The 56,102-nt window shown below is 70.0% G+C and carries 56 protein-coding genes (1 of these 56 running past the window's edge); 36 read left to right on the top strand and 20 right to left on the bottom strand.

What is annotated here, in order from left to right; translation table 11 throughout:
- The 11 genes from BM204_RS19130 to BM204_RS19080 form a co-directional block, all read left to right on the top strand.
- On the top strand, nucleotides 1-1,356 hold the 3' portion of the coding sequence (locus BM204_RS19130) for an MBL fold metallo-hydrolase (RefSeq protein ID WP_091116756.1). It extends 39 nt beyond the left edge of the window; 1,356 of the gene's 1,395 nt are visible here — the last part of the coding sequence; its start codon lies off the left edge, out of view; the stop codon is at nucleotides 1,354-1,356.
- Entirely contained in the window at nucleotides 1,353-2,180 is an 828-nt protein-coding gene (locus BM204_RS19125; protein ID WP_091116755.1) for a sulfite exporter TauE/SafE family protein, read from the top strand. Before BM204_RS19130 ends, BM204_RS19125 begins: the two co-directional genes overlap by 4 nt.
- 16 nt (nucleotides 2,181-2,196) lie before the next feature.
- Nucleotides 2,197-4,386: an MMPL family transporter gene (locus BM204_RS19120; RefSeq protein WP_091116752.1), complete on the top strand. Its 2,190-nt coding sequence runs from the start codon at nucleotides 2,197-2,199 to the stop codon at nucleotides 4,384-4,386.
- A 57-nt stretch (nucleotides 4,387-4,443) separates the two neighbouring features.
- Nucleotides 4,444-4,611, top strand: coding sequence for a DUF8730 family Cys-rich protein (locus BM204_RS23705; RefSeq protein WP_091116751.1), 168 nt, complete (start codon nucleotides 4,444-4,446; stop codon nucleotides 4,609-4,611).
- On the top strand, nucleotides 4,608-4,811 hold the full coding sequence (locus BM204_RS19110; RefSeq protein WP_091116748.1) for a YgaP family membrane protein: 204 nt from the start codon (nucleotides 4,608-4,610) through the stop codon (nucleotides 4,809-4,811). The genes BM204_RS23705 and BM204_RS19110 overlap by 4 nt, the downstream gene beginning before the upstream one ends.
- A gap of 46 nt (nucleotides 4,812-4,857) precedes the next feature.
- Nucleotides 4,858-5,172, top strand: coding sequence for a hypothetical protein (locus BM204_RS19105; RefSeq protein WP_091116746.1), 315 nt, complete (start codon nucleotides 4,858-4,860; stop codon nucleotides 5,170-5,172).
- Nucleotides 5,169-5,813, top strand: a complete 645-nt coding sequence (locus BM204_RS23460) for a class I SAM-dependent methyltransferase (protein WP_091116744.1) — start codon at nucleotides 5,169-5,171, stop codon at nucleotides 5,811-5,813. Before BM204_RS19105 ends, BM204_RS23460 begins: the two co-directional genes overlap by 4 nt.
- 25 nt (nucleotides 5,814-5,838) lie before the next feature.
- Nucleotides 5,839-8,025, top strand: coding sequence for a copper-transporting P-type ATPase (locus tag BM204_RS19095; protein WP_091116741.1), 2,187 nt, complete (start codon nucleotides 5,839-5,841; stop codon nucleotides 8,023-8,025).
- A gap of 256 nt (nucleotides 8,026-8,281) precedes the next feature.
- Nucleotides 8,282-8,944 (top strand): response regulator transcription factor, encoded by a 663-nt coding sequence (locus BM204_RS19090; RefSeq protein WP_218031318.1) that lies wholly within the window; start codon nucleotides 8,282-8,284, stop codon nucleotides 8,942-8,944.
- A 207-nt stretch (nucleotides 8,945-9,151) separates the two neighbouring features.
- Nucleotides 9,152-9,490 (top strand): ArsR/SmtB family transcription factor, encoded by a 339-nt coding sequence (locus BM204_RS19085; protein ID WP_091116736.1) that lies wholly within the window; start codon nucleotides 9,152-9,154, stop codon nucleotides 9,488-9,490.
- Entirely contained in the window at nucleotides 9,487-10,509 is a 1,023-nt protein-coding gene (locus tag BM204_RS19080; protein WP_091116734.1) for a cation diffusion facilitator family transporter, read from the top strand. Before BM204_RS19085 ends, BM204_RS19080 begins: the two co-directional genes overlap by 4 nt.
- Nucleotides 10,510-10,857: 348 nt before the next feature.
- On the opposite strand, the gene BM204_RS19070 is transcribed toward BM204_RS19080, so the two are convergent.
- The 3 genes from BM204_RS19070 to BM204_RS19060 all read right to left on the bottom strand — a co-directional run bounded on the left by BM204_RS19070 (nucleotide 10,858) and on the right by BM204_RS19060 (nucleotide 13,209).
- A complete protein-coding gene (locus BM204_RS19070) occupies nucleotides 10,858-11,388 on the bottom strand; it encodes a DedA family protein (protein ID WP_091116730.1) in 531 nt (176 codons plus the stop codon).
- A 236-nt stretch (nucleotides 11,389-11,624) separates the two neighbouring features.
- Nucleotides 11,625-12,440: a COG4705 family protein gene (locus BM204_RS19065; RefSeq protein ID WP_246166460.1), complete on the bottom strand. Its 816-nt coding sequence runs from the start codon at nucleotides 12,438-12,440 to the stop codon at nucleotides 11,625-11,627.
- A gap of 358 nt (nucleotides 12,441-12,798) precedes the next feature.
- Nucleotides 12,799-13,209, bottom strand: coding sequence for a hypothetical protein (locus BM204_RS19060; RefSeq protein WP_091116725.1), 411 nt, complete (start codon nucleotides 13,207-13,209; stop codon nucleotides 12,799-12,801).
- 199 nt (nucleotides 13,210-13,408) lie between these two features.
- Here BM204_RS19060 and BM204_RS19055 point away from each other — a divergent pair, with 199 nt between their 5' ends.
- The 11 genes from BM204_RS19055 (at nucleotide 13,409) to BM204_RS23335 (ending at nucleotide 24,967) form a co-directional block, all read left to right on the top strand.
- The gene (locus BM204_RS19055; protein WP_091116723.1) at nucleotides 13,409-14,086 is read left to right on the top strand and encodes a response regulator transcription factor; all 678 of its coding nucleotides are present in this window, start codon (nucleotides 13,409-13,411) and stop codon (nucleotides 14,084-14,086) included.
- A 103-nt stretch (nucleotides 14,087-14,189) separates the two neighbouring features.
- A complete protein-coding gene (locus BM204_RS19050) occupies nucleotides 14,190-15,521 on the top strand; it encodes a sensor histidine kinase (protein ID WP_091116721.1) in 1,332 nt (443 codons plus the stop codon).
- Nucleotides 15,518-16,201, top strand: coding sequence for a response regulator transcription factor (locus tag BM204_RS19045; protein ID WP_091116718.1), 684 nt, complete (start codon nucleotides 15,518-15,520; stop codon nucleotides 16,199-16,201). Before BM204_RS19050 ends, BM204_RS19045 begins: the two co-directional genes overlap by 4 nt.
- Complete coding sequence (locus BM204_RS19040) at nucleotides 16,198-17,511, top strand: sensor histidine kinase (RefSeq protein ID WP_091116716.1); 1,314 nt, start codon at nucleotides 16,198-16,200, stop codon at nucleotides 17,509-17,511. The genes BM204_RS19045 and BM204_RS19040 overlap by 4 nt, the downstream gene beginning before the upstream one ends.
- Nucleotides 17,512-17,574: 63 nt before the next feature.
- A complete protein-coding gene (locus tag BM204_RS19035) occupies nucleotides 17,575-18,306 on the top strand; it encodes an ABC transporter ATP-binding protein (RefSeq protein ID WP_091116713.1) in 732 nt (243 codons plus the stop codon).
- Nucleotides 18,303-19,217: an ABC transporter permease gene (locus tag BM204_RS19030; RefSeq protein WP_091116711.1), complete on the top strand. Its 915-nt coding sequence runs from the start codon at nucleotides 18,303-18,305 to the stop codon at nucleotides 19,215-19,217. The genes BM204_RS19035 and BM204_RS19030 overlap by 4 nt, the downstream gene beginning before the upstream one ends.
- The gene (locus BM204_RS19025; protein WP_091116708.1) at nucleotides 19,210-20,187 is read left to right on the top strand and encodes an ABC transporter permease; all 978 of its coding nucleotides are present in this window, start codon (nucleotides 19,210-19,212) and stop codon (nucleotides 20,185-20,187) included. Before BM204_RS19030 ends, BM204_RS19025 begins: the two co-directional genes overlap by 8 nt.
- On the top strand, nucleotides 20,184-20,834 hold the full coding sequence (locus BM204_RS22805) for a hypothetical protein (RefSeq protein ID WP_091116706.1): 651 nt from the start codon (nucleotides 20,184-20,186) through the stop codon (nucleotides 20,832-20,834). Before BM204_RS19025 ends, BM204_RS22805 begins: the two co-directional genes overlap by 4 nt.
- A gap of 284 nt (nucleotides 20,835-21,118) precedes the next feature.
- Nucleotides 21,119-22,564, top strand: coding sequence for a glycosyltransferase (locus tag BM204_RS19015; RefSeq protein WP_177223727.1), 1,446 nt, complete (start codon nucleotides 21,119-21,121; stop codon nucleotides 22,562-22,564).
- On the top strand, nucleotides 22,554-23,060 hold the full coding sequence (locus tag BM204_RS19010) for a GtrA family protein (protein WP_091116701.1): 507 nt from the start codon (nucleotides 22,554-22,556) through the stop codon (nucleotides 23,058-23,060). Before BM204_RS19015 ends, BM204_RS19010 begins: the two co-directional genes overlap by 11 nt.
- A 68-nt stretch (nucleotides 23,061-23,128) precedes the next feature.
- Nucleotides 23,129-24,967: a phosphomannose isomerase type II C-terminal cupin domain gene (locus BM204_RS23335; protein WP_246166458.1), complete on the top strand. Its 1,839-nt coding sequence runs from the start codon at nucleotides 23,129-23,131 to the stop codon at nucleotides 24,965-24,967.
- A gap of 45 nt (nucleotides 24,968-25,012) precedes the next feature.
- Here BM204_RS23335 and BM204_RS19000 read toward each other — a convergent pair whose 3' ends face one another.
- The gene (locus BM204_RS19000) at nucleotides 25,013-25,351 is read right to left on the bottom strand and encodes a PepSY domain-containing protein (protein ID WP_091116699.1); all 339 of its coding nucleotides are present in this window, start codon (nucleotides 25,349-25,351) and stop codon (nucleotides 25,013-25,015) included.
- 146 nt (nucleotides 25,352-25,497) lie between these two features.
- On the opposite strand from BM204_RS19000, the gene BM204_RS18995 reads away from it, so the two are divergent.
- Together BM204_RS18995 and BM204_RS18990 are read left to right on the top strand one after the other, a co-directional pair.
- Complete coding sequence (locus BM204_RS18995; protein ID WP_218031316.1) at nucleotides 25,498-26,178, top strand: response regulator transcription factor; 681 nt, start codon at nucleotides 25,498-25,500, stop codon at nucleotides 26,176-26,178.
- Nucleotides 26,171-27,514 carry an ATP-binding protein gene (locus tag BM204_RS18990; RefSeq protein ID WP_091116694.1) on the top strand — a complete coding sequence of 448 codons (1,344 nt, stop codon included), beginning with the start codon at nucleotides 26,171-26,173 and terminating at the stop codon, nucleotides 27,512-27,514. The genes BM204_RS18995 and BM204_RS18990 overlap by 8 nt, the downstream gene beginning before the upstream one ends.
- An 87-nt stretch (nucleotides 27,515-27,601) precedes the next feature.
- Here the strand turns inward: BM204_RS18990 and BM204_RS18985 are convergent, their stop codons facing one another.
- The 6 genes from BM204_RS18985 to BM204_RS18960 are packed head-to-tail and all read right to left on the bottom strand — an operon-like array spanning nucleotide 27,602 to nucleotide 34,265.
- Nucleotides 27,602-29,065 (bottom strand): aminobutyraldehyde dehydrogenase, encoded by a 1,464-nt coding sequence (locus BM204_RS18985; RefSeq protein WP_091116691.1) that lies wholly within the window; start codon nucleotides 29,063-29,065, stop codon nucleotides 27,602-27,604.
- 9 nt (nucleotides 29,066-29,074) lie between these two features.
- The gene (locus tag BM204_RS18980; RefSeq protein WP_091116689.1) at nucleotides 29,075-30,457 is read right to left on the bottom strand and encodes an NAD(P)/FAD-dependent oxidoreductase; all 1,383 of its coding nucleotides are present in this window, start codon (nucleotides 30,455-30,457) and stop codon (nucleotides 29,075-29,077) included.
- Nucleotides 30,454-31,449 carry an ABC transporter ATP-binding protein gene (locus BM204_RS18975; protein ID WP_091116687.1) on the bottom strand — a complete coding sequence of 332 codons (996 nt, stop codon included), beginning with the start codon at nucleotides 31,447-31,449 and terminating at the stop codon, nucleotides 30,454-30,456. Before BM204_RS18975 ends, BM204_RS18980 begins: the two co-directional genes overlap by 4 nt.
- Complete coding sequence (locus BM204_RS18970; protein ID WP_218031315.1) at nucleotides 31,446-32,264, bottom strand: ABC transporter permease; 819 nt, start codon at nucleotides 32,262-32,264, stop codon at nucleotides 31,446-31,448. The genes BM204_RS18975 and BM204_RS18970 overlap by 4 nt, the downstream gene beginning before the upstream one ends.
- Complete coding sequence (locus BM204_RS18965) at nucleotides 32,257-33,144, bottom strand: ABC transporter permease (protein ID WP_218031314.1); 888 nt, start codon at nucleotides 33,142-33,144, stop codon at nucleotides 32,257-32,259. Before BM204_RS18965 ends, BM204_RS18970 begins: the two co-directional genes overlap by 8 nt.
- Nucleotides 33,144-34,265: a polyamine ABC transporter substrate-binding protein gene (locus tag BM204_RS18960; RefSeq protein ID WP_091116684.1), complete on the bottom strand. Its 1,122-nt coding sequence runs from the start codon at nucleotides 34,263-34,265 to the stop codon at nucleotides 33,144-33,146. The genes BM204_RS18965 and BM204_RS18960 overlap by 1 nt, the downstream gene beginning before the upstream one ends.
- A 212-nt stretch (nucleotides 34,266-34,477) precedes the next feature.
- On the opposite strand from BM204_RS18960, the gene BM204_RS18955 reads away from it, so the two are divergent.
- The 5 genes from BM204_RS18955 to BM204_RS18935 all read left to right on the top strand — a co-directional run bounded on the left by BM204_RS18955 (nucleotide 34,478) and on the right by BM204_RS18935 (nucleotide 39,873).
- Nucleotides 34,478-35,125 (top strand): TetR/AcrR family transcriptional regulator, encoded by a 648-nt coding sequence (locus tag BM204_RS18955; RefSeq protein WP_091116683.1) that lies wholly within the window; start codon nucleotides 34,478-34,480, stop codon nucleotides 35,123-35,125.
- Nucleotides 35,122-36,462: a glycosyltransferase gene (locus BM204_RS18950; protein WP_091116681.1), complete on the top strand. Its 1,341-nt coding sequence runs from the start codon at nucleotides 35,122-35,124 to the stop codon at nucleotides 36,460-36,462. The genes BM204_RS18955 and BM204_RS18950 overlap by 4 nt, the downstream gene beginning before the upstream one ends.
- On the top strand, nucleotides 36,459-37,679 hold the full coding sequence (locus BM204_RS18945; RefSeq protein WP_091116679.1) for a phosphotransferase: 1,221 nt from the start codon (nucleotides 36,459-36,461) through the stop codon (nucleotides 37,677-37,679). Before BM204_RS18950 ends, BM204_RS18945 begins: the two co-directional genes overlap by 4 nt.
- A complete protein-coding gene (locus BM204_RS18940) occupies nucleotides 37,676-38,644 on the top strand; it encodes an SIS domain-containing protein (protein ID WP_091116677.1) in 969 nt (322 codons plus the stop codon). The genes BM204_RS18945 and BM204_RS18940 overlap by 4 nt, the downstream gene beginning before the upstream one ends.
- Before the next feature lie 170 nt (nucleotides 38,645-38,814).
- Entirely contained in the window at nucleotides 38,815-39,873 is a 1,059-nt protein-coding gene (locus BM204_RS18935; RefSeq protein WP_091116676.1) for a Fic family protein, read from the top strand.
- A gap of 208 nt (nucleotides 39,874-40,081) precedes the next feature.
- Here the strand turns inward: BM204_RS18935 and BM204_RS18930 are convergent, their stop codons facing one another.
- Together BM204_RS18930 and BM204_RS18925 are read right to left on the bottom strand one after the other, a co-directional pair.
- The gene (locus BM204_RS18930) at nucleotides 40,082-41,248 is read right to left on the bottom strand and encodes an acyl-CoA dehydrogenase family protein (RefSeq protein ID WP_091116674.1); all 1,167 of its coding nucleotides are present in this window, start codon (nucleotides 41,246-41,248) and stop codon (nucleotides 40,082-40,084) included.
- A 23-nt stretch (nucleotides 41,249-41,271) separates the two neighbouring features.
- Complete coding sequence (locus BM204_RS18925; protein WP_091116671.1) at nucleotides 41,272-42,120, bottom strand: 3-hydroxybutyryl-CoA dehydrogenase; 849 nt, start codon at nucleotides 42,118-42,120, stop codon at nucleotides 41,272-41,274.
- A 133-nt stretch (nucleotides 42,121-42,253) separates the two neighbouring features.
- Here BM204_RS18925 and BM204_RS18920 point away from each other — a divergent pair, with 133 nt between their 5' ends.
- From BM204_RS18920 to BM204_RS18900, 5 genes are all read left to right on the top strand, one after another.
- Entirely contained in the window at nucleotides 42,254-42,964 is a 711-nt protein-coding gene (locus BM204_RS18920) for a TetR family transcriptional regulator (protein ID WP_091116668.1), read from the top strand.
- Between the two features lie 149 nt (nucleotides 42,965-43,113).
- The gene (locus tag BM204_RS18915; protein WP_091116665.1) at nucleotides 43,114-44,118 is read left to right on the top strand and encodes a TIGR03617 family F420-dependent LLM class oxidoreductase; all 1,005 of its coding nucleotides are present in this window, start codon (nucleotides 43,114-43,116) and stop codon (nucleotides 44,116-44,118) included.
- A gap of 80 nt (nucleotides 44,119-44,198) precedes the next feature.
- Nucleotides 44,199-44,501, top strand: coding sequence for a helix-turn-helix domain-containing protein (locus BM204_RS18910; protein ID WP_091116662.1), 303 nt, complete (start codon nucleotides 44,199-44,201; stop codon nucleotides 44,499-44,501).
- Nucleotides 44,498-45,736 carry a type II toxin-antitoxin system HipA family toxin gene (locus tag BM204_RS18905; protein ID WP_091116660.1) on the top strand — a complete coding sequence of 413 codons (1,239 nt, stop codon included), beginning with the start codon at nucleotides 44,498-44,500 and terminating at the stop codon, nucleotides 45,734-45,736. Before BM204_RS18910 ends, BM204_RS18905 begins: the two co-directional genes overlap by 4 nt.
- A gap of 168 nt (nucleotides 45,737-45,904) precedes the next feature.
- Nucleotides 45,905-46,405 (top strand): thioesterase family protein, encoded by a 501-nt coding sequence (locus tag BM204_RS18900; protein ID WP_170259253.1) that lies wholly within the window; start codon nucleotides 45,905-45,907, stop codon nucleotides 46,403-46,405.
- A 55-nt stretch (nucleotides 46,406-46,460) separates the two neighbouring features.
- On the opposite strand, the gene BM204_RS18895 is transcribed toward BM204_RS18900, so the two are convergent.
- The 7 genes from BM204_RS18895 to BM204_RS18865 form a co-directional block, all read right to left on the bottom strand.
- Entirely contained in the window at nucleotides 46,461-46,925 is a 465-nt protein-coding gene (locus tag BM204_RS18895; RefSeq protein WP_091116657.1) for a HEPN domain-containing protein, read from the bottom strand.
- Entirely contained in the window at nucleotides 46,922-47,458 is a 537-nt protein-coding gene (locus tag BM204_RS18890; RefSeq protein WP_246166456.1) for a helix-turn-helix domain-containing protein, read from the bottom strand. The genes BM204_RS18895 and BM204_RS18890 overlap by 4 nt, the downstream gene beginning before the upstream one ends.
- 101 nt (nucleotides 47,459-47,559) lie before the next feature.
- On the bottom strand, nucleotides 47,560-48,465 hold the full coding sequence (locus tag BM204_RS18885) for an LLM class flavin-dependent oxidoreductase (RefSeq protein WP_218031313.1): 906 nt from the start codon (nucleotides 48,463-48,465) through the stop codon (nucleotides 47,560-47,562).
- 31 nt (nucleotides 48,466-48,496) lie between these two features.
- The gene (locus BM204_RS18880) at nucleotides 48,497-49,837 is read right to left on the bottom strand and encodes an MFS transporter (protein WP_143099839.1); all 1,341 of its coding nucleotides are present in this window, start codon (nucleotides 49,835-49,837) and stop codon (nucleotides 48,497-48,499) included.
- Between the two features lie 75 nt (nucleotides 49,838-49,912).
- Nucleotides 49,913-51,226: a DUF1501 domain-containing protein gene (locus BM204_RS18875; protein WP_091116644.1), complete on the bottom strand. Its 1,314-nt coding sequence runs from the start codon at nucleotides 51,224-51,226 to the stop codon at nucleotides 49,913-49,915.
- A gap of 65 nt (nucleotides 51,227-51,291) precedes the next feature.
- Complete coding sequence (locus BM204_RS18870) at nucleotides 51,292-52,707, bottom strand: DUF1800 domain-containing protein (RefSeq protein ID WP_177223726.1); 1,416 nt, start codon at nucleotides 52,705-52,707, stop codon at nucleotides 51,292-51,294.
- A gap of 261 nt (nucleotides 52,708-52,968) precedes the next feature.
- Nucleotides 52,969-53,739: an enoyl-CoA hydratase-related protein gene (locus BM204_RS18865; protein ID WP_091116783.1), complete on the bottom strand. Its 771-nt coding sequence runs from the start codon at nucleotides 53,737-53,739 to the stop codon at nucleotides 52,969-52,971.
- Nucleotides 53,740-53,946: 207 nt separating this feature from the next.
- Here BM204_RS18865 and BM204_RS18860 point away from each other — a divergent pair, with 207 nt between their 5' ends.
- On the top strand, nucleotides 53,947-54,732 hold the full coding sequence (locus BM204_RS18860; protein WP_091116640.1) for a hypothetical protein: 786 nt from the start codon (nucleotides 53,947-53,949) through the stop codon (nucleotides 54,730-54,732).
- Between the two features lie 21 nt (nucleotides 54,733-54,753).
- Here BM204_RS18860 and BM204_RS18855 read toward each other — a convergent pair whose 3' ends face one another.
- Nucleotides 54,754-55,494: an FkbM family methyltransferase gene (locus BM204_RS18855; RefSeq protein ID WP_091116639.1), complete on the bottom strand. Its 741-nt coding sequence runs from the start codon at nucleotides 55,492-55,494 to the stop codon at nucleotides 54,754-54,756.
- Between the two features lie 332 nt (nucleotides 55,495-55,826).
- On the opposite strand from BM204_RS18855, the gene BM204_RS18850 reads away from it, so the two are divergent.
- The coding region (locus BM204_RS18850; RefSeq protein WP_143099835.1) for a transposase at nucleotides 55,827-56,102 on the top strand (276 nt) is incomplete at its 3' end.

The following is a 56,102-nucleotide window of genomic DNA, read 5'->3' as shown; positions in this document are numbered from 1 at the left end:
CTGCCGATCGAGACCCCGACCCTGGGTGACCGCAGCTACCTCGTGCACGACGGCGAGGTCGCCTTCGTCGTCGACCCGCAGCGCGACATCGACCGCGTGCTGGCGCTCCTCGACGAGCACGGGGTCCGGCTCACCCACGTGCTCGAGACCCACATCCACAACGACTACGTGACCGGCGGGTTCGCGCTGGCGGCCGCCACCGACGCGACGTACGTCGTCAACGGCGCCGACGACGTCTCCTTCGACCGCACTCCCGCCACCGACGGCGACGTCCTCGAGATCGGCGCGCGGATGCGGGTCACCGTGCTCGCGACGCCCGGCCACACCTTCACCCACCTCTCCTACGCATTGCGCGACAGCGCAACCGGCACCGACGTCGGCGTCTTCTCCGGCGGCTCCCTGCTCTTCGGCGCCACCGGCCGTCCCGACCTGCTCGGCCCCGACCACACCCAGGCCCTGGTCCGTCACCAGCACGCCTCGGCGCACCGGCTGGCCGATCTCCTGCCCGACGAGGCCGAGGTCTTCCCGACGCACGGCTTCGGCTCGTTCTGCTCGGCCACCCAGTCCGAGGCGACGTCCTCGACGATCGGTCTCGAGAAGGACAGCAACCCGGCCCTGACCCAGGACGAGGAGACCTACGTCCGCGAGCTGCTCGCGGGGCTGGGCGCCTGGCCGGCCTACTACGCGCACATGGCTCCGGCCAACGCCGCCGGTCCGGCCGCGCCCGACCTGAGCGCCCCGGCGCTCGCCGACGCCGACGAGCTGCGCCGGCGCATCGAGGCCGGCGAGTGGGTCGTCGACCTGCGCAACCGCACCGCCTTCGCGGCCGGTCACGCCCGCGGCACCCTCAACTTCGGGCTCGACGGCGGGTTCGCGACGTACCTCGGCTGGCTGGTCCCCTGGGGCACCCCGATCACCCTGCTCGGCGAGACCGCCGCGCAGGTCGCCGAGGCGCAGCGTGAGCTGGTCCGCATCGGCATCGACCGGCCGGCCGCCCACGCCACGGGCTCGCAGGCCGACTGGGCGACCGGCGCCCTGGCGAGCTTCGCCACCGCGAAGTTCGCCGACCTGGCCCAGGTCCGCCACCACCGCGAGGTCGTCGTCCTCGACGTCCGCCGCACCGAGGAGCACGCGGACGCCGCGATCCAGGGCGCCGTCAACATCCCGCTCCACGAGCTGTGGAGCCGGGTCGAGGAAGTGCCGTCCGGTGAGGTCTGGGTCCACTGCGCCGGCGGCTACCGCGCGTCGGTCGCCGCCTCGATGCTCGACGCGCAAGGCCGCTCCCTGGTCGCGATCGACGACACCTTCGACAACGCCGAGGCCGTGGGCCTGCACCTGGTGGGGCCGGCGGCGTGACCCTCGTCCTCGCGGTCGTCGCCGGCGCGCTCATCGGGCTCAGCCTGGGTGCGCTCGGTGGCGGCGGCTCGATCCTGGCGGTCCCGGTGCTGGTCTACCTGCTGGACCAGTCCCCGGCCCAGGCGACGACCGGGTCGCTGGTCGTCGTCGGCACGACCGCACTGATCGGCGCGATCGCCGCCCACCGGGCCGGCAACGTGCTGCTCGCGCGCGGCGCCACCTTCGGGATCGTCGCGATCGGCGGCGCGGTGCTCGGCGCCAAGGCGTCTGCCCACGTCGACGGGGACGTCCTGCTCGTCGCGTTCGCCGCACTGATGCTGCTCGTGGGCGCCCTGATGGCCTGGCGGCTGCTGCGCCTGGGCGACGCCGCCGCCGGACCGTCGCACGCCGCCCGCCCGTCCCTGGACGACCCGATCATCACCTTCAGCCCGACCTTCGCCTGTGCCTGTCCCCGAGCGCTCAAGGTGCTGGTCACCGCCACGGTGGTCGGCCTGCTCACCGGCTTCCTGGGCGTCGGCGGCGGATTCCTCGTCGTGCCCGCGCTCCTCATCGCCCTCGCCCTCCCCCTGCCGTACGCCGCCGGCACGTCGCTGGTGGTCATCACCATCACCAGCGCGGCCGCCCTCGCGACGCGCGCCGGGGTCGGCTCGGCACCCGACTGGGGCGTCGTGCTCGTCCTCACCCTGGTCTCGGCGCTCGCTGCCGTCGCCGGCACCCGCCTCGCCGACCGCGTCGACACCCGGCGCCTCTCCGGGGCGTTCACCGTCCTGGTCCTCACCGTCGCCGGCTACACCGCCACCCAGGCCCTGCCCGCCCTCCTCTGAAAGAACGGACACCCCCATGAGCACCACCACCGCCAGCCGCGCCAGCGGACCGACCGGCTCCGACCCGGACTCCGCGCCGGACTTCACGCCGGGCTTCACCCCCGGCCCGCTCGGTCGCCTCGGCGTCTGGGTGACCAACCACGCCAAGCTCGTCACCGGCATCTGGGTCCTGCTGATCGTCGGCCTGGGCGCCTTCGCCCCCCAGGTCGAGCAGAACCTCTCCGGCGCCGGCTGGCAGGCCGACGGCTCCGAGTCCGTCGCCGCGCGCGAGCTGGCCCAGGAGAGCTTCGGCGGCAACGCCTCCTCGGCCATCCAGGTCGTCGTGCACTCCACCGACGGACCGGTGACCGAGGGTCCCGGCGCCGAGGTCCTGGCCCAGGTCACCCGGATGCTCGAGGCCGAGCCCCGCATCGCGGAGGTGATCCAGCCGATGCCCGGCGCCACCGTGAGCCAGGACGGCACCACCGCGATCATCCTCGCCGGCGCCGGTGCCGACACCAACGAGATGGTCCGCGTCGCCACCGACCTCAAGGGCGACCTCCAGGACCTGTCGGTCGAGGGCATCCAGGTCAACCCGACCGGCTCCTCGCTGCTCTGGTCGGACTTCAACGAGGCCAACCTCGAGGCCATGCTGAAGTCCGAGCTGGTCTCCTGGCCCGTCACCATGGCGATCCTGGTGCTCGCCTTCGGCGCCCTCGTCGCCGCCGGACTCCCACTGATCCTGACCCTCGCCGGGCTCGTCGCCTCGGCCGGCTCCCTGGTGCTCATCAACGAGCTCGTCCCGGTCTCGATCTGGGCGATGAACTTCGCCATGATGTTCGCCCTCGCGCTCGGCATCGACTACGCGCTGTTCCTCGTCGTCCGTTACCGCGCCTCCCGCATGGGGGCCGGCAACTCCGCGCGCCAGGCCGTCGCCGAGACCATGGACACCGCCGGCAAGGCCGTGCTGCTCTCCGGTGCCACCGTGCTGATCTCGCTGTCGGCCGTCATGCTCGTGCCCTCGCCCTCCTTCCGCTCGATGGCCGGCGGGATCATGCTCTCGGTGGTCTTCGTCCTGGCCGCGACGCTCACCCTGCTGCCCCTCGTGCTGTTCAAGCTCGACCACAAGATCAACAAGCTCTCGCTGCCCTGGGTCAAGACCGGCGAGCACCGCTCCGCGAAGTTCGCCGCCTGGGGCGAGCGGCTCTGGAAGCGCCCCGTCGTCTGGGGCCTGGGCGCGCTCATCGTGCTGCTGGCGCTGGCCGCGCCGATCATCGGCCTCAAGACCGCGATGCCCTCGATCAAGGTCCTGCCCGAGGACGCCAGCGCCCGCATCGGCTACGACCTCGTCCAGGAATCCTTCGGCGAGGGGGCACCCGGCACGCTGCAGATCGTGATGAAGGCCTCCGACGCCGACGCCGCGACCGCCGTACTCTCCTCCGATGCCGGCATCGCCGGCGCCATGCCCGCCATGCCTGCGGCCGACGACAGCGGCCTGGTCCTGATCCAGGCCGTCCCGACCGTCGACCCGTCCGACCCCACCCTCGGCGACACCGTCGACCGGCTCCGCACCGACCTCCCCTCGAGCGCGCTCGTCGGAGGCGCAGCCGTGGAGAACCTCGACCTCAAGACCCAGCTCGACGACTCCACGCCGTTGGTGATCGGGGTCGTGCTGGTGCTCGGCTTCCTGCTGCTGCTCATCGCGCTCCAGGCGCCGCTGATCTCGCTGCTCGGCACGTTGGCCAGCCTGCTCTCGACGGCCGCCGCCTTCGGCGTGGCCCGCCTGGTCTTCCAGGAGGGGATCGGTGCCGACTTCTTCGGCTTCGAGAGCCAGGGGTTCCTGGACGCGTGGGCGCCGGTGTTCTTCTTCGCGATGATCTTCGCGATCGCCATGGACTACACGGTGTTCCTGCTGGCCTCGGCCAAGGAGCACTACGAGCACTCGGGTGATCCCAAGGACGCGATGGTCGGCTCGCTGGCCCACTCCGGTCGGGTGATCTTCGCCGCCGGAGCGGTCATGGTCGCGGTGTTCTTCACCTTCGCGCTCTCAGGCCCGCTGCCGCCCAAGGAGATGGGCATCGTGCTCGGCGTCGCCGTCCTGCTCGACGCGTTCCTGGTCCGGCTGGTGCTGCTGCCGGTCATGCTGCGCCTGACCGGCAAGGCCGCCTGGTGGTCCCCCGCCTGGCTGCGCAAGGTCCTGCCCACCATCACGTTCTCCCACGGCTGACCTGCCCTCACCACTCCCCCGTCATCACCCCTCCACCCAACAGATCGGAGCACCACCATGTGTCGAGCAGTCACCTGCAAGAAGTGCGACAAGACCACCTGGTCCGGCTGCGGCCAGCATGTCGACCAGGTCCTGGCCGGTGTCCCGCGAGCCGACCGCTGCGCAGGCCACCCGCGGGAGGTTGGGTCGGGCCTGTTGAGCCGGATCTTCGGGCGGTCGTCGTGAACCTCGACCGCGCCGTCCTCCTCCTCGCCGGCACCATGATCCTGCTCAGCGCCCTGCTGGCCAGCCTGGTCTCGCCGTGGTGGCTGCTGCTGACCACCTTCGTCGGGCTCAACCTGGTGCAGTCGAGCATCACCGGCTTCTGCCCCGCGGCGCTCGTCTTCCGCCGGCTCGGCGTCAGCAGCGGGTGCGCCTTCCGATGAGCCACCGGGATCGCAGGGGTGGCGACGCTCCCGGCATGCTGGGGCGATGAAGCTCGAGCTGCTCGTCATACCCGACTGTCCCCACGAGGGGCCCGCGCGTGAGCTGGCGCTGACGACGCTCGCCGACCTGGGGCTCACCGACGAGCTGACGACCACGGTCATCACGACCCAGGCCGAGGCAGAGGCCCGGGGCTTCGTCGGGTCACCGACGTTCCTCGTCGACGGCGAAGACCCCTTCGCCCAGCCGGGAGCGCCAGCCGGTGTCGCGTGCCGGGTCTACCGCACGGGCGACGGCTGGTCCGGACTGCCGTCGGGGACCGACCTGCGGGCCGCCCTCGTCAGCCGAGGAGGGTGCGCATGAGCCACACCGACCGGACCCAGCACTGGGACACCGTCTTCGCGACCCGGGCCACCGACGAGGTCTCGTGGTTCGAGGCGAGCCACGACCTCTCGGTCTCGCTGCTGCGAGAGCAGCCGGGCTCGGTGGTCGACATCGGCGCCGGGGCCGGCACGCTCGCCGACGAGCTGCTCGCCGACGGCCGCAGCGACGTCACCCTGCTCGACATCTCCCACGAGGCCCTGGCCGTCACCCGTGAGCGGCTCGGGTCCTCGGAGTCGCGGGTGGGCTACGTCGTCAGCGACCTCCTGATGTGGGCGCCGGAGCGGCAGCGGGACGCCTGGCACGACCGCGCCGTCTTCCACTTCCTCACCGACCCGACCGACCAGGCGGCGTACGTCGACCTGGCCGCGCGCGCCGTCCGCCCCGGCGGTCTCCTGGTCCTGGCCACCTTCGGCCCCGACGGCCCCACGGCCTGCTCGGGACTGCCGACCGCACGTCACTCCGCTGCCGAGCTGGGCGCGCTCTTCGCGCCGGTTTTCGCGGTGACCCACGACGAGGTGCGCGTCCACCACACCCCGGGTGGCGCCGACCAGCAGTTCACCTGGGCCGTGATGCGACGCAGCGGGACCTGGGGGTCCGAGGACCTTCGCCCCTTGACCTAATACCCCATGGGGGTATGTTGGGTCCATGAGCAGTCATCACCACACCTCGCACCCGGCCGCCACTACCGGGCCCACCGCCGGTGTCGACGGAGGCGCGGCGGTCGAATACACGTGTCCGATGCACCCCGAGATCCGCCAGCCCGGCCCGGGGGCGTGCCCGATCTGCGGGATGGCGCTCGAGCCCCTGACCGTCACCGCGGACACCGGCCCGAGCGCCGAGCTGGTCGACATGACGCGTCGTTTCTGGATCGGCCTGCTGCTCGCCGTACCGGTGGTGATCCTGGAGATGGGGATGCACTTCGTGCCGTCGGCGTTCGAGTTCGTGTCCGCGAGGACCGCGACCTGGATCCAGCTCGTGCTCGCCACCCCGGTGGTGCTGTGGGCCGGGTGGCCGTTCTTCACCCGCGGGTGGACCTCGGTGCGCACGATGCAGCTCAACATGTTCACCCTGATCGCGATGGGCACCGGCGTGGCCTGGGTGTTCTCCGTCGTGGCGACCCTGGCGCCGGGGATCTTCCCGGACTCCTTCCGCGACATGGGCGGGACGGTCGACGTCTACTTCGAGGCGGCCGCGGTCATCACGGTGCTGGTCCTGCTGGGGCAGGTCCTCGAGCTGCGTGCCCGGGAGCAGACCTCGGGGGCGATCAGGGCGCTGCTCGACCTCACCCCCAAGACCGCGCGTCGGATCGGCACCGACGACTCCGAGGAGGAGGTCACCCTCGACCTGGTCCAGATCGGCGACCGGCTGCGGGTGCGTCCCGGTGAGAAGGTCCCGGTCGACGGGGTCGTCGAGGACGGCCGCTCCTCCCTGGATGAGTCCCTCGTCACCGGGGAGTCGATGCCGGTCTCCAAGAGCGCGGGCGATGCGGTCATCGGCGGGACGCTCAACCAGACCGGGTCCTTGGTCGTGCGGGCCGAGAAGGTCGGCCGCGACACCATGCTCGCGCGGATCGTGCAGATGGTCGCCGATGCCCAGCGCTCACGCGCGCCGATCCAGCGGATGGCCGACCGTGTCTCGGGCTGGTTCGTGCCCGTCGTGCTCGGAGTCGCCGTGATCGCCGCGATCGTCTGGGGCATCGTGGGTCCCGAGCCGCGGCTCGCGCACGCCCTGATCGTGGCGGTCGCCGTCCTGATCATCGCCTGCCCGTGCGCGCTGGGGCTCGCCACACCGGTCTCGATCATGGTCGGTGTCGGTCGCGGAGCCGGGCTCGGTGTCCTCATCAAGAACGCCGAGGCGCTCGAGCTGATGGAGAAGGTCGACACTCTCGTGGTCGACAAGACCGGCACCCTGACCGAGGGACGCCCCTCGGTCACGCAGGTCGTCGCGCTCGACGGCTTCGAGCGTGACGAGCTCCTGCGTCTCGCCGCCGGTGTCGAGCGGGCATCCGAGCACCCCCTCGCCCAGGCCGTCGTCCACGCCGCCGAGGCGCAAGGGATGAGCATCCCCTCGGTGAGCGACTTCGACTCACCCGTGGGCAAGGGCGTCGTGGGCGTCGTCGAAGGACACCGCGTCCTGCTGGGCAGCGCCACCTTCCTGCTCTCCCACGACCTGGACACCACCGCCCTCACCGACCGTGCCGATGAGCTGCGAGCCGATGGCGCCACCGCGATCTTCATCGGCGTCGACGACCGGGTCGCGGGCATCTTCGCGATCGCCGACCCCGTCAAGGAGACCACTCCCGCAGCACTCGAGGCCCTGCGTGCCGAGGGCATCGAGGTCGTCATGCTCACCGGCGACAACCGGGTCACCGCCACCGCCGTAGCCCGGATGCTGCACATCGACCGGGTCGAGGCCGAGGTCCTGCCCGATCACAAGAGCGACATCGTCACCCAGCTCAGGGCCGAGGGACGCGTCGTCGCGATGGCCGGCGACGGCGTCAACGACGCCCCCGCTCTCGCCGCCGCAGACGTCGGCCTCGCGATGAGCTCCGGCACCGACGTAGCGATGGAGAGCGCCGGCGTGACCCTGCTCCGCGGGGACCTCACCGGCATCGTCAACGCCCGCCGCCTCTCCCAGGCCACCATGTCCAACATCCGCCAGAACCTCGTCTTCGCCTTCATCTACAACGTCGCCGGCATCCCCGTCGCCGCCGGTGTCCTCTACCCCACGTTCGGGCTGCTGCTCTCCCCGATCATCGCCGCGGCCGCCATGGCGCTCTCCTCGGTCAGCGTCATCACCAACGCGCTCCGGTTGCGCTCGGTCAGGCTCTAGGAGGGAACCTCCTGATCGGTGCGGTCGGCCCTGGTGTTCAAGGTGGGCGTCAGAGCGGAGCATGGGGCGCACCTGGCGCGCCCCATCTTCCGGGCTGTTCGGAGGGGCCCGACCCCTGACGGTGCTCCCGCCGACGGCGCGGGAGCGCGTCAGCCGGTCAGGCCATTTGCAGGTGCCTGGGGGGACCGTTGTCCATGCGCTCGACAAGCCCGATGGGACGCCATGCTGAGAGACTCGCGGCGAGAGGATGAAGACGATGTTGATCGGGATCTGTGAGGACGACCCGTCGATCCGCCGTCTGGTCTCTCAGGCGATGGGGTTCGCCGGGCACGAGGTCCTGACGGCGTACGACGGAGGTGAGGCGCTGCGACGCTTCGGCGCCGACAGTGCCGTCGACGTGCTCATCATGGACATCGGGCTTCCTGACTCCGACGGCCGCGACGTCACCCAGGCCCTGCGCTCGGCCGGACAATCAGCACCCGTCCTTTTCCTCACAGCACTGGGGACCGTCCAGGACAAGCTCTCCGGCTTCAGCGCCGGCGGTGACGACTACCTGCCCAAGCCGTTCGACGTCAAGGAGCTGATCGCCAGGGTCGAGGCCCTCGCGAAGCGGGGACGGCCAGCGGGAGCTCACGACGCCTCCGGGCTTGTGCTCGACCCAGCCCGGCACGGGGTCAGGTCCGCCCAGGGCGAGGTGCTGCTCACCCCCACCGAGTACAGGATGCTCGCGGCCATCACCTCCCGCCCCGGAGATGTCGTACGACGACGCACCGTGGTCGCCGCCGCCTGGCCCGACGGCGCCGTCGTCGCCGAGAACACCATCGACTCCTTCGTGCGTCGCATCCGCACCAAGCTCGACTCCATCGGCTCCCCCGTCACGATCGAGACCGTGCGCGGTGTCGGGTTTCGTCTGACGTGAGGCTGTCCCGCACGAGCGTGCCCAGTTCGTTTCGCAGACAGATCGTCATCCTGACCGCCTGCGTGACGGCCCTCGCGATGACCATCCTCACCATCGTGCTCCAGCTGATCCTCGCCGACGCTCTCCTGGCCTGACCCGTGCCGACCGATTCGGTCCGCGACCCAAGCGTCACGTATGCTTATATGCGCATATAAATGGGAGGTGGAGATGAGCGATCCGGATACGGAGTCCGTCGACGTCGCGGTCGAGGTCTTTCGGATGCTGTCGGACGGCACCCGCGTGCGTCTGCTGTGGCGCATGGTCGAGGGCGAGGTGTCGGTCCACGACCTCGCGCTCGCCGTGGGCAAGCCGCAGGCGGCGACGAGCCAGCACCTGGCCAAGCTGCGGCTCGCGCGCCTGGTGACGACGCGTCGCGAGGGCACGACGATCTATTACCAGCTGGCCAACGACCATGCGCGACAGCTCGTCACCGACGCGTTGCATCACGCCGAGCACCTCGGCAACGGTGTGCCCGCGCACCACCAACGCCCGGACGGGGTGTCATGACGAACCAGCACGAGCACGGCCACGGACACGGCCACGACCACGGGTCGAGGAGCGTGCTGGCCAAGGCCCGCGCTCTGGTGGGTGGTCACTCGCACGATCACGCGGACTCGATCGATGACGCGTTGACGGCGAGCACGCAAGGCATCCGAGCAGTCAAGATCAGCCTCGTGGTGCTGCTGGTCACGGCGTTGGGTCAGGCGCTGGTCTTCGCGCTGACCGGCTCGGTCGCCCTGCTGGCCGACACCATCCACAACTTCTCCGACGCCTTCACGGCTCTGCCGCTGTGGGTGGCCTTCGTGGTCGGTCGGCGACCCGCCACACGGGCCTACACCTACGGTTATGGGCGCGCCGAGGACCTGGCAGGCGTCTTCATCGTGTTGATGATCGCCCTGTCCGCCCTCGTGGCCGGCTACGAATCGACCCGACGGCTCCTCGATCCGCAGCCCCTTGACCATCCGTGGCTGGTCGCGGCCGCAGGAGTGGTGGGCTTTGCCGGCAACGAGGTGGTCGCCGGCTACCGGATGCGTGTGGGGCGGCGCATCGGCTCGGCCGCCCTGGTGGCTGACGGACACCACGCACGCACCGACGGGTTCACCTCGTTGGCCGTGGTGGCAGGTGCCGTCGGGAGCCTGCTCGGGATGCCACTGGCCGACCCGATCGTCGGGATCCTCATCACGGTGGCGATCCTGGTGGTCCTGCGGAGTGCCGCACGTGATGTCTACCGCAGGCTCATGGATGCCGTGGACCCTCACCTGACGGCCGCGGCCCATGCTGCCCTGGTCGACGTCCCGGGAGTCCGTGGCGTGATCGACCTGAGGGTGCGCTGGGTGGGCCACCGTCTGCGAGGTGAGGCCAGCATCCTCGCCGACCCGTCCCTGGACCTCTCGGACGCCCACCAGTTGGCGCATGCCGCCGAAGGCGCCGTGCTGGCGGCCGTGGCCAAGATGGACGCGGTCACGGTCCACGTCGGCCCGACCATCGACCCGACCATCGACCCGACCATCGACCCGAAATTGTGATCTGGTCATGGTCGGGGCGGTGGCGGAAGGGCAGCTAGCGATAGGGGCCGGTCACGGACGACGCGTCCCCGGACCTGGTGGCCTCCCAGGACGGTCGTGGCCTTCGTGCGATCCAGATCCGTGAAGTGCTGCAGGTCCCTCCCGACGGGGCCGTCGATGGCCGAGGCGGTGGCAGGCTTCCACGCTGCGAGTCCTGGGGACATGGCGACGGGCAGGCCCAGGGAGTGCAGGAGGACTCGGACCTCGGCTGGGTTGTCGACGTGATCGACACCGACGACGTCATCGACCGTGCTGCGGACGGCGCTCGGACGCGCGGGGGTGGTGGACGGCCCGGCGCTCCGCACAGGTTCATCGCAGCACCTCGACGTGCTCGTCAGATGCCGCGGAGGTCGACTGACCAGGAGCCCGGATCGCGCCCTGTCGGTGGCGCACCAGGGCCCCGGCTGCCGGGATGAGCGAGACGGCCCACATGGCCGCTCCCGCGAGGTTGAAGAGCGAGAAGCTGCCTCGTGGCATGCGCGCCACGCCGGCGACGACCGGCGTGAACGTTCTCACCACCGGCAGGAAGCGGGCCAGGATCACGGCCTTCGGGCCGTGCTTGGCGAAGAAGGCCTCGGCCCGCTCAGCGTGCGAGCGCGAGAACAGCCGGGAGTCGGCACGATCGAAGAGCCGCGGTCCGAACCGGCGACCCAGCAGGTAGCCCACCTGATCCCCGGCCGCCGCAGCGGCGAAGAGGCACGCGGCCACCAGCGGCAACGGCAACGGCAACGGCAGGTGCACTACCCCGGTCGCGACCAGGATGCCGACCGTGAACAGCAGCGAGTCGCCGGGGAGGAAGAAGCCGAGGAGCAGGCCGGTCTCGGCGAAGACGATGGCCATGGCGAGCAGCAGGGCCGCCGGGCCGCCGGGCCGCCGGGCCGCCGGGCCGCCGGGCCCAAGGCATAGAGCAGTGGAGTCAGGAGGGCGATCATGGTGTGACCGTAGGAGCGCTCACCTGCCGGGCACCTGACCGATCGAAGCAGCAAGACGCGTCCTCACTGCCCCCGGGCGAAATACCCTCGGGCCCCGGGCAGCTGTTCGCCCGGGGCCCGAAGCCAATCAGTCGTCGTGATGACTCAGCTGGTGGCGCTAGCTGCTCCGTCAGTGGAGGGAGCGACGGACTCGGTGCGGTCCACGCGAGAGCGTGTGAGGTAGACGACGGTGCCGAGGATGGTCACGAGGAACACCACGCTGGTCACCAGCGTGCCCAGCCCGAGGCCGCCGTCGGTGCGGGGTAGGGCGAGGAAGTCGCCGATGTTGGCGCCCAGCGGGCGGGTCAGGATGTAGGCGAGCCAGAAGGACAGGACCGGCCCCATCCCGAAGCGCCACGCTGCCAGGACCGCGAGGATCAGGCTCGCCGGCAGCAGGATCGAGGCGCCCGGCGACCAACCGGTGAGCTCGAGCGTCCAGTCGCCCACCGCGGTGCCCAGCGCGAAGGTGACCAGGACGACCAGCCAGTACCAGGCCTCACGCGGCGTGGTGTTGATCGAGTGGATCGAGAGGGTGCGCTCCCGGGCGTACCAGGCCGCGAAGACGCCGGCGAGCAGCACGGCGAACACCGTGGAGCTGGCCCACAGGGGAACGCCCCGGGCATCGGTCAGGTTGTCGGTGAGCAGCGTGCCGACCACGCTGATCAGGACCACGGCGAGCCAGTAGATGCTCGGGATGTAGCGGCGTGCCCGGAACTGCAGGACCAGAACGACCACCAGCCCCGCGGAGAACAGCACCGTGGTGTTGGTGAGCCCGAAGCCGAGGGTCTCGTTGACGTAGTCGGCGAAGCTCTCGCCCACGGTCGTGCAGAGGATCTTGATCACCCAGAAGAAGACGGTGACCTCGGGGACCTTGTTCAGCATGCGTCGGCCGGTGCTGCCGGCCGGGAGAGTTGTCGTCATGAACGTCACTGTGCGGTGACGAACCTGCACACGACCTGACCGCGACGTGGGATCGGTGGGGAGACGAGCGTCGTCTGCGCCGAGTCGTGCCAGGAACGGGCATGTCGATCCGGAGGAGCAGGGGCCGCTCGGGGCGCGGGCGGAGGTAGGTCGGGAGCATCAACACCCTCGCCCGGGGCAGGGTCAGGACGGAGGTGAAGACCGTGTCCACGCTGACGTCGTAGCGCAGGCAGTCCTCGCGCATCTGGCACCAGGGCGGACACGGTTTGACACCGCACGGTGGGGCCACCGCGACAGCGGTGGCCCCACCGGCCTCACAGCACCTTTCGGGGGCGTTCGGTGCCGTGTTACCGACGGACTAGTTGCTCTCGCCGCTCTCGTCGGCGTCCTGGTGACCCGGCTCGTTCGGGTTGGCGTCCGGGCCCTGGTCGGGACCGTCCGAGGTCTCCTCGGTGCCGTCAGCCTCCTCCACGCCGTCAGCCTCCTCAGCACCGTCGGCCTCGTCGGCCTCGCCGCTTTCGTCGGCGTCCTGGTGACCCGGCTCGTTCGGGTTCGCGTCCGGGCCCTCGTCAGGACCGTCCGAGGTCTCCTCGGCGCCTTCCGAGCCCTCGGCCTCGTCCTGCTCGGCCCCGTTGCCGGGGGTCTGGCCCGTGGACTGGTCAGGGCTGGAGGAGTCGCTGGCCTGGGCTGCCATCACACCGCCGATACCCACGCTGGCGATGACAGCCGTGGAGGCGATGAGGGCCACGTTGCGTCGGATGTTGCGCATGATCTGCTCCCTTCGTCGACCGCACCGTGCGGACTGACAACACCCACAGTGCCGAGGTGCGGCTGTGAGGACGCTGAGCCCACCTGAGAGGCCCCACAGCCGGTGGCGACACACGACCATCACCGGGTCCGTTCACAGTGTGCTCTCAGCCGAGGGCGAGGAGCATGGTGACCACCACACGGCCCGGAAAGGGGCACAGATGCGCGTACTGCTGGTCGAGGACGAGGTCCGCCTCGCCGAGACCATCCGCCGCGGCCTCGTCGCGGAGGGTTTCGTCGTCGACGTCGCCCACGACGGGATGACCGGCCTGGAGGAGGCGCAGACGACGCCCTACGACGTCATCGTCCTGGACATCATGCTGCCCCGGCTCAATGGCTACGACGTGTGCCGAGGAGTGCGGGAGGCGAAGATCTGGACCCCGATCCTGATGCTCACCGCCAAGGACGGCGACCTCGACCAGGTCGACGCGTTCGACCTCGGCGCCGATGACTTCCTCACCAAGCCGTTCTCCTTCGTGGTGCTGGTCGCTCGGCTGCGCGCCCTGGTCAGACGTGGTGCGCCTGAGCGTCCCGCTCAGCTCGAGGCCGGCGACCTCACCCTGGACCCCGGCACCCGCGTCGTACGACGGGGCGAGACCGAGGTGTCGCTTACTCCTCGCGAGTTCGGACTGCTGCACTTCCTGCTGCGCCACCGTGGGGACGTGGTGTCCAAGACGGAGATCCTCGAGAGTGTGTGGGACCTCAACTACGACGGGGACGACAACGTGGTGGAGGTCTACGTGGGCTACCTGCGCCGCAAGATCGACCAGCCCTTCGACCGCTCGGCCATCACGACCGTGCGCGGCGCCGGCTACCGGCTGGAGCGCAACGGTGGCTGACCCCGGACCGCATGGTCAACTGCCAGGCTCATCGGCCCGGTCCCGACTCATCCCGGGCGCACGGCGCGGTGGGCTGAGGCTCCGGACCTCCGCGGCCGCCACGGTGGTCGTCGCCCTGGTCCTCGCCGCGGCCTCCCTCGCCTTCGTCCTCCTGCAGCGCCACCAGCTCGAGTCCTCGCTGCGTGACGTCGCACGACAACAGGCCAGTGACGTCGCAGCCCAGGTGTCTCGCGAGGGAACCCAGGTCGACCTGGTCGGGGGCGGAGGTGACCAGGCCCTGGTCCAGGTCATCGACGCCACCGGCACGGTCGTGGCGGCAAGCGCCTCGGTGAGCGGCGAGCCGCCGGTGGTCGACCTCGCGCCAGCACCCGGCGAGGTCATCACCGTCTCCGGTGCACGGCTGCCGATCGGGGAGGGAGAAGGGTTCGTCGTCGTGGCCGAAGGGGTGGACAGCGCCGACGGGCCCATGGTCGTGCTGGCTGCCCAGAGCCTGGAGACCGTCCAGGAGTCGACGTCCATCGTGGGGCGCCTGCTCCTGCTCGGCTCCCCACTGGTCCTGCTCGCCGTCGCCCTGACCATGTACTGGCTGACCGGACGTGCCCTCGCACCCGTGGAGGCAATCCGACGCCGGGTGGCCACCATCGACGGCACCTCCACCTTGTCGGCCCGGGTCCCTGTCCCGCCCGGCGGCGACGAGATCGCGCGGCTGGCAGAGACGATGAACTCGATGCTCAGCCGGCTGCAGAGCGCCGGGGACGCCCAGCGACGCTTCGTCGGTGACGCCTCCCACGAGCTGCGCAGCCCCCTGTCGACCATCCGCGCCGCTCACGAGATCCAGGCACTGCACCCCGAGTCGGCCGACTGGACCACGATGTCGGACGAGGTGCTCTCCGAGCTCGACCGCGTCGACCGCCTCGTCGCCGACCTCCTGCTCCTCGCCCGCTCCGACGAGCACGGCCTGACCCTGCACCTGACCGACGTCGACCTCGATGACCTGGTGCACGCGGAAGCCACCCGGCTTCGTCGTAGGGACGGACTCCACGTCGTCGTCACCGCACCGCCCGTGCGCGTCCAGGGCGACGAGCACCACCTCGCCCGCGCGCTGCGCAACCTCACCGACAACGCCCTGCGTCACGCCGTCTCACGCGTGGAGCTCACGTTGAGCACACACGGGAACCTCGCGCGCATCGGCGTCACCGACGACGGCCCCGGCATCCCGGAAGGCGAACGAGAACGGGTCTTCGAGCGCTTCGTCCGCCTCGATCACTCCCGCGCACGCGACAGCGGCGGCACCGGCCTCGGGCTGCCCATCGCCCGCCAGATCGCACACGCCCACGGAGGCGAACTGCGTTGCGACCAGGCACGTTCTGGAGGGTCCTACTTCGTGCTGACCATCCCACTCACGCACCACGGCGAAAGACAGGACCTGGCGTGAGCGGCTCCTCCCGCGTCCTGGTGATCGAGGACGACGAGCGCATCGGCGCGTCTCTCGAGCGGGCTCTGCGAGGCACCGGCTACGACACGCGGTGGGAGAGGTCGGGTGAAGCAGGTGTGCGCGCCTGCGCTGCGAACGCCCCGGACCTGGTCCTCCTCGACCTAGGCCTTCCCGGCATGGATGGCCTCGAGGTGTGTCGGCAGATCCATGCACACCATCCAGCGATCGACATCGTGGTGCTCACCGCACGTGACGAGGAGCTCGACGTCGTCGTGGGTCTCGACGCCGGCGCCGTCGACTACATCACCAAGCCCTTCCGGCTCGCTGAGCTCCTTGCGAGGATCCGAGCCCAGCTCCGCCGCCACGAAGGGAGCCCGTCTGCGGTGACCAGCAGCGGCGACCTCCGGATCGAGCCCGACGCGCGTCGCGCGTGGCTCGGAACACTCGAGCTCGAGCTGCGCGCCAAGGAGTTCGACCTCCTCGCCCGACTCCTCGCAGACACCGGATCGGTGGTCACCCGGGAAGCGCTGATGAGCGACGTCTGGGACGAGCACTGGTTCGGATCCACCAAGACCCTCGACTTCCACATCGCCGCGCTGCGTCGCAAGATCGACCACGAGGGAACTCCCGGCCGGATCAGCACCCTGCGCGGGGTCGGCTACCGGCTCGAGAACCCATGAGGCGACGGATCCTCACCGCAATCTTGTCCGTCACGGCTGTCGCGATCGTGCTCTTCGCCATCCCCCTCGGACTCGTGCTCCAGCAGCTGGTCGGCGAGGACGCCGCCTTGAGGGTCGAGCGCCAAGCGGTGCTCGCAGCTCGCGAAGTGCCGGCCGACTTCGTGCTCGGTGACGACCCCGTCGAGCTCCCCGACACCACCGACCAGGTCCGTCTGGGTCTCTACGGTCCCGACGGTGCACTCGTGACCGGGTCCGGACCTGCCCTCATCGAGCCAGCACTAAGACAGGCGTTGTCCAACCAGGTGATCGATGTCGAGCTCCCCGGGCTGCGGGTGGTCGCTGTCCCGGTCGCAGCGGACGAACAGGTCATCGGGATCATCCGCGCCGAGCAGGCAACCACCGCCAGTGACCAGCGAGCCTTCCGCTTGACGGGGCTGCTCGTCGCCATCGCCATCGCCGTCATGGCCGTCGGCGCCGTGATCGGTGCGTTGCTCGCTGCTCGACTCGCTCGCCCGGTCTTGGCACTGCGCGATGCCGCCGTCGATCTGGGGCTCGGCAACTACGCCGTCTCGCTGCCTCGCACCCGCATCCCTGAGGTCGACGAGGCCGGCACCGCGCTGACGAGCGCAGGGCAGACCCTGGAAGACCTCATCTTGCGCGAGCGCTCCTTCAGCGCCGACTCCTCACACCAGCTCAGGACACCGGTCGCCGGGATCAGGGCAGCCGTGGAGACCGAGATCCAGTTCCCCCGCAGCAACACCACCACCGTGCTCCATGAGGTCCTGGCCGACCTCGACCGACTCGAAGCAACCATCACCGAACTCCTCAGCATCGCCCGGACACCAGACGTGGCCGACAGCGCGATCGACCTGGCTTCGGTGGTCCTAGAGGCGCATGACACCTGGTCGCCCCGCCTGCACTCCGAGGGCCGCACGATCGCAGTGACACTGCCTGAGCATCTCCCGCCCGCCTGGGCCAACCAGTCGATGCTCCGCCACGTCCTGGACGTCCTGCTCGACAACGCTCGGCGCCATGGCAGCGGCGAGGTGCGTCTGGTCGTGACAGCAGCCGGGCCACACGTGACCCTGGCAGTCCACGACGAGGGGTCCACCTTCTCCGCCGGGACCTCCGAGGGGTCGCGCCCTGACAATCCATCGGCCGACCCCTCGCACGGGCATGGGCTGCCGCTTGCCACCCGCTACGTCAAAGCCATGCGCGGGCGACTCGTCGTGAACACCGCTGGGCCCACGACCCGCATCGACATCATCCTTCGCCGAGCCGCGGCCACTTCTTACCCTCCGCTGGCCTGACACCACCCTGGTGCTGGCCCGCCTCCTCCTAGCGTCGTGGAAACACCTCACGAGGAGGCAACCATGGACGACGCGGCCATCGAGCTCGAGAAGCTCAGCCACACCTACGACAAGGACCCGGTCCTCAAGCATCTCGACCTGCGCATCGAGCACGGGGAGATCTTCGGGTTCCTCGGACACAACGGCGCCGGAAAGACGACCGCCATCAACATCCTCACGACACTGCTCGTGCCCACCGGCGGCACCGCGAAGGTGTGCGGTCACGACGTCGTCACCGCACGACGAGCAGTGACTCGCTCCATCGGCTATCTGCCCGCCGAGGTGCGCATGTACGGCCACCTGACCGCCCTGGAGAACCTCGAGTTCCTCGCGACCCTCTCGGACGTGAAGAAGCCACGCCACGCCGCGAAGGAGACCCTGGACTTCCTGGGCTGCAGCGACTTGGCGAACCGCCGCCTCGCCACCTTCTCGACCGGGATGCGCCAACGCATCGGGATCGCCCAGGCGATCGTCCACCGACCCGATGTCCTCCTGCTCGACGAACCCACAGCCGGACTCGATCCCCTGGGCGTGCGCCAGCTGCGCGAGACCATCCTGCAGCTCAACCAGGAGCTCGGGATGACCATCTTCATGAACACCCACCTCCTCAGCGAGGTGGCGAAGGTCTGCACCAGCATCGGAGTCCTCAACCACGGCGAGCTGATCTACAAGGACACCATCGAAGCCACCACGCGACGCTTTCCTGACGAGGCCTCCCTCGAGGACATCTACGTCACCATGGGCGGCGCGCCGTGATCACCACCATCTTCTCGCACCAGGTGCTGGCCCTGCGGCGTCAACGAGTCCTGCTGGTGCTGGTGGCGGCGATACTGCTCGCCACCGCGCTGGCCGGCGCACTGGGCTGGTCGAGCCAAAGCACCATCGTGCGCGTCTTCGACGAGGCCACCCGCCAGCTTGCCGCGAGCGGGGCTCCGGCACCTCCCAACCCGTTCCTGTTGAAGCCGCACCTGTCGCTGCTGTCCAACATGGTTGTCTACATCCCCCTCGTCGGCGCACTCTTCGCCGTCATCCTGGGACACATCAGCATCGCCGACGAGGAGAGCTCGGGACTCGGTCGGCTGCTGTTCTCCCGAAGCATGTCGCGCGCCCAGTACACCACCGGCAAGATCCTCAGCCTGGCTCTCGTGCTCGCCGGACTCCTCCTGGCGAGCTTCGCCGTCAGCCTGGCCGCGCTGCTCCTCGTCAACCAAGGGATCTCCGTCGCCGATCTGGGCAGGCTCTCGCTCTTCTACACCCTGTCCTGGTTGTACCTGGTCCCCTTCGCCCTGATCGGCATGATCACGGTGCTGCTGACGACGTCGCGCTCCCTGGCGCTGCTCAGCGCGATGGGTGCCTGGCTCGTCATCACCTTCGCAGTGCCGCAGTTCACCTCAGGACTGCGACCGACCCAGTCGCTCAACCCCATCATCGAGCCGATCGGCCTGTCCCAGGCGTTCTTCCAAGCCACCGCGAAAGCCCAACCGCTGTCCATCGTCGAGCAGTACAAGGCGGCCTCGGCGGCCATCCTCGACACGGCCCCCTCCGTGGCCGTCATGGACACCGTGGCCCGGGTCATGCCGTTGCTGGGCTTCGTGGCGATCCTCACCGTCGCTGCCTTCGCGCTGGTCCGCACCCACGACTTCTCCAGGAGCGCCAGCCATGAGTAGCACCCGACACGTCCTGAGCCTCGCACGTCACGAATACCGAGCAGCGCTGAGGAGCCGGATCCTCATGGTGCTCCTGGTGATCCTGGTCGTCGTCACCGCAGCCTCGGTCTACATCGCCACCGCCGGCTACGCCAGCAAGCTCGCCGACTACGACGCCTACCGCGCCGCAGCCCAAGCAAGCGGCCTGGACCGGATCGCGCCCTCCCCGATGGCGCCGCTGTCGCTGCTGCGAGGAGGCCTGGAGTACCTGGAGATCATCGGGGCCGTCATCGCCATCGCGCTGGGCTACCTCTCGATCGCCCGAGAGCGAGCCAACCGCACCATCGCCCTGCTGCAGTCGCGGCCCGTCACCGGCGGCGAGCGCGCGCTCGGGAGCTTCCTGGGTGCCCTGGCCGTCTTCGCGACCCTGGTCACCGCCACCGCCCTCGTCGGCATCCTCAGCATCGGACTCATCGCCCAAGACTGGATCAGCCCCTCCGAGGGCTTCCAGCTCCTGCTCGCCTACCTCGCCGCCCTCCTCTACCTCGGCGCGTTCTACTGCCTGGGCGCCATCACGACCGCACGCGCCCGGGCCTCAGCCAACGGACTCGTGGTCTCCCTGGCCATCTGGCTCCTCGTCGTGCTCGTGCTGCCCCAGATCGGCGACACCCTCGACGCCGACAACCAGCTCCCAGGCGGCCTGTTCCAAGCCCTCACCCTCGACCGCGACGGAGAGACCAGCGTCATGGCGCACTTCACCGGCTACGAGAAGACCCGCACCCTCATCGAGGACACCTCGTTCGCCAAGCACTTCGAGCGTTTCGCCTTCGCGATGACCGATGTCAAGGACCGCTACCGCCCCTTCACCCTCGGACAGCTCCTCCGCGAGACCCGCACCGACATCATCTGGCTGCTGAGCGCCACCGTGGCGCTCTTCCTCGGGCTCCGACGCACCTACAAGCACACCCCATCCACAGGAGGAAACTCATGATCAACGCCCACGACCTGTCCCGCAGTGCCGCCCCCAGCGCACCCCCACCCCACAGTCGCCGACGCCACATCGGTGCTGCACTCGCCCTCACCCTCGCCTCGGCAGCCATCGTCGGATGCAGCTCCGGCTCCTCCACCAACCCCACGGGAACCCCTACCAGCGGGGGCTCGGGCACCACCTCCTCCGCGGCACCCGCGCCTGGCTCTCCGGTCCTCCCGGTCACCAGCAACCCGATCTCCAACACCTCCACCACGCAGGCCCTCACTATCGACACGGTGCTCGTCGAGAACAACGTCGACCAGGCCGGCAACGCAGCAACCGATCACCTCGAGATCGCGATGACCAACACCGGGACCGTCGACCTCACCGCCTTCGAGGTCTACTACACCTTCGCCGACCCCAAGACCGGAGACACCGAGGGCTACTACGCCGAGCTCCCCGCGTCGTTCACCATCGCACCCGGTGCGCAGCGCGCGGCACACTTCGACAACACCGGCGAGGCCGACCACTTCCCGGTCAACGAGTTCAGCCTCTACTACACCGACGTCAACGCTCTGGACGTCACCGTCGAGGTCAGCGCCACCGACACCGCGACCCAGACCGCCACCACCACCAAGGACGCCGGAGGCCCGGAGACCGCTGACTGACCGGCGCCCTCCCCCCATCCGCCGCGCAGTCCGCGCCGCTCGGCGTGCTGGTCCCCAGAGCCGGCAGGGCACAACGACCCTCGCTTTCAGGGCCGCTCGGCACTGGCCCAGGAGCTGGCGAACCGATGGAATTGCTTGGACAGTAGCGACGCCTCATCGGTGTCGACGCGCATCAGGAGACAGGCTCGTGTAGCGGTGCAGACCACCGACCGATCAGCTCATCGACGACGTGTCGGAACCGCGGTCGCCCCATGATGGTGACCTTGGTTCCCGACGTTCAGTCCATGGGCAGCCTGGGCCTGCTCGTCGTGATGGCGCTGGTCTTCGTCGAGACCGGCCTGCTGGTGGGGTTCTTCCTGCCTGGCGACTCGTTGCTGTTCATGACCGGTGTCCTGACAGCATCAGGGGTCATCCACCTCCCTATCTGGGCGGTTGCCGGAGGGGTGTTCCTGGCTGCGGCCGCTGGGGACCAGGTCGGCTACCTCATCGGGTGGCATGCCGGCGACCGGGTGTTCCGGAAGCCGCAGTCGCGACTGTTCACTCCGGCGCACTCCCGGCGCGCCGCAGGCTTGGTGGAACGGCACGGCCCCCGAGCCGTGGTGCTCGCTCGATTCGTCCCCATCGCGAGGACATTCGTTCCTGTGGTCGCTGGTGTGGGGAAGATGCGCTACGGCGTCTTCCTGTCCATGAACTTGCTCGGCGCCGCAGGTTGGACGGCCACGATGATCAGTGCCGGGTACTACTTGGGCGGCATCCCCTTCGTCGTGGACCACATCGAGCTGTTGACGCTCGGCGTGGTCGTGGCGTCGGTCCTTCCCTTCGTGGGCAAGTCCCTGATGCCAACGCGGCGTCACAGCGGCGCCGCCACCGCTCCCAGGGACGCGAGTCCACATGCTCACAGCGTCCCCACAGCATCCATCCCGCACCGTGGGGACATGACGACCGCTTCGGGAGCTCGCGGCAGCGCGCCCAGCCCCCGCTGCCTGGTGGTGGTGCCCACCTACAACGAGGCCGAGACGGTCGAGCTCTTCCTCGAGGACGTGCTGGCCGCGACCTCCGACCTGGATGCCCGGGTCCTGGTCGTCGACGACAGCAGCCCCGACGGCACAGGAGCTCTCGTGCGCAAGCATCCGGCCTTCGGGAGCCGCGTCCACCTGCTGTCGCGAGACTCCAAGGACGGCCTCGGCGCGGCCTACCGCGCCGGCTTCGGCTGGGCCTTGGCACATGGCTACGAACGGGTCGTGCAGGTGGACGCCGACGGATCGCATCCGGTTGACCGGATCCCTGCGATGGTCGCCGCCCTCGACCGGCACGACCTGGTCATCGGCTCTCGGTACGTCGCCGGTGGCCGGACCGAGAACTGGTCGGCGCGGCGCCGACTGCTGTCCAGCGGCGCCAACCGCTACGTCCGCACGGTCCTGGACCTGCGCACCCACGACGCCGCCGCCGGCTTCCGAGCCTGGCGCGCCGGCTCCCTGATCGACTTCGGGGTGCTCACCACCGACTCCAGCGGCTACTGCTTCCAGATCGAGTGCACCTGGCGGGCCGAGCGAGGGGGAGCCCGGGTCATCGAGCTGCCCATCACCTTCACCGAGCGCCGTGCCGGCGCCTCCAAGATGACCAGCACGGTCGCGTTGGAGGCACTCGTGCGGGTGGTGCAGTGGCGCGTCCGCGAGCTCTCGAGCCGGACGCACAGCCACCGCACGACAGGAGCCAGCCGTGCAGTCTGAGGCCGGGACCGCCCGGGCACGACGGCTGCTTCCGAGCCTGGAGGTCCCGACCTTCCTGCTGGTCGGCGGAGCCGGCTACGTCGTGGACGTGGTCACCTTCAACGTGTTGCGGGACCAAACGGCCCTGGCTGACTACCACCCGACAGTGTCAAAGGTCCTCGCCGTCGCGGCGGCCATGGTCGTCACCTACCTCGGCAACTACATGCTGACCTGGCGTGACCGGAACAGCGCGCACCGAGGTCGCCAGGTCGCCCTCTTCGTCGCTTTCAACGTGATCGGGCTCGCCATCTCCCTCGCTGCGCTCATCGTCAGCCACGACGTGCTCGGGCTCACGAGCAGACTGGCTGACAACATCTCGGCGAACGTCATCGGACTCGGGCTCGGAACCGCGTTCCGCTACTGGTCCTACCGCCGCTTCGTCTTCACCGACGCCGGATCGCCACGGGCCGTCGAGCCCGACCCGACTCTCGAGCAGTTGCCGGCGGCCCGGGTGTGACCTCGATCCTGGTCGAACAGCAACCCTCGCCGCCGCAACCGGGCCTCGGCCATCGGCCGCGCAGCTTCATGAACCTCTGCGAACACCCCGCAGCGGTGGTCGTGATCGCCGCGATGGGCGCCCTGGTCTGGCTGCCCAACTTCGCGCGTCCCCTGGGCTCGGATGAGGGTGGCTTCCTGCTCGTCGCCTCGCAGTGGTCACCCGGCACCTCGTTGTACGGCGACTACTGGGTCGACCGGCCGCCGCTGCTGATCGGACTCTTCGAGCTGGCCGACCTCGGTGGCGGGGCAACCGCTCTGCACCTTCTCGGCCTCCTCGCCGTGGTCGCCTCCGTCCTCCTCGCCGGGCGGATCGGCCGCGGCGCGGTCCCCGACGTGCGCCATGCCCCGGCACTCCTCGCCGCAACTGCCGCGGTCTTCCTCACCACCCCCCTGTTCGGATCCACCGAGGTCAACGGCGAGCTTCTCGCCGTCCCGTTCGTGCTCGCCAGCGTGCTCGCGCTGCTGCACGCCCTCAGCGCCACTGCCTCGACCGGCGTCCCCACCCGAGTCCGGTGGTCGTGGTGGGCAGTCACCGGCGCCACCGCCATGGCCGCCCCGCTCGTGAAGCAGAACATGGTCGACGGTTTCGTCGTCGCCGCAACAGCGATCGTGTGGTTGGTCGTTCGTCGCCGGACCCGCAACGCCGCCGAGGCCGCCGCTGCGTTCACCTGGGGCGCCGGCGCGGTGCTCGCCGCCACCCTGGCGTGGGCCGCGTTGCGCGGCACCGGACCGCTGGAGCTGTGGGACGCAGTCGTGATGTTTCGCCTCGACGCGACCGCGGTCATCGCAGTCCAGGCCAACGCGGCGACACCCGCACGGGCGATCACTCTCGCGGTCTCCTTCTTGTCGAGCGGCGCGCTGGTCCTGGTGGCCCTGGCCTTCCTGCCCGGTCGCGGGCGAACCCGCCCCCCGAAGCGCACTGCCACCCGTCACGCTCACCCGGACCTGCGTGTCCTGGCGGCCACCACCCTGGCGTGGGAGGCAGTCGCTGTCGGGTTCGGCGGCAGCTACTGGCTCCACTACCTCCTCGTGCTCGTCCCCGGACTCGTTCTCACCGCCGCCGCGGTGACCGCGCACAGACCAGCTCGCGCGAAATGGGCCGCGGTAGCTCTTGCCTACGCCACGGCGGCGGCGCTGGTCGTGACCGCCAATGCCGCCCTGGGTGAGGAGCCTGTCCCCGATGACGTCGCGGTCGCTCGCTACCTCGCGGCCCACCAGCAGCCCGGAGACACGGGCGTCGTCGCGTTCGGCAACCCCGCCATTCTCGAGTCCGCCGGCCTCAACAGCCCCTACCCCCAGCTGTGGAGCCTCCCAGTCCGGGTGCTCGACCCTCACCTGTCCCAGTTCACCGACGTCCTCACCGGACCGGAGCCGCCGACATGGGCTGTCGTGAACGGCACCACACTCGCCACCTGGGGAGTCGACGCAAGCCACGCCCAACCGGTCTTCGATCGGCAATATCAACTGGTCGATCTCGAAGGCGACTACCGGATCTACCACCTTCGGTCCCCCGCCCACGCGACTGGCACGCGCCACCAACGCCCGTGGGGGTCCTGGGAAGTGCTCGACCGAGGTGATGGCTACCAGGTCAAGCGGCTGACCGTCCTTCCCCACTCGCGCCTTTCGTTGCAGACACACCGGCACCGCTCCGAGCACTGGGTCGTGGTGGCCGGAACGGCGACGTGCGTGGTGGGCGAGCAGCACGTCACTGCGCGCATCGGCGCTCATGTGTTCGTGCCTCAGGGAGCAGTCCACCGACTGGCGAACGTGCAGGACCAGATCCTCGAAGTCGTCGAGGTCCAGCACGGGTCGTATCTAGGTGAGGACGACATCGTCCGCCTGCAGGACGACCATGGCCGGGCCTGACCCGGCAAGGTCGGCAAGCATCTTCGTCAACACCGGCTGGCCGCTCTAGTCGTCGCCCTGCTCGGCGTCCTCGGTCTTCGTGCCAACGACCGCGAAGCTCTCGTCGAGCTGGACGTCGACCTGCGTGCCGTCGTCGAGCGTCACCTCGACCTCGTACTTGCTCTCCTCGTCGTCGACCTCGGTCTCGGTCACCTTGCCCCCACCAGTCTCGACGAGAGCTGCGTCGGAGGCGCGCTGCAGGTCGGCTGCTGGGATGGGGCGATCCGTGGCGTCGTCGTCGGCAGAGCCGGCGACGGCCGTGCCGGCGATGCCGGCGGTCATGAGGACGGCCACGCCTGCAGCCATCGCGATCTTGGTCTTCTTGTCCAGCTCTCGGATGTTCATGGTGACGACGTTATCGGCGGGCGCAGGCAGCGCCACCGAGCTCTCACCGGAGCATCATGATCCCCGCGCCCTAAACCCAGGAGGACGGAGATGAGACGTCCATGAGGCTCTCATCGCCATCTCACCAGCGTCCCTACAGTGGAACCGTGCGCGTGTTGATGGTCGAGGACGAGGCGAAGCTCGCACGTCTGGTCGCTCGTGGCCTGACGGAGCGTGGCGACCTCGTCACCATCGCCGCGACCGGCGAGGCGGCACTGGCGGCCGCGGTCGATGCCGGCTACGACGTCATCCTCCTGGATGTGGCGCTGCCCGACATGAGCGGCTTCGACGTGTGCCGTCGACTCCGCCACGACCACGTGTGGACGCCCGTCCTGATGCTGACCGCCCGGACCTCCGTCGCAGACCGGATCACGGGCCTGGACAGCGGTGCCGACGACTACCTGGGCAAGCCGTTCGCCTTCGAGGAGCTGCTCGCCAGGATGCGCGCTCTCGCCCGCCGCGGTCCGGTCCCGCGGCCGACGGTGCTCGAGGTCGGAGACCTGCAGCTCGATCCGGGCTCGCGCCAGGTGCGGCGCGGTGACGTCACCATCGACCTGTCCGCGCGTGAGTTCGCCCTGCTCGAGGCGCTGATGCGACGCCCTGAGCAAGCGGTCACCCGCGAGACGCTCCTGGCCCATGCCTGGGGAGTCAGTCACGAGACCTCGTCCAACGTGGTCGATGTCTACGTGGGTTACCTGCGGGAGAAGATCGACCGCCCCTTCGGCGTCCAGTCGCTGCGCACGGTGCGAGGCATGGGATACCGGGTGACCGGAGATCTCGGTGCCTAGCCCGTCGTGGTCGCTCCGCGCCAGGGTCGCCGTCGCGTTCCTGGTGACGACCGCGCTCGCGATGCTGGCGCTCGGGCTCTTCGTCCAGTGGCGGGTGCAGGACACGCTCGAGGAGGGGCTGCGTGACCAGCTGGAGACCGAGATGGACCGCCTGCTCGCTGTGCCCCCGGCGGAGCGGACCCGGGCCGTGGCGGGGCTGGCCGGTGAGATCCACGGCCAGCTGCTGTCCGGTGATGGCTCCGTCGTGGCCACGTCGCCCAGCATCCGCGGTCGCATGGTCGACCCTGCCGGGGCCCGCGCGGGATACGCCGAGGCTCACGTCCTGGTGCTGGACGACCTCGAGGTGGGCAGCGACGACGGTGCCGCGGCGGACCTCAACACCGAGGACGAGCTGTCGATCGTCCTCGTGCAGGAGGTGGGCGACCAGGTGCTGGCCGTGTCGATCGGCCGGGAGGACGCCGACGACGCGGTCCGGGCCGTGCGCGCCCAGCTCGCGCTCAGCGGGCCGGTGGCGCTGCTGCTGGCCGGGGGTCTCGGCTATCTCGTCGCCGGGTTCGGGCTTCGTCCCATCGAGCGGATGCGAGCGCACGCCGCGACCATTTCCTCACGCAACGCCGGGGAGCGGCTCCCGGTGCCCCCCACCACCGAGCTGCGCCGGCTGGCGCTCACCCTGAACGCGATGCTCGACCGGCTCGACGACGGCCTGGCGCGCGAACGACGGTTCGCCGCGGACGCCAGTCATGAGCTGCGGACGCCGCTGGCCCTGCTGCTCACCGAGGTAGAGCTGGCCCTCGCCGCCCCTCGGTCCCAACAGGAGCTCCTTGACGCGCTCCGCTCGGCCGAGCACGAGGTGCGCCGCCTCATCACGCTCAGCGAGGACCTGCTCGCGCTGGCCGGCGCCGACGCCGGTCATCTCCAGGTGCACGCCGAGGTGGTCGACCTCGCGGAGCTGGCCGCCGACGTCGTACGCCGGTTCGGCCCGATCGCCGCCGCCGCCAACCGGTCGGTGTCGATGACGGGCGACGAGGTCGTGCTCGTGAACGGCGGCCCGGACCACCTGCGCCGCATCGTCTCCAACCTGGTCGACAACGCACTGCGACACGGCGCCGGTGACGTCGAGGTCCACGTCAGTGGTGGCCCCGATGCGGTCGCGGAGGTGAGCGACTCCGGTGCCGGGTTCCACGAGGAGCGACCGTTCGAGCGCTTCGCGGCCAGTCATGGCTCCGTCGGACTCGGGCTCCCGATCGTGGACGAGATCGTGCGAGCCCACGGCGGCGAGATCGCGATCCTCCGTGAGCACGAGCGCACCGTCGTGCGCGTCACCCTCCCTCGCTGAACCCGACTGCGAGGCGGTCACGGGCCGGACCTTGCCGTCCTACCCGAGCTGAGCCCGTCCGTCGGAGGTCAGGCCGTCCGTCGGAGGTCAGGCCGGACGGAAGGAGTCGTGCGCGTCTCGGGCGGCGTGCTTGATCATGACGTGCTGGGTGACGGTGTACTCCAGGACCGCCTCGTGGCTCATGTCCTTGCCGAAGCCGCTGCCCTTGACGCCGCCGTGCGGGGCCTCGGAGGCGACCGGGAGGTGGTCGTTGACCCAGGTGACGCCGGCCTCGATCCGGTGCGCGACGCGCAGCGCCCTGCCGATGTCGACCGTCCACACCGATGACGCCAGGCCGTAGTCGCTGTCGTTGGCCAGCGCCACGGCCTCGTCCTCGGAGGCGAAGGTGCCGAGCACCAGGACCGGCCCGAAGACCTCCTGCTGGACGATCTCGGCGTCCTGCGCGGCGCCGCGCAGCAGCGTCGGCGGGTAGTAGCCGCCCGGGCCCTCGGGCAGCTCGCCGCCCGTGAGCAGCTCGGCGCCGGCCTCGACGGCACGCGTGACGAAGCCGTGCACGCGGTCGCGGTGCTCGACCGAGACCAGCGGGCCGATGTCGGTGGCGGGGTCGTGCGGGTCGCCCCAGGTGACCGCGGCCATCCGCTCGGTCAGCAACCGCGCCAGCTCCTCGGCGACGCTCGCCTCGACGTAGACCCGCGTGGCGGCGGTGCAGTCCTGACCGGTGTTGTACGTCGACGCCATGGTCAGCGCACCCGCAGCACCCTCGAGATCGGCATCGGCGAACACCAGGGCCGGCGCCTTGCCGCCCAGCTCGAGGTGCACGCGCTTGGTGGTCGCGGAGGCGGTCTCCATGACCGCGCGACCCGCTCCGGGTGAGCCGGTCACCGACACCATCGCGACCCGCGGGTCGGCGACCAGCGCCTGACCGACGTCGGCACCACCCGTGACGACGTTGAGCACGCCGGCCGGGAGACCGGCGCGAGCGGCGAGCTCCGCCAGCCGGAGCGTCGTGCGCGGGGTCTGGGGAGCGGGCTTGAGCACCATCGTGTTGCCGGCGGCCAGGGCCGGCCCCATCTTCCAGATGGCCATCACCAGCGGGAAGTTCCACGGCGCGATGCCGGCGACGACACCGAGCGGACGACGGACCAGCATCGAGGTGAAGCCCTCGCTGAGCACGCCGGCTCCGGTGCCCTCCAGCGAGCGCGCGGAGCCGGCGAAGAAGCGCAGGTTGTCGGCGGCGAACGGCAGCTCACCGTCGCGGAAGACCGGCACCGGCTTGCCGGTCTCGGCCACCTCCATCGCGGTCAGCGCGTCGGCGTCGTCCTCGAGCAGGTCGGCCAGCCGGAGCAGCACGCGCGCCCGCTCCCCTGCCGTGCGCGCCGACCAGGCCGGGAACGCCGCCGCCGCCGCATCGACCGCGGCACGGACGTCGTCGACCGAGCTCTGCGCGACGACGCAGATCTCGGCGCCGCTGGCCGGGTCGATCAGGGTCGTGGGCAGGCCGTTGCCGGGACGGCTGGTGCCGTCGAGGTGCAGGCCGGGGGTCTGGGTCATGAGGATCCTTTAGGAGTTGAAGCCGACACCGAAGCGGTCCATCGTGCGCAGCAACGCACCACGGTGACCGCTGCGGTCCTCGCGGGCGAGGGCCACGCGCGCGGCCTGGACGGCGGTCCACCGGAAGGGCTCCGGCGGGAAGGGCACGGGACGGCGACTCACCAGGCTGACGGCGGTCCGCTCGGTCTCCCGGCCCGCGAGCAGGTCGAGCGCGACGCGGGCGCCGAAGCGCGACGAGGCCACCCCCAGACCGGTGTAGCCGACGGCGTAGGCCACGCGACCGGCGTAGGCCGTGCCGAAGACGGGCGTGAAGCGCGAGGTCGTGTCGATGATGCCGGCCCAGCGGTGCGTCATCCGCACGTCGGCGAGCTGCGGGAAGGTGGCGTAGAACTGCTCGGCGAGCAGCCGGTGCGAGGCCTCGCGCTGCTCGCGCCGGGCCTGGGTGCCGTTGCCGTAGTAGTAGACGGCGTCGTAGCCGCCCCACAGGATCCGGTCGTCGGCGGTGCGCCGGTAGTAGTGGAACTGGTTGCCCGCGTCGGTCAGCCCCTGCCCCTGCGACCACCCGATCGCGTCGAGCTGGTCGGTGGTCAGCGGCGCGGTGGCCAGCACGTGGTCCCAGACGGGCAGCACGTAGGCACGGATGCGTCGCAGCAGCGGCGGGAACGCGTTGGTCGCGAGCACCACCTGGCGTGCCCGGACCACACCGTGGGGGGTGTGCACTGCGATCCGGTCGCCGTCGCGCTCGAGAGCGGTCACCGGCGACTCCTCGTGCAGGACCGCACCCTTCCGCATTGCGACGTCGCGCAGCCCGGTCGTCAGCCCCCACGGGTCGACGAGGCCGCCGCCGGTGGTGCGGACCCCGGCGAGGTACGACGGCGAGTGGACGTCGGCGCGCAGCTCCTCGGCGCTCAGGTAGGTCGACGCCTCGCCGTGCCGGAGGTTGCGCTCGTGTGCCGCGCGGAGGGCGGCGACCTCGTGGGGCCGCGTCGCGATCGCGGTCTTGCCGCAGAGCCGGAGGTCGGCGTCGATCTTCTCGCGGTCGACGAAGTCGTCGATCTCCGCGACGTTGGCGCGGCCGAGGCGCAGCAGCTCGGACAGCTCGGAGGGCCAGGTGGCGAGGCCGTGCGCGAGCCCGTGGGTCAGCGACTCGGCGAGGAAGCCACCGTTGCGGCCGGACGCGCCGGAGCCCACGTGGGAGCCCTCGAGGACGACGACGTCGCGGCCGGGGTCCTCCTCGAGCGCGTGGATGGCGGCCCACAGACCGGTCAGGCCGGCACCGACCACGACGAGGTCGGCGGTCCGCTCACCCGGGAGGGGCTCGCTGACCGGGCCGGTGTCCCGGCCCTCCCACCAGACCGGCAGGGGGCGGGCGTCGGAGAGGAGGTCGCTCACGCGAGTCCCTCCCCGACGACGACCGAGTGGTCCCAGACCAGCCCGACCTCGGTGCCGCGGACCGCCGCGGTCGCGCCGGGCTCGCAGACCAGGAAGGGCTTCGCGAGGGTGGACACCTCGACCGCGACGGTCGACGTGCCGCCCTGGAACTGCGTGTCGAGGACGGTCCCGGACAGCGTGCCCTCGCCGGGCGTCACGAGCCGGGCGTCCTCGGGGCGCACCATCAGCCGCTCGCGGTCGGAGGGGCCGGCGAGCAGGTTGCTGGTGCCGATGAAGTCGGCGACGAAGAGGTTGGCGGGGTGGCGGTAGAGCTCGAGCGGGGACGCGACCTGCTGCACGCGGCCCTCGGCGAGGACGGCGATCCGGTCAGCCATCGACATCGCCTCCTCCTGGTCGTGGGTGACCACGACGAAGGTGATGCCGACCTCGTGCTGGAGCCGCTTGAGCTCCAGCTGCATCTCGGCGCGGACCTTGCGGTCCAGGGCCGAGAGCGGCTCGTCGAGCAGCAGCAGCCGCGGCCGCTTCACGATCGCGCGGGCGAGCGCGACCCGCTGGCGCTGCCCGCCCGAGAGCTGCGCCGGACGCCGGTCGGCCATGGTCTGCAGGCCGACGGTGTCCAGCACCTCTGCGACCCGCTGCGTGACCTCGGCCTTCGGCAGCTTCTCGCGCTTCAACCCGTAGGCGACGTTGGAGGCGACCGAGAGGTGCGGGAAGAGCGCATAGGACTGGAACATCAGGTTGACCGGCCGCTTGTTCGGCGGCAGGGCCAGCAGGTCGCGGCCGCCGAGCAGGATCGCCCCGCTGTCGGGGTGCTCGAAGCCCGCGATGGAGCGCAGCAGCGTCGTCTTGCCGCAGCCCGAGGGGCCGAGCAGCGCGAAGAACTCGTTCTCCGCGATCGTCAGCGAGACCGAGTCGAGCGCCCGGACGTGACCGAAGGACCGGCTCGCCTCGCGCACCTCCAGCAGGACCCCAGGGGTGGTGGACTGCGTCATGACTTCTCCGTTCTGCGGACCGCTCGCGCGGCCACGACGACCACGGTGACGCTGATGAGCACCAGCACGGTCGCGAGGGCGTTGATCTCGGGCGTGACGCCGGTGCGCACCATCGCGTAGACGGTGATCGGCAGGGTCTCGGTGGTCGGGCCGGCGGTGAAGTAGGCGATCACGAACTCGTCGAGCGAGAGCGTGAAGACCAGCAACGCACCCGCGACGACCGCGGGGGCGATCGAGGGCAGGGTGACGAGCACGAACGTGGAGAACCCCCCGGCGCCCAGGTCGCGCGAGGCCTCCTCGAGGGCGGCGTCGGAGCCGGCGAGCCGGGCGCGGACGACGGCGACGACGAAGGCCGTGCCGAACGCCGCGTGGGCGAGCAGGATCGTCAGCGCGCTCTTGGGGATGCCGGCCATGTAGAAGAAGGCCAGCAGCCCGATCGCGAGCACCAGGTCGGGCAGGATCGCCGGGGCCATCGCGGCCGCCTCCAGCATCTTCGACCGGGTGTGGCGGGCCAGGCCGACCGCGAGCAGCGTGCCGAGCACGGTCGCGATCGCGGTGGCTCCGGTCGCGATGCCCAGCGAGGTCACGACGGCCTCGATGAGGTCGCTGTCGCGGGCCAGCTCGGCGTACCAGCGGAAGCTGAAGCCGTCCCAGCGGTAGGCCGAGCCGCCGCCGTTGAACGACATCGCGACGAGCACCAGGATCGGGAGGTAGAGGAAGAGCGCGCAGAGGCCCAGCGGCAGCCACAGCCACCCCAGGCCCGTACGCCGTCCGGCGGCACGTCCGGCGGCACGGCCGGCGGTCCGGCTAGGCACGGGCACCACCCTCGACGCGCCGCGTGACCCACGCCTGGCCCAGGAAGAGCAGCACCAGCAGGACCACGACCATCATCGCGAGCACCGACCCGAACGGCCAGTCCTGCGCCTTGAGGAACTGGTCGCGGATCAGGTTGCCGACCATCACGGTCTTGCCGCCGCCGAGCAGCTCGGGCACCACGAAGTTGCCCAGGCTCGGGACGAACACCAGGATCGAGCCGGTCACGACGCCGGGCAGGGTGAGCGGCAGCTGGACGCCCAGGAAGGTCCGCACGCGCCCGGCACCGAGGTCGGTCGAGGCCTCGAGCAGCTCGTCGTCGATCTTCTCGATCGCTGCGTAGAGCGGCAGGATCATCAGCGGCAGGTAGGAGTAGACGAGGCCGACGACCACCGCGCCGGGCGTGTAGAGCAGGGTGAAGCGCTCGTCGACGACGCCGAGGCCGACCAGCACGTCGTTGAGCACGCCCTGGCTGTTGAGCAGCACGATCCAGGCATAGACCCGGATCAGGAAGTTGGTCCAGAAGGGCACCACGACCAGCACCAGCGCGACCGTGCGCCAGCGTGGCGGCAGCTTCGCGATCGCGTACGCCGTGGGGTAGCCGATGGCGAGCGAGATCACCGTCGCGACCAGGGCGAGCCCGAGCGACTCGCGGAAGACCTCGAGGTAGACCGAGTCGGTGACGCGGGAGAAGTTGTCGAGGCTGAGCTCCCACTCGACGCCACCGAAGCGGCCCCGGCGGGCGAACATGTAGCCCGTGACGAGACCCACCGGCACGCCGACCAGGACGGCGTAGAAGAGCAGCCCGGGACCCAGCAGCACGGCGGGCTCGACGCCGCGGCGCAACCGCGCCCCGAGCCCGCCGTGCGACCTGGTGGGCATCAGGAGGCCGTGACCTCGGTGATGATCTGGTTGTAGATCGCGGCTGCGTCGTCGCCGACGTCGGTCATGTTCTCGCCGGAGAGCATCTCCTCGCGACGCGACCCGAGCAGGTCGTAGGTCTCGGTCAGCTCAGCCGGGACCTCGGCCAGGGCGGCCTCGTTGGGGATGTTGTAGAGGATGTTCTCCTCGACCCAGGCATGCGTCTTGGCGTCCAGGATCGTGTCGATGAAGGCATAGGCGGCCTCCTTGTTCTCCGAGGACTTCAGCACCGCGATGCCGTCGCTCCACAGGTCGGAGCCCTCCTCGGGCACGACGAACTCGATGCGGTCGTCCTCGGCGATGCCGTAGTTGCACCAGCCGTCCCAGGCCTGGACCATCGTGGCCTCGCCGCTGATGAGCCGCTCGTAGAACGTCGTGTCGTCGTAGGCCAGCAGGTCGGGCTTGGCCGCGACCATCAGGTCCTTGGCCTCGTTGAGCTCGCCCTCGTCCGTGGTGTTGACGGAGTAGCCCAGGGCCTTCAGCGCCGGCAGCATCGCCCAGCGCTCGGTGCCCATCATGGTCACCTTGCCCTTGTTGGCCTCCGACGGCTCGAGCAGGTCGTACCAGCTGGTCGGGGCCGCGTCGACGAGGTCGGAGCGGTAGCAGATCCCGGTGGTTCCCCACGTGTACGGCGCCCAGTAGGCGGCGCCGTCGACCTCGGCCGTGTCGACGGCCGCGGGGTCCAGGTTGCCCCAGTTGTCGAGGAAGTCGGTGTCGAGCGGCTCGAGCATGCCGGCCTTCGCGAGCGCCTCGAGGTAGGGCTGCGAGCCGAAGACCACGTCGAGTCCCTCGCCGCCGGAGCCGGTCACCTTGGCGACCATGTCCTCGTTGGTCGCGTGCGAGGTGACCTCGACGGTGGCGCCGGTCCGCTCCTTGACGACCTCGGCGATGTCGTCGGGCATGTAGGCCTCCCAGTTGGAGACCACGATGGTCTGCTCGGTGAGGTCGGCGTCCGGGTCGAGCGCGCTCGGCTCGGCGGAGGTGGTGTCGTCCCCGCCGCAGCCGGCGAGGACGAGAGTCAGGGCGGTCCCGAGAACGGCCGCGGCCGCGGCGCGGCGTGGACGGCGGATGCTGGTGTTCATGGCTCTCTCCGGTCTCGGGCGCGGGGCCCGGCAACATGATCAGACCCGTGCGGGTCGCCTTGACGCAGAATCTTGCATCAAAGTTCAGGATTGGCAATGGGTGAAACACGATCGTTCGACACCGAAATGCCACATTCACTGAAGGGCTCTTCAAATTCGCCGGCGGACCTGGCAGAGTCCTCCCGACATCACCCAGACCCACCAGGAGTGCGATGACCGTCGGCCGCAAGCAGCGTCGCGAAAGACTCCTGGCCGCTGCCCAGAAGGCGGTCGCCGAGCACGGCGCCGACGTGCGCCTCAAGGACGTCGCGCAGGTCGCCGGTCTCACCTCGGGCGCGATCCTCTACCACTTCCCCGACATCCAGACGCTGCTCGTCGAGGCCAACCGCGCCGGCATGGAGCGCTTCTACGACCAGCGGCTCAAGGCCATCAGTGGGTCCATCACCCCCGACCGCAAGCTGGTCGTCACCATCGCCTCGGGCCTGCCGCGCGACTCCGAGGACGAGGCGGTGCGGCTGCTCTGCGAGCTCGGCGGCGCCGCCGGTCGCTACCCGCGCTACGCCGCCATGCTGACCTCGCTCTACGACCGCCAGGTCGCGATGTACCAGGTGCTCCTCGAGGACGGCGCCGCCTCCGGCGTCTTCACGCTCGCCCAGCCCTCGCAGACGGTGGCGCGCAACATCGTCGCGCTCGAGGACGCCTACGGCTATCGGATGGTGGCGCGCCACTCCACCATCGACCACGCCGCCGCGACCCAGCTGATCCTCGACTACGCCCGGCTCGCCACCGGCCACCTCCTCGACCAGCCCGACCCCGTCGGCCTCGACCACACCGTCCCCGACGCAGGAGTGCCCGCATGACCCAGCTGACCGTGCTGTTCCTCCCCGAGTCCGCCCACGGGCCGACCAACCAGTGCATCGGGCTGGGCGACCTGCTGCTCGAGCGCGGCCACCGCGTGGTCTTCGCCGCCGAGTCGTCGTGGGCCGACAAGCTCGCGCCGCTGGGCTTCGAGGAGCGGCTGGTCGACCTGGCCGCTCCCGACCTCGACCCCGACGCCGACGCCGACGCTGGCTCCGATGCTGGGGAGGAGGACCCGGGCCAGTTCTGGACCGACTTCATCGCCGAGACCGCCCCGGAGTTCCGCAAGAGCACGACCGAGCAGCTCGAGTCGTTCGTGCGACCGACCTACGAGGCGCTCATCGACGGCGCCAAGTACGCCGAGCCGGCCCTCAGGGCGATCCTCGCCGACGTACGCCCCGACGTCGTCGTGGAGGACAACGTCGTGCTCTTCCCGGCGCTGACGACCAGTGGCGCGCCGTTCGTGCGCATCGTCTCGTGCAACCCCCTCGAGGTCCCCGGCCCCGGGGTCGCCCCCGGCCTCTCGGGCCTCGCGCAGGCCGACCCGGCCGCCTGGGCTCCCTACCGCGACGAGCTCGAGCGCACCCACCGCGAGGTGTGGGAGTCGTTCGACGCCTGGGTCGTCGAGCAGGGCGCCGCGCCGCTGCCCGACCTGGAGTTCATGCCGCGCGACAACGCCGCCAACCTCTACGTCTTCCCCGAGGAGGCCGACTACGTCACCGAGCGGCCGCTCGACGGCTCGTGGACCCGGATGGACTCCAGCGTGCGCCGCACCGACGAGGAGTACGCCGTGCCCCCCGAGGTCGCCGACCGCCCCGCGGGCAGCGGGCTCATCTACCTCTCGCTCGGCTCGCTCGGCGGCGCCGACGTCGAGCTGATGCAGCGCCTGGTCGAGGTGCTCGGGCGCAGCCCCCACCGCTTCATCGTCAGCAAGGGCCCGCAGGCCGACCTCATCACGCTGGCCGACAACATGGTCGGTGCGCAGACGCTGCCGCAGACCAAGGTCATCCCGCAGGTCGACCTGGTCATCACCCACGGCGGCAACAACACCACCACCGAGGCGCTGCACTTCGGCAAGCCGATGGTCCTGCTGCCACTCTTCTGGGACCAGTACGACAACGCACAGCGCATGGACGAGCTCGGCTTCGGCGTGCGTCTCTCGACCTACGGCTTCGCCGACGAGGAGCTGACCGGCGCGATCGACCGGGTCCTCGCCGACACCACGCTGCGCGACTCGATGGCCGCGCTGGGTGAGCGGATCCGCGCGCGTGACGGCCTCAGGGTCGGCGCCGACGTCATCGAGCGGGTCGGGCTCGAGCACGTCGCGTCACGCGCGTGATCGTCCTCGACCGGCTGGCGCTCGCGCCGGGACTGGTCCTCCTCGTCACCGACGAGGGCGACGGTCTCCCCCGGCCGGTGCCGTGGTCGGTCGACGCCGACCGCCGGGCCGTGAGCGGGGACGGCGCGGCCACCGCGCTGGTCGGCCTGCTCGGTGCGGGCTCCCGGACGATCGGGGCATTCCGGATCACCGCGTGGCAGCACACGACGGTCGTGGGCGAGCGCTCCTTCGGCGTCGACCAGACCAACGAGTCGGTGGTCGTCGGAGAGCAGGCGGTGGTCAAGTGGCTCCGCGCCGCCGAGCCCGGGCCGCACCCGGGGACGGCGGTGCTGGACGCGCTCCAACGCCACCACTTCGACGGCATGCCGGCGCCGTGGGGGCTACTGGAGTGGACCGCGCCCGGGGACGACGAACCGCGGCTGCTGGCGACGGTCGACACCCTGCTGGCCGGCGCGACCGACGGCTGGACGTGGGCGGTCGACGACCTTCGTGAGGCGGTCATCTCGGGCTCCCCCGAGGTGGTCCGCGAGACCGGTCACCGGCTCGGCGACCTCGTCGGGCGCCTGCACGCCGCCCTGGCCGAGGACGGCGTCAGCGCGGCGACCGCGGACGACGTGGCCGGGTGGGAGGCCGGCGCCGACCGCGACCTGGAGCATGCGCTGGCGGTCACCACCGGCGAGGCCCGCGCGATCCTGGCGGCCTACGCCGCGGAGGTCCGTGCGGCCACCAGGGTGCCCGCGGGTGCGGTCGGGTCGAGTCTGGTCCGCGTGCACGGCGACCTGCACGTGGGACAGGTGCTGCGCGCGGGCGCCGGCCCGGCGGCGGCGTACGTGGTCACGGACTTCGACGGCAACCCCGTCGTGCCCCCGGGCGAGCGGCTGCTCCCCCAGCCGCCCGCGCTCGACGTCGCCGGGCTGGTGCAGTCGGTGCGGCACGCGGCGCTGGTGCTGCGCCGTCACGAGCCGCACCACGACCTCGCCGCGGTCACGGCCGCGGCCGAGATGTGCGAGGCGGCCTTCCTGACGACCTACGCCGTCACCGTCACCTCCCTCGGCCACCCCGGGCTGGTGCAGCCCGACCTCGTGCGCGGCTTCCGGCTGCGGCAGGTGTGCCGCGAGTTCAGCTATGCCGCGGTGCACCTGCCGCGCTGGTCCTACGTCCCCGAGGCGGCGCTGCCCGCGCTGCTCGCGCCGCCGTCCCCCACGGAGCCCTCATGAACCCGTCGGCCTTCCTCGCCGACCTGCAGCAGAAGCCCGCGGCCCTGCGTGCCCTCGTCGCCGTGCTCAGCAGCGGCGACCCGTGGGCCGGGCTGGGCTTCGCGCCCTCCCGGGTCGTCCTGATCGGCATGGGCTCGTCGGCGTACGCCGCCTCCGTGGCCGCCGCACGCCTGCGCGCCCGCGGCCTGGTCGCCGTCGCCGAGCTGGCCAGCAGCGACCTGCTGCCGGCCTGGGGCGAGGGCACCCTGGTGGTCGCGATCTCGGCCGGCGGTGGCTCGGTCGAGACCCTCGACGCGCTGCGCCGCGTGCACCCCGACGCGACCGTCGTGGCCCTGACCAACACCGCGACCTCCGAGCTGGCCTCGCGTTGCTCGCTGGTCGTGCAGATGCAGGCCGGCGTCGAGGAGGGCGGCGTCGCCTGCCGGTCCTTCCAGCACACGCTCGTCCTGCTGCTCGCCCTCGAGGCGCACCTGACCGGCGACTCCCTCGACCCGCTCGCCCCGCTCGTGGCGACCGTCCTCGCCTCGGCCGATGCGACCGAGCACCTGCTCGCCACGGAGCCGTCCTGGCTGCCGGAGGTGACCCACCTGCTCGACGGTCCCTCGGGCGCCCATGTCGTCGCCCCCGCCCGTCGGCTGTCCTCGGCCCAGCAGTCGGCGCTGATGCTGCGCGAGGGCCCTCGCCGAGCGGCCGTCGCCTGCGAGGCCGGCGACTGGGCGCACGTGGACGTCTACCTCACGAAGAACACCGACTACCGGCTGCTCTCCTTCGCCGGCTCCGCCTGGGACGCCGGCATCCTCGAGTGGACCCTCTCCCGCTCGACCGTCGTCGTCTCGGTCGGCGGCGACCTCGAAGGCGTGTCCTTCACCCTGCGCTACCCCGGCGACCACCACGACGACGTACGCCTGCTCACCGAGGTGGTCGTCGCCGAGCTCGTCGCCGCCCGCCTCTGGCTGACCCCCTGAGCCGAGTCGGCGCGATGTCGCAAGATCGCGACGATCAGCGAGCAAGCAGCTGTCGCGCCATCACGATCCGCTGCACCTGGTTGGTGCCTTCGTAACTACCCAACAACACCTTCTAAACTACATAATCGGACTTCCGGTTAGTATGTTTTCAGGATTGATGGGGAGGTTCCGTGGAGTCGTTCGTCGACCTCGACCGCTGCCTGGGCAGCGTGCCGGGCGCCGTAGTGACCAAGCTCGGCCGGGTGGACATCGGCCGCGGCCGCGAGGAGCTGTTCCGCAACCAGCTGCCGGCGCTGCTGACCGAGCTCGCTCATCGCGCGCGCGTCGCCAGCATCACCGCGTCATCCGCACTCGAAGGCGTTGTGGTGCCCGACCAGGCCCGAGCGTCGGCCATCATCAGCGGCAAGGCAGCCGTACTACGCACCCGCAGCGAGCAGGAGTTCGCCGGCTATCGTGCCGCGCTGGACTACCTGTTCGGCAGCGACTGGCGCCCACTCAACGTCGGCCTGTTACTCCATCTGCACCGTGAGCTCTTCGCAAAGACGAAGGCGCCCGGTGGGCACTTCAAGGAGAGTGACAACCTTGTCCTCGACCGGTCCCCGGATGGCACCGTCGAGGTCCGGTTCGTCCCCGTACCGGCATCGCGCACCGAGTACTACACCGCCGAGCTCGTCGACCGCTATCGCGAAGCTCTGGCCGCCGGCACCCATCACCCGGTCCTGCTGGTCGGGCTATTCGTCTTGGACCTCCTCACGATCCACCCCTTCGAGGATGGCAACGGCCGCGTTGTCCGGGCGCTCACCAACGCGCTGCTCGACGACGCCGGGTACACGGTCGGCAAGTACGTCTCCCTCGAGCAGCTCATCGCCGAGACCGCCGACAAGTACTACGAGGCGTTGCTCGAGTCCACGCACGGCTGGCACGAACGCACCAACGACCCGTGGCCCTGGCTCACCTACTTCGTCGACGTCCTGTCCCGCGCCTACGAGCGGTTCGAGCAGGGCACCACGGCGCAGCGCTCGAGCGGCACGAAGCAGGACCGGGTCCGCGAGTACGTGACCCAGCACGCGCCGCAGATCTTCAAGATCGCCGACGTCCGAGTCGCCCTGCCCGGCATCAGCGACCCCACCATCAGGCTCGCGCTGGACCAGCTCAAGCAAGAGGGGTCCGTGCGGTCCGAAGGGACCGGTAGGTCCGCGGCCTGGATCAAGACGGGCCGTGAGGGGTAGTCACCTCTCAGCCTGCGAAAGCAGGACCTCCCCTGAGGAACACTACGTCGTCCCCCGCCACCACAGTGGGGGGACAAGCGTCCTCGAAGGGGGCGCCGTGGCTGACGTAGTCGAGGTAGAGCCGACCCAGCAGGATGCGCCCGCCGAGAAGCTTCTCAGCACCGGGTGGTGCCGGCGAGTCGGACCGACGAACGGTCAGAGCACCCGACTATCGCCCCGCGAGCAGCTGCCGCGCCATCACGACCCGCTGCACCTGGTTGGTGCCTTCGTAGATCTGGGTGATCTTCGCGTCGCGCATCATCCGTTCGACGGGGAAGTCGGTCGTGTAGCCGGCGCCCCCGAGCAGCTGCACGGCATCGGTGGTCACCTGCATCGCCACGTCGGAGGCGAAGCACTTCGCAGCAGCCCCGAAGAACGGCAGGTCCGCGTCGCCCCGCTCGGACTTGGCCGCCGCGACGTAGACCATCTGGCGCGCGGCCTCGAGGGTCATCGCCATGTCGGCGAGCATGAACTGGATGCCCTGGAAGTCGGCGATCCGCTTGCCGAACTGCTGGCGCTCCTTGACGTAGCCGAGTGCGAAGTCGAGCGCGCCCTGGGCGATGCCGACGGCCTGCGCGCCGATGGTGACGCGGGTGTGGTCCAGCGTCTGGAGGGCAAGCGCCAAGCCGGTCCCCGGCGAGCCGATCATCCGATCACCCGGGATCCGCACGTTGTCGAAGAGCAGCTCGCGCGTCGGCGAGCCCTTGATGCCGAGCTTGCGCTCCTTCTCGCCGAACGTGAAGCCCTCGTCGGACTTCTCGACGATGAAGGCGCTGATGCCCTTGCCGCGCCCGGCCTCGGTGTCGGTGACGGCCAGGACGGTGTAGTACTCCGAGAAGCCGGCGTTGGTGATCCACGACTTCTGCCCGGTGAGGATGAAGTCGTCGCCGTCGGCCTTGGCGCGAGTCTTCATCGCCGCGGTGTCGCTGCCGGCGTCGCGCTCGGAGAGGCCGTAGGAGAAACCGGCCGCGCCGCTCGCCAGCGGGGGCAGGTAGCGGCGCTTGAGGTCCTCGGAGCCGCCGAGGATCAGCGGCAGCGAGCCGAGCTTGTTGACGGCCGGGATGAGCGAGGACGACGCGCACACACGGGCGACCTCCTCGATGACGATGCAGGTGGCGAGCGCGTCGGCGCCCACGCCGTCGTAGTCCTCCGGCACGTGCGGGGCGTGGAAGTCGGAGGCCACGAGGGCGTCGTACGCCGCCTGCGGGAACTCGCTCTTCTCGTCGACCTCCGCGGCGTAGGGAGCGATCTTGTTCTCGGCGAGGTTGCGTACGGCGTCGCGCAGCGCCTCGTGGTCCTCGTTGATGCGGAACAGGTCGAAGTCAGCGTTGCTCATGGTGATCTCCTGGGAGGGAAGGGCTACTTGTCGTAGGTGTAGAAGCCGCGGCCGGCCTTGCGGCCCAGCAGCCCGGCGTCGACCATGCGGTTCAGGAGCGGCGGGGCGGCGTAGAGCGGCTCCTTGAACTCCTCGTAGAGCGACTCGGCCACGGCCTTGGTCGTGTCGAGGCCGATCAGGTCGGCGAGCGCGAGCGGCCCCTGCGGGTGTGCGGCGCCCAGGACCAGCCCGCGGTCGATGTCGGCGGCGGTGGCGAAGCCCGACTCGAGCATCCGGATCGCGGAGAGCACGAAGGGGATCAGCAGCGCGTTGACGACGAAGCCGGCACGGTCCTGGCAGTCGATGGCCTGCTTCCCGAGCTGCTCCTCGACGAACGTGCGCGCGCGATCGGTCGTCTCCTCAGCCGTCAGGAGACTGGGCACGAGCTCGACGAGCTGGAGCACGGGCACCGGGTTGAAGAAGTGGATGCCGATGACCTGCTGCGGGCGGTTGGTCACCACGCCGAGCTTCATGATCGGGATCGAGGAGGTGTTGGAGGCGAGGATCGCCCCGGGCGAGGTGACGATCTCGTCAAGGCGGCGGAAGAGCGCGACCTTGGCGTCCTCGTCCTCGACGATCGCCTCGATGACCAGGTCGCGGTCGGCGAGGTCCTCGAGGGCGGTGACGACGCGGATCCGGGTGAGGACGTCGGCGGCGGAGTCGATCTTGCCCTTGGCCTCCGCGCGCTGCAGCGAGGCCGTCAGACGCTTGCGCCCGGCCGCTGCCGCGGCCTCGCTCGACTCGGCGACGACGACGTCCAGCCCGGCCCGGGCGCACACCTCGGCGATGCCGGCCCCCATCAGGCCGCAGCCCACCACTCCGATGTTGCGCATGTGCTGCTCCCTCGACTCGACGACGCTCCGATACTGAATACCTCCCATATGGTACTCAGTACCAGCGTGGTTGTCTTCCCCCCACCCCCCGACCATCCCCGACCATCCCCGACCATCCCCGCAGGAGGCGCTCATGGAGACCAGGAGAACGAGCTCGAGCCGCGAACGGATGATCCGAGCGGCCTACGAGCTCTTCGAGCAGCGCGGTTTCGAGAAGACGACCGTCGACGACATCGCGGCCCGCGCGGGCGTCGGGCGCACGACGTTCTTCCGCGCGTTCGCGACCAAGGAGGACGTGATCTTCCCCGACCACGACACCCTGGTCGCCTCCGTGCGCGAGCGCCTCGCCGCCGCCACCCCCGCAGCCGCCCTGGTCGCGGTGACCGAGGCCGCCCGGCTCGTGCTGCTGCACTACCTCGCGGAGGGCGACCTGGCCCGCAGCCGCTACCGGCTCACCAGCAACGTCCCGGCGCTGCGCGCGCGCGAGATCAGCGGCCAGCGGCAATACCAACGCACGTTCCACGCCTTCATCCGCACCTGGATGACCTCCGCTTCCGGGGAGGAGACGGACGCCGGCACTGCCCTGCGCGCCGAGCTCATGGCCGACGCGGTCGTCACCGCCCACAACCACGTCCTGCGCCAATGGCTCCGAGGCCGTACGACGACCCCCGAGGTCGACTTCGACGCCGCCATGGCCGCCGTGGTCGAGCTCTTCGCGCCGCAGCCCGCCGCGGAGCGACCCGGCCCGGGCGAGACCCAGGTCGTCGTGCTGCGCACCCAGCGCGACCTGGACGACGTACTGCCTGAGCTGAAGCGGGTGCTGGAGGGCGGCGGGTCACCGTGACCTTCGTCGAGTGACACCGTTTGCATGTCCTGACGGCACTTTTGCATGCTTTTCGTGTCACTCGACGCCACCAGCCGCCACCACCCGCAACTGAAACGTGTTCTAGAACAGGGCTGACGGGAGCGTCCCCAGCCAATACCGTCAGACACGTGCTCCTCGACCTCCAGCTCGACGCCCGCCCCGACCACGCCGCCGACCGGGCCCGCGAGCTGACCGGCACGGGCATCGCCGGCCTCTTCACCTTCGAGGGCCCGCACGACGTCTTCCTCCCCCTGGCCAGCGCGGCGGGCGTGGTCGAGACCGACCTGATGACCAACGTCGCGATCGCGATGCCGCGCAGCCCGATGCACCTAGCCAACGCCGCCTACGACCTGCAGCTGCTCAGCAGGGGCCGCTTCCGGCTCGGGCTGGGCAGCCAGATCAAGCCCCACATCGAGAAGCGGTACGGCGCCACGTGGAGCCCGCCCGCCGCCCGCATGCGCGAGATCGTGCTGGCGGTCAAGGCGATCCTGGCCTCCTGGCAGGACGGCACGCGGTTGGACTTCCGCGGCGAGCACACCCAGCACACGCTGATGCCACCGACGTTCGTGCCCGGCACCAACCCCTTCGGCATCGCGCCGATCCTGCTCGGCGCGCTCGGCCCGGTGATGACCCGCACGGCCGCCGAGGTCGCCGACGGACTGCTGGTCATGCCGTTCCACAGCCACCGGCACTTCCTCGAGCGCACCCTCCCGGCCGTGGCCGAGGGCCTGGCCCGCTCCGAACGCAGCCGCGACGACTTCAGCATCTATCCCCAGGCGATCCTCGCCATGGGCCGCACGACCGACGAGCGGACAGCAGCAGACGCAGCCGCCCGGGGGCTGCTGGCGTTCTACGGCTCCACCCCCGCCTACCTCCCCGTCCTCGAGGTCGAGGGGTGGGCCGACGTGCAGCCCGAGCTCAACGCGCTCTCCAAGGTCGGTGACATCCCAGCCATGATGGCGCTGGTCACCGACGAGATGCTCTCCACGCTCGCGGTGCGCGGCACCCCCGAGGAATGCGCCGCCGAGCTCCACCGCCGCTTCGGCGACCACGCAGAGCGGGTGTGTGCCTACTTCCCCGGCTACGAGCCGGCGCTCGACCAGATCGCGGACCTCGCGAGAGCCCTCGACTAACGCCCAGCCCTCAGGCACAATGGGCACGAACCTGATCATTAGGTCAGATAATGGTCAGTAAATGCGTCATAGGAGGCGGCATGGCTAAGCGTCCACTGCCGGTCCGGGTACGCCGCGGCGCCGCAGAGATCGGCGATCACCTCCTCACGTGGCGCAAGCTGCAGAACTTGACGGCGGAGCAGGTCGCCGATCGCGCGGGCATCTCACGCACCACGTTGCGGCGACTCGAGCACGGCGACCCTGGAGTGGGCTTGGACGTGTTCCTGGGCGTGGCCAGAGCCCTGGGTCAGCTCGACCGCGTCGTGGAGTCCGTCGACCCATATGAAACGGATCTCGGCCGCGCGCGCGCCGACGACGTCCTCCCTCGACGAGTTCGCCGATGACTGGGCCCCCCACCACCCGTGTCCACGTCACGGTCGAGATCGGCGGTACCGCGGTCAAGGCGGGCACGGCCTTCGCCACCGAGCGACGTGGAGTCACCTCGGTCGTCTTCGACTATGACCCCGGCTACCTCGCCAACCGGCGCAGCTATCCGCTTAGCCCTGACCTGTCGCTCGGCACCGGCAAGCACTCTCTCGCAGGACTGCCAGGCTGCTTCGCTGACAGCGCTCCGGACCGGTGGGGCCGCAGCCTCATCGCCAAGCGCGCTCGCGCTCGAGCTCGCGATGACGGACGCCAGCTCGGCTCCATCCAGGAGGTGGACTACCTCTTGGGAGTCAGCGACCCGTCCCGGCAGGGGGCCCTGCGGTTCTCGCTGACCGAAGGCGGCCCCTACCTCGGCACCGAACCGGACGTCCCCAAGCTCGTGGCGCTCCCTCGCCTGTTGCGCGCCGCCGACGCCGTGGCTACCGATGGGGATGATGACATGGGTGCGGTCAAGGAGCTGCTCGACGCAGGGTCGGGCTCCCTGGGTGGAGCGCGTCCCAAAGCGTCAGTACACGACGGCGACAACCTGCTGATCGCAAAGTTTCCTCACCAGAGCGACGAGTGGGACGTCATGGCCTGGGAAATGACTGCTCTTGACCTGGCCGAACGCTGTGGCATCCGGGTGCCTGATCACCAGCTCGTGGACGTCGGCGGCCGCAGCGTCCTCCTGCTCGACCGCTTCGATCGCGACATGGGGACCCGAGTCGGCTACGTCAGCGCGATGACGCTGCTGCGCGTCCGCGACCAGGACCGGGCCGATTACCTCGAGATGGCCGAAGCCCTCAGCGAGCACGGCAGCCAGGTCTCCTTGGACCTGGCTGAGCTGTGGCGTCGGATCGCCTTCTCCCTCATCATCAACAACGTCGACGATCACTTGCGCAACCACGGCTTCCTCCGCGCGACGGCCGGGTGGCGACTTTCCCCGGCGTTCGACATCAACCCGCACCCTGATCCGCGTGCCTCCCGGGCGACCACCATCGGATACGCCGACACCGCTGAGACCGCAGTTGCCGCCCTGTTCGCGTCCGCCGCTGACTTCGGCTTGGACGACACAGAAGCGCGAGCCGTGTGGGCGGCAACCCTGGCCGGGACCGCTTCGTGGCGCGAGGTCGCCACCGCCAACGGCATCAGTACCGGCCAGTGCGACAGATTTGCGGCCGTGATGGACCGCTTCGGCAACCCGCGCCACTGACCCACTCCGAGCGAGGACCAGACCGTCGGCCAGCGGCCGGTCTATCAGTCAGTTAGCACGCTGTGAATCAGTCGATTCGCCTGACCGTCGAGCGTTGATCATGCCCAGATCGCGGACCCCGCGACCTCCTGGGCATGCGGTCGGCCACGGTCGCGTAAGTTCCTCCTCGTGACCACCTCCCAGCCGTCCTACGAGCAGGTCGCCGCACTCCCGGCCTACTGCCAGCAGTCCATCCCCGTCGCCTTCGAGGACTTCAACGGACACCTCAACGTCCGTCACTACCTCGGCATCGCCAGCGAGGGCTTGGACGAGTCCCTCATCGAGGTCGGTATCCCGATGAACTGGCCCGCCGCGGCCGGCCAGGCGGTCTTCTCCGCCGAGCACCACTTGACCTACCTCACCGAGCTGCGCACCGGCGACAAGATCTCCGTGCGCGTGCGCTTCGTCGGCCGCTCCGCACGCGCGGCGCATGTGGTCGTGTACCTGCTCGACGACTCCGGCTCCAAGGTCAGCTATGTCATGGAGGAGATCTTCCTCCACATGGACATGGATACCCGCAAGACCTCCGACTGGCCCGACGACGTCGCCGGCGCCATGGACAAGCGCATCGCCGAGGAGAAGGAGCACGGCTGGGCCCCCGAGCTCTCCGGCTCCGTCGCCCTGCGCTGACCGCACCACACCGTCATTCGTGGCCAAACGTTTGACCACCTCGTGAACTGCCCGCTCAGAACACCGACATGCTGTCGAGCACACCCTCAGCGATGTGCACGATCGCCTGGATCTTGGGCACGTCGTCGAGGACGTCGACCGAGACCAGTTCAGGGGTGTCGGCCTGCGGATACTCGGCGGCGTGGCGTTGACGGCGCATGCGGTCGAAGGGCCGCAGCTGCGGCCCCATCGGCGGGTCCAGCTGAGCCGTGACTGCTCGATAGACCGCCAGATGATCGCCCTGTCGCGTGGGCCTCAACCCCTGGTTGGCCAGGACCGACCACAAGGCTTTCCGTCCAGCGTCATAGAGCATGCCGTAGGCGCCTTCGGGATCTGAGGCGCACGTCTGCTCAGCCGACTCGACGTGCCGCTTTGCTTGTTCGAGCAGACGATCGGCATGTTCGCGGCTCGCCTGGACCCGCTCGAGCTCGCCGTCGACAATCATGTGATCGACCACGACGCGACCCTGTTCCCACTTCATGAAGTCTCCTCCGTACGACGAATCTGGAGCTCGACCATGGGGCGGGCGCGAACGGTGCTGATGAAGGGATCCGTCCCGTCCTCCCACGCGTGGGCGCGGACCCTGCGGATGCTCACCTCGCGATGCAGCACGACCTCGGCTTCACGCGCACGCTCGTTCAGGACGTCCACATCGGCGTCACCGACGACCAACACGTCGACATCCCCAGGGAGGTGACCCGGCTCGCCGCAGTAGCGCGCCGCCCAGGAACCGTAGATGTAGGCCCGCTCAATCCCGCCGATTCCTGTGAGGGCTCGCGTCAAGACGGGCAGCGGCCCATAGGTGACCGCCAACAGGTCGGTCAGCGGACGCACCAAGACCGAGCTCTGCACCGACCGCACCAGCCGGGATGTCCCCATCCGCCGATCGGTCAGCAACCCCGCCTCCACCAGGCGTGACACCTCCTGCTGCACCGACTTCACCGACGCACCGATGCGACCGGCCACCTCGGTGATGCTGAACTCCTGGTCCGGGTTCAGGTAGGTCAGGGCCAAGAGATCGCCCTGGACCTGAGAGCGCAGGAAGGGCAGCAGCGCGGGAGGTGAAGTTCGCATGAGAGTTCTAGTATTAGACACGTCTTAGGTGAATACAAGCCTCAGTATGACGTCGCCAGCAGCGCAGCCACCCGCTCCACCTGCGCCACGTCGGAGCCGGTGGGGATCAGGTGCACCTCGTCGGCCCCCGCCTCCTCGAACCGCGCCAGCACCTCCGCGAGCTCAGACAAGGTCCCAGCGAACCTCGTCGTCGGCGCCATGGCTTCGACGAACTCAGCAGGGATCCAGTTCATGTAGTGCCGCAGGTGGCGGTGCACCTGCTCGCGCGCTGAGCCGTCACCCTCATCCAGGGCGAACCAGAACGACGTGGTCAGCCGCGGCACCCCCCTCCCCGCCTCCGACCAACAGGTCCGCGCAAGCGAGAACAACCCGGCAGCAGCCGAGACGTCCAGGTCCAGGGAGACCCCCGCGAGACCATCAGCCCACGCGGCAGCACTCCGGATCGTCTTCGGCCCCATCGTGCCGACCAGCAACGACGGCCCACCCATCTGCACGGGCAGAGGACCGACCGGCAGCGTCGCACCGGTGACGTCCTCACCGGCCCACACGCGCTTCATCACGGCCACCTGCGACGCCATCCCCGCCATCGTCTGCTCCGAGACCGCAGCGCCGACAGCGCGGTAGTCCTCCTCGCGCCCGCCCACCCCGAACCCCACGGTCAGCCGCCCACCGCTGAGCTGGTCACCGGTGGCGAGCGCCTTCGCGAGCATCACCGGGTCGTGCAGCTGCGGCACGATCACCGTGGTCACGATCCGCACCCGATGCGTCCACGCAGCGACAGCCCCGAGCAGCGTCAGCGTCTCGGGGTTGTCGAAGGCCATCCGCTCGCCGAAGCAGAGCGAGGCGAACGGACCCTCGTCGATCGCGCGCGCCCACGACTCCAGCGTCGCGGCGCCGTCGGCCCACAGGTCCGGCTCCATCACCGGCAGCGTCATCCCCACGTGCATGGCGACACTGTGGCAGACGCCGCGGACAGCGTCAGGGAGTGACGTCGTCGCGGACGAGTGCCGGCGTCACACGTCGCAGCTCGGGGACGAGCGCGACCAGCCCCAGCAACGGCAACAGGGCGAGCGCGGCAAGGGCAGCCGGGATCCCGATGATGCCGCCGAGCCCGCCCACCACGGCGGCGCCGACGGAGCCGCCGACGAGAAAGAGGAGGGTGGCGACGCCGAGAGCGACACCGCGTACGTCGGCCTCGACCGACCCGCCCACGGCCGCCATCAGGGCCGGCTGGCCGAGCCCGAAGGCGACCGTGCAGAGCGCCACGGCGACCACGACGGCGACCGGGGAGATCTGCCAGGTCCCGAACGCCGCCAGCAGCAGCGCCAGCGAGGCGATCACCCCCGACACCGCGAGCGACGCGGCCGACCCGATGCGGATGAGCAGCGCGCCGGCGGTCTTCGGCATCGCGATCGCGAGCCCGGCGCTGGGCAGCAGCAGCAGCCCGACCTGCCAGGGCTCCCAGCCATCGCCGACCAGCACAGCCGGGATGGCGATCAGCTGGGCGAACCACGCCGCAGGCACGGCCGCGGCAGCGACCGCGCTGCGCACGACGGTGCCGTTGCGGATCACCGACATCGGCAGGAAGCCGTGCGGCTTGCGGCGGACTCGCATCGTCACGAGCGGCACCCCGAGGACCATCAGCAGGACCCCGATGCCGGCGATGAGCACGCCCGTCGCGGGCGACTGCACCAGCAGCACCAGCCCCGCGGCGGTCGCAGCGACGAGGACCGCGCCGATGATGTCGAGGCTCGCGCCACTGCCCTCACCGGTCAGCGCCCGCCACAGGAACGGGATGATGAGCACCCCCAGGATCGGCAGCGCCATGACGGCCCGCCACCCGAAGGCGTGCTCCACGACGCCTCCGACGAGGGGCCCCAGGCAGCTGACCGCCGCCGCCATCCCGGCGAGCCGGCCCAGCGCGATGCCGCGCACCTCGCCGTCGTAGCGGGCGCTCACGATCGCTACCCCCAGCGTCGGCACGGCCGCCACCCCCGCGCCCTGGAAGAGCCGCGCGACCAGCAGCACGCCGTACGACGGCGCGAACGCCGCCACCAGCGCCCCAGCCGTCATCAGGGCGATGCCGACGAGCAGGGGGATCTTCACGCCGACCAGGTCGGACACCCTCCCGTAGACGGCCGTCGTGACCGCGAGCATCAAGGTGTAGAGGCTGATCGTCCACGTCGCTTCCCCGACCCCCACCCCGAGGTCCTGCCCCATCAGCGGCAGCGCGATCGCCGCCGACGACGACCCCATCCCCGCCAACCCGAAGAGCGCTCCGAGCAGCAGGGACACCCGGCGCGAGTCGTCAGTGGTCACGAAGAGTCCGAACAGCCCCGACCCTCAGAAGATTCCTCCACCTCGCTGGACGAGCAGCGAGGTGAAGTCGCTCCACTACTGCCCGACCATGACCCCGACCTTCTCCCGGGTGAACCCCGGAAACACCGTCGCCGTAGAAGCACCGGTCCGCGCCGCGACGATCTCCGCCAGCACGCTCCGGTAGTCCGTGGTGACCGCCAGGTCAGCATCGAGCGTGTTGCGCAGGCCCGGCCACCTCCCGTAGTAGGAGCCACCCTTCACCCCGGCCCCGGCCACGAACATCACGTTGCCCCACCCATGGTCCAGACCCCTGTTGGCGTTCTCCTGCACCCGCCGCCCGAACTCACTGATCGTGACCAGGGTGACCTTGTCGGCGACCGGACCCAGGTCGGCGAAGAACGCAGCGATGCAGGTCGCCAGATCGGCCGCACTGCTGGTCATGGCGCCCGCGGCGACGGTCCCCATCTCGGTGTGCATGTCCCAGGACCCCGCGTCGACGGTGACCACCGAGACACCGATCTCTCCACGCAGGGTGCGCGACACCGAGGAGAGTGCCTGGCCCAGGCTGCTGGGGGGAAAGCTGGTCGCCCGGTCCGCTTGTGCCTTGGCGGGGCCGAGATCGACCAGGGCACCCAGGGCGTTCCTGACTCCGGCCCCCATCGGGGTCGACGACTGGGCCCATTGGGTCTTCAGTGACCGGGCCCGGGAGCCGCGGGGGTCGTAGCGCTTGTCCCCACCGGCCAGCACCGCTGTCTCCAGCGACCTGAAGGACATAGCCGCCTCGGTGCCGATCAGCGACATCGGCAGCCCGGAGCCGACCGCGAGCCCTTGCACAGTCGAGGCGACGGCGTCGTCACCGATGAGCCGGTTGAGCCAGCCGACGCGGCTCGACGAACCGGGAGCAGCGTCCTCGAGCTCCTCCATCGCCGCGAAGTGCGACCGGTTCGGCACGGCCATCCCGGTGGCGTGCACCGCCGCGAGCTGACCCGACTCCCACATCGGCAGCAGGGGCGCCAAGGCAGGGTGCAGGCCGAACGAGGCGTCCTTCGCGAGCAGAGCAGCCGACGGGACGGCGATGGTCGGACGGCTGAGGTAGTACGCCGGGTCCGCGTGCGGCACGACGAGCGAGAGCCCGTCTGCCGCACCGCGCAGCGAGAGCACGACCAGGACCGAGGATGCCGGCGACACAGCCACCGACGCGATCTCGGCCGCCGCTCCGGGCAGCCGGCCCAGCGTCACCGCCGTCGAGCCGAACATCGTGGTGGCGCCGACCAGCGCGGCCCCCCGCAGCAGCCCACGACGACTGGTGGAGCCACGAGGCTGTGGGAGACCCGATGTCGGGTCCGAAACGCAGGGGCAGCCGGTCAGGGGCAGGGCTTCAGCAGTCATGGTCGTGCTCCGTCTCAGGGCAGGGTCCAGCAGCACGGCGCGCTAGCGCCGATGCTGCGAGGGAGTCAGTGGTGGTAGAAGGAGGGGCTGTCGAGGATCGCGGCCACGAGCCGCTGCCAGCGCCAGGTGAAGAGGTCGGTCCTCCTCGTCACGATCGTCTTGGGATCGAGCTCGACCGCCTCGCAGCAGGCCTGGACCAGCACCTTGGTCGCCGGTCGGTGCAAGAGCTGTCGCGACAGGTGGTCCACCAGGTCGCGCAACAGGATCTTCCGCTGGGGCAGGTGGCTGACCGGGGTGGGGAAGGACACGTCCGTGGCTCCGACCTGCCCTCCTGCCAGCCACCAGTGGAAGGACATCGACGCCAGGGCGCGGCTCGGTGACGACCACGACACCGCGTCGACCGGCTGCCCGTCCGGGCGTGGCCAGTTCCAGGGCGCCAGGCCGAGGGAGTAGAGAGTCCAGTAGACCTGGTTGGCCGCCGACGAATCGCCCGTCGGGGGCGCCACACTGGCACCCAGCAGGCGGTAGGTCGCGATCACGTCCTCGTCGGGATCGCGGAGCTTCTGGTCGACCGAAGCGGCGAACTCCGCAGAACCCACCAGCTCTCGCAGGACGGGCGCGATCGCGGTGTCGTTGGCCAGGTAGGTTGCCGCCAGCCGTCCGACGAGGGGCTCGGAGGGGACATCGGACACGAACTGTCGCACCAGCTTGTTCGCGATCCGCCGCGCGGTGGCCGGGTGGTGGGCCAGGTGCGAGAGCAACGCCCTGGTGACCTCTCGGCCGTCGGGCAGGAGGTTGGCAGCGCTGAACCCCATGACGCTCACCGGCCCGAGCCAATGATCGACGTTCGAGTAGGACGGGCTCCACGTGCGATAGAGGTCGACTCGCCACCCGGTGAGGATGCGGGCCGCGTCCTTGACCTCGGCCTCGGAGTAGTTGCCCACCCCGACCGTGTGCAGCTCGAGCAGCTCCCTGCCGAGGTTCTCGTTGGGGTGCAGCTTCGTCGAGGTCGCAGCGCCGAGATACATCAGCATGGCGGGGTGCAGCACGGCCTCGGTAAGCAGATCCTCGAATCGACCCAGCGCGTGCTTGCGGATGACGTCGCCGTACGGCGCGCGCAGCGGGAAGATGTTGTCGGCGATGATCGGCACGTGGAAGTGGTTCTCCCAGAACTCGTGCATCACCTCGAGCACCGGTCGTGGTGAGGTCAGCCGGCGCAGCACCGACCTGCGGCCGTAGTCCCACATGACACTGCTGCCAGAACGGACACCCGACACGTTTCGCTGCCATAGCGTGACGGCATCGAGGTGAAGGTCAGGCCACCAATCACAGAGCCCGTCGGCTGAGCCGTCATGGGCCGTGTCGAGCTGCTGGTCGAACCACGCGAGGTGACCCCCGGCCGCCCTGACCTCCTCGGCCAGCGCGGGCGTGATGCCATAGCTGAAGCGGTTGACCAGGTGCCGCGACTCGACCGGCAACACGGGCATCGGCTGGTAGGGCGGGGCCGCCGCGTCAGCTCGACCGGCCGGCAGTGCGACAGCACTGGCGAGAGTGGCACCACTTGCCAGGCGAAGGCCCTGCCGCCGTGAGAGCGCGCGGTCCTGAGGAAAAATTCGTGAAGTAGACATCCGTGTCCCTGTCGTTCGAAATCCATTTCGACAGGGATCTGTTCGGCGTCACCAGGCGGATCTTGAGGCAATCTGCCGCATCACCTTCATGCCTCCTTCATGCCAGGCACCCGGTCAACCTTCGAAGGCCGGCTTCTCCTTGGCGAGGAAGGACCGCACTCCTTCGGCGAAGTCCGGCCCCGTGTAGACCTCTCGCAGCACCTCACCATCCCCCACCGGACTCACCTCGAGCCGCTTGGCCCGGTCCAGCAGTTGGTGCTTCGTGGCCCGCACGGTCACCGGCGACAGCGCGAGGATCCCCTCCACAAGAGAAGAGACTTCGGCGGTCAGCGCCTCCACGTCCGGCACGACGGCCATCACCGCCCCCACGGCATGGGCCCGCTCCGCGTCCACCAGCCGCGCCGCAAGGAGCATCTCCCGCGTCAACGACTCCCCGAACACCGACGAGCACCGGTAGACCAACGACCCCGCCAGCGCGTTGCCCAACGTCCGCGCGATCGGGTAGCCGAACCGGCTCCCCGCCGTCGCCACCCTCAGGTCGCAGTGCGTCGCGACCGCCAGCCCCCCACCGACACACACCCCCGATACCGCCGCGATCGTCACCTGCGGCAACGCGAAGAGCATCTCGAGCAGCTCGCGGATCCAGTCCTCGTAGGCCACCGCGTCCTGCGACAAGAAGTCCGAGATCTCGTTGCCCGCGGCGAACGCCCGACCACCCTCCCCGCGCAGCACCAGCACCCGCACGTCAGCGTCGTCACGCAGCTCCTCGCACAGCTCCCGCATCCCGGCATACATGTCGCGCGTGAACGCGTTGTGCCGCTGCGGCCGGTTGAAAGTGACCTCGACGACGCCGTCCCGGCGCTGGACCTGCAGCTCTTCGCTCACGACCAGGGAGCGTACGGCGTCCCGCACGCCTCCGATCCACCATCCCACCTCACCCGCGGGCGGACCTATCCGCGCACTATTGCCACCGAGGTCCCGGCGGCCAGCACCACCACCCAGGGCCGCGTCTAGCTCGCAACCACGGCCGAGGCGCGCACGGGAGCCGACGGGCCCCGAGCACTCACTCCGAAGGCTGCTGGCTGGGAAAGTGTGACCGGCGGCACCACCGTCGTCTCGCCAGACTGGGCCGTCACGGGCGGCACCAAGACCAAGCCCGGCAATGCGGTCAAGGTCACCAACGGCAACACCGGGAAGCGGCCGACGATCATGCTCCGCAGCAAGAAGATCCGCACCCTCGCCACACAGTCCGCGGGCAGCACTCCCGCGGCGATCGAAGACCTCTCCAATGGCGGAAGCCGCACGGTTCTCGACGACGGGCCGGAGGTCACCTACGGCGGTCACGGCACCCGCGAGCTGGTCCACCGCATGCAGTCGGTAGGCGGCTCTCGTTACCTGTTCGGCGCCGATGGGCAGCACACGAAGCCCAGCAGGGGGTCTGGCCTCACTGATGAGATCGTTGCGCGAGGACGTACCCCGGGGTACGTCCTGTGCGCGAAGGACGCCGCAGCCGACATGAAGCTGTCCGCGATTCGTAACGCAGCTGACGGCCGGACGACGCACCGCATGTACAAGGACGACGGCACGAGCATCGGTGACGCGTGGTCATTCAAAACCAACGGCGCGACCGTCACCGAGTTCGGGGTCCGGGGCGTCATTGCCGCGTTCGCGTTCACTCAGACCTACTTGACCGCAGACGCCACGCTCAGCGCCTACACGCCCGACGTGCAGAACGTGGCGTATACGGGCACGCCGGCCGACGCTGCGAGCACCGCAAAACTGGCGGACCTCAATGCGCTGAGGGTGGCCTACGAGAACATGCGAGCCTCCCATGACGCGCTGATGGCGTTCACGAACTCCATCGTGGACGCGCTCTAGGCGCTCGGGATCTTCAAAGAGCTACTTGCCGCGAGCCTTGTCGACAGCGCCGCGGACGCGCAGGCGGACAGCAGCAACACGGCCGGCTCGCATCGCCTTCGCAGCAGCATCGGGACTGCGCACGGCGATGAAGTTGCCCCATCCGTCCTCGGTGACGAGGTCGGCGGGGTACGGCACGAGGCGCCGCCACTTGTGAGCCTGGCCGTACTCGACGATAGGGTTCCACTCGGACATTAGGACCGTGTAGCCGTGGCCGACGAGAAAGTCCCCGAGGTCGCGGTAGGTGTAGCCCAGCGGAACTGTCTTGTGGTCCTCAAACTCGCACACCACGACGTCAGGCTTCTGTGACCAGTCGAACGTCTGGAGCACGGGCAGGTCAAACCCTTCGGTGTCGACCTTGAGGAAGTCCACGCGACGTCCAGCAACAAGGGTGTCGAGGCGGGCGGTCTCGACCTGCGGGCCCGGCGTGTGGCTGGGGTGGAATGCCGCAAGCGAGCTGATGCCCGACGACACCTCGCTCGTGTAGAGCGTCAGAGTTTCGCCGTCCGTGGCAGTGATCGCCTTGGGGATAATGTCTACTCGCGGGTGCGGGGCGTCTTCGAGGTAGCGGCGGTTCGCCGGGTCGGGCTCGACTGCCAGGACCGACCAGCCGTCCTCGACGAATGGCGTGTGTGCGTAGCCGCGGTGTGCGCCGACGTCGACCATGAACCCGGCGCGCTTGCCGAGCACGTGGTGCGCGATGGCGATCTCGTCGAACTGCACGGGACCGAGGACTTTGGTGGCGGCGCCTTTCAGGAGACTCACTCGCGGCACTCTAGGAGACGCTGGCTGCGATGAGCGCTGCTCCAGTGAAAAACATCAGCCACTCGACCTCGGCCGGACTCTTGGTAACAGACAACGTGACCGTGGCGATGAGACTACGAAGACCCCAATCATCCGGAGGGGGATTTGCAAATCGGGGCTGCTCATGGGCCGCAGCATACGAGACGGGCGCGGCGTCTCCCACTCCGCACGGAAAGCAGCAGGAGGGACTGCCCAGGGATCGGTTGACACCTGACCTGTGAGGATCGCTCCTCGCTGGAAGGATGTCTGTCATGCCGAAGCCGTACCCCAAGGAGTTCCGCGACGATGTCGTGGCCGTTGCCCGCAAGGGCGAAGCTCCGTTGAACCAGATCGCGAAGGACTTCGGGATCTCCGAGGGCTGCCTTCACGGCTGGATGAAGAAAGCCGACATCGAGGACGGTGCCCGGCCAGGCCCGACCGCGGCCGAGTCAGCCGAGCTGCGTGAGGCCAAGAAGCGGATCCGTCTGCTCGAGCAGGAGGCCGAGGTGATGCGACGTGCGGTCGCCTACCTCTCGCGTGACGTCAAC

The organism is Nocardioides psychrotolerans (assembly GCF_900113685.1).
GTDB classification, from domain to species: Bacteria; Actinomycetota; Actinomycetes; order Propionibacteriales; family Nocardioidaceae; genus Nocardioides; species Nocardioides psychrotolerans.
The sequence above is the reverse complement of the archived record's forward strand: the minus strand, read 5'-3'. Positions and strand labels throughout refer to the sequence as shown.

What these genes read in the sequence shown, in the direction of transcription:
- BM204_RS19095 (WP_091116741.1), top strand. Translation starts at nt 5,839, where the DNA reads ATGAGCAGTCATCACCACACCTCGCACCCGGCCGCCACTACCGGGCCC.
- BM204_RS22805 (WP_091116706.1), top strand. Translation starts at nt 20,184, where the DNA reads ATGATCAACGCCCACGACCTGTCCCGCAGTGCCGCCCCCAGCGCACCC.
- BM204_RS18875 (WP_091116644.1), bottom strand. Translation starts at nt 51,226, where the DNA reads ATGACTGCTGAAGCCCTGCCCCTGACCGGCTGCCCCTGCGTTTCGGAC.
- BM204_RS18910 (WP_091116662.1), top strand. Translation starts at nt 44,199, where the DNA reads ATGGCTAAGCGTCCACTGCCGGTCCGGGTACGCCGCGGCGCCGCAGAG.
- BM204_RS18930 (WP_091116674.1), bottom strand. Translation starts at nt 41,248, where the DNA reads ATGAGCAACGCTGACTTCGACCTGTTCCGCATCAACGAGGACCACGAG.
- BM204_RS18925 (WP_091116671.1), bottom strand. Translation starts at nt 42,120, where the DNA reads ATGCGCAACATCGGAGTGGTGGGCTGCGGCCTGATGGGGGCCGGCATC.
- BM204_RS19085 (WP_091116736.1), top strand. Translation starts at nt 9,152, where the DNA reads ATGAGCGATCCGGATACGGAGTCCGTCGACGTCGCGGTCGAGGTCTTT.
- BM204_RS19065 (WP_246166460.1), bottom strand. Translation starts at nt 12,440, where the DNA reads ATGACGACAACTCTCCCGGCCGGCAGCACCGGCCGACGCATGCTGAAC.
- BM204_RS19105 (WP_091116746.1), top strand. Translation starts at nt 4,858, where the DNA reads ATGAAGCTCGAGCTGCTCGTCATACCCGACTGTCCCCACGAGGGGCCC.
- BM204_RS19120 (WP_091116752.1), top strand. Translation starts at nt 2,197, where the DNA reads ATGAGCACCACCACCGCCAGCCGCGCCAGCGGACCGACCGGCTCCGAC.
- BM204_RS19040 (WP_091116716.1), top strand. Translation starts at nt 16,198, where the DNA reads ATGAGGCGACGGATCCTCACCGCAATCTTGTCCGTCACGGCTGTCGCG.
- BM204_RS18955 (WP_091116683.1), top strand. Translation starts at nt 34,478, where the DNA reads ATGACCGTCGGCCGCAAGCAGCGTCGCGAAAGACTCCTGGCCGCTGCC.
- BM204_RS23705 (WP_091116751.1), top strand. Translation starts at nt 4,444, where the DNA reads ATGTGTCGAGCAGTCACCTGCAAGAAGTGCGACAAGACCACCTGGTCC.
- BM204_RS18940 (WP_091116677.1), top strand. Translation starts at nt 37,676, where the DNA reads ATGAACCCGTCGGCCTTCCTCGCCGACCTGCAGCAGAAGCCCGCGGCC.
- BM204_RS19015 (WP_177223727.1), top strand. Translation starts at nt 21,119, where the DNA reads ATGGGCAGCCTGGGCCTGCTCGTCGTGATGGCGCTGGTCTTCGTCGAG.
- BM204_RS18985 (WP_091116691.1), bottom strand. Translation starts at nt 29,065, where the DNA reads ATGACCCAGACCCCCGGCCTGCACCTCGACGGCACCAGCCGTCCCGGC.
- BM204_RS18975 (WP_091116687.1), bottom strand. Translation starts at nt 31,449, where the DNA reads ATGACGCAGTCCACCACCCCTGGGGTCCTGCTGGAGGTGCGCGAGGCG.
- BM204_RS23335 (WP_246166458.1), top strand. Translation starts at nt 23,129, where the DNA reads ATGAACCTCTGCGAACACCCCGCAGCGGTGGTCGTGATCGCCGCGATG.
- BM204_RS19080 (WP_091116734.1), top strand. Translation starts at nt 9,487, where the DNA reads ATGACGAACCAGCACGAGCACGGCCACGGACACGGCCACGACCACGGG.
- BM204_RS19055 (WP_091116723.1), top strand. Translation starts at nt 13,409, where the DNA reads ATGCGCGTACTGCTGGTCGAGGACGAGGTCCGCCTCGCCGAGACCATC.
- BM204_RS18950 (WP_091116681.1), top strand. Translation starts at nt 35,122, where the DNA reads ATGACCCAGCTGACCGTGCTGTTCCTCCCCGAGTCCGCCCACGGGCCG.
- BM204_RS18895 (WP_091116657.1), bottom strand. Translation starts at nt 46,925, where the DNA reads ATGAAGTGGGAACAGGGTCGCGTCGTGGTCGATCACATGATTGTCGAC.
- BM204_RS19060 (WP_091116725.1), bottom strand. Translation starts at nt 13,209, where the DNA reads ATGCGCAACATCCGACGCAACGTGGCCCTCATCGCCTCCACGGCTGTC.
- BM204_RS18905 (WP_091116660.1), top strand. Translation starts at nt 44,498, where the DNA reads ATGACTGGGCCCCCCACCACCCGTGTCCACGTCACGGTCGAGATCGGC.
- BM204_RS18965 (WP_218031314.1), bottom strand. Translation starts at nt 33,144, where the DNA reads ATGCCCACCAGGTCGCACGGCGGGCTCGGGGCGCGGTTGCGCCGCGGC.
- BM204_RS19025 (WP_091116708.1), top strand. Translation starts at nt 19,210, where the DNA reads ATGAGTAGCACCCGACACGTCCTGAGCCTCGCACGTCACGAATACCGA.
- BM204_RS19070 (WP_091116730.1), bottom strand. Translation starts at nt 11,388, where the DNA reads ATGGCCATCGTCTTCGCCGAGACCGGCCTGCTCCTCGGCTTCTTCCTC.
- BM204_RS23460 (WP_091116744.1), top strand. Translation starts at nt 5,169, where the DNA reads ATGAGCCACACCGACCGGACCCAGCACTGGGACACCGTCTTCGCGACC.
- BM204_RS19090 (WP_218031318.1), top strand. Translation starts at nt 8,282, where the DNA reads ATGTTGATCGGGATCTGTGAGGACGACCCGTCGATCCGCCGTCTGGTC.
- BM204_RS18885 (WP_218031313.1), bottom strand. Translation starts at nt 48,465, where the DNA reads ATGCACGTGGGGATGACGCTGCCGGTGATGGAGCCGGACCTGTGGGCC.
- BM204_RS19000 (WP_091116699.1), bottom strand. Translation starts at nt 25,351, where the DNA reads ATGAACATCCGAGAGCTGGACAAGAAGACCAAGATCGCGATGGCTGCA.
- BM204_RS18920 (WP_091116668.1), top strand. Translation starts at nt 42,254, where the DNA reads ATGGAGACCAGGAGAACGAGCTCGAGCCGCGAACGGATGATCCGAGCG.
- BM204_RS18960 (WP_091116684.1), bottom strand. Translation starts at nt 34,265, where the DNA reads ATGAACACCAGCATCCGCCGTCCACGCCGCGCCGCGGCCGCGGCCGTT.
- BM204_RS19035 (WP_091116713.1), top strand. Translation starts at nt 17,575, where the DNA reads ATGGACGACGCGGCCATCGAGCTCGAGAAGCTCAGCCACACCTACGAC.